Annotated in this window: 51 protein-coding genes, 1 tRNA gene and 2 other RNA genes (2 of these 54 running past the window's edge); 1 reads left to right on the top strand and 53 read right to left on the bottom strand. The window is 39.5% G+C overall.

Translation table 11 applies throughout. From position 1 onward, the window contains the following. From VCHSUH03_RS06975 to VCHSUH03_RS07235, 53 genes are all read right to left on the bottom strand, one after another. Positions 1 to 424, bottom strand: the 5' portion of a protein-coding gene (locus tag VCHSUH03_RS06975) for a C40 family peptidase (protein WP_105094499.1). It extends 386 nt beyond the left edge of the window; 424 of the gene's 810 nt are visible here — the first part of the coding sequence; it begins with the start codon at positions 422 to 424; its stop codon lies beyond the left edge, outside the window. Between the two features lie 83 nt (positions 425 to 507). Then, positions 508 to 1,518 carry a glycosyltransferase family 2 protein gene (locus VCHSUH03_RS06980; protein ID WP_105094500.1) on the bottom strand — a complete coding sequence of 337 codons (1,011 nt, stop codon included), beginning with the start codon at positions 1,516 to 1,518 and terminating at the stop codon, positions 508 to 510. 523 nt (positions 1,519 to 2,041) lie between these two features. Then, a complete protein-coding gene (locus VCHSUH03_RS06985) occupies positions 2,042 to 2,419 on the bottom strand; it encodes a hydrogenase expression/formation C-terminal domain-containing protein (protein WP_105094501.1) in 378 nt (125 codons plus the stop codon). Positions 2,420 to 2,470: 51 nt separating this feature from the next. After that, positions 2,471 to 3,046: a HyaD/HybD family hydrogenase maturation endopeptidase gene (locus VCHSUH03_RS06990; RefSeq protein WP_105094502.1), complete on the bottom strand. Its 576-nt coding sequence runs from the start codon at positions 3,044 to 3,046 to the stop codon at positions 2,471 to 2,473. Continuing rightward, positions 3,039 to 3,848, bottom strand: coding sequence for a Ni/Fe-hydrogenase, b-type cytochrome subunit (gene cybH, locus VCHSUH03_RS06995; protein WP_105094503.1), 810 nt, complete (start codon positions 3,846 to 3,848; stop codon positions 3,039 to 3,041). The genes VCHSUH03_RS06990 and cybH overlap by 8 nt, the downstream gene beginning before the upstream one ends. A 14-nt stretch (positions 3,849 to 3,862) precedes the next feature. After that, positions 3,863 to 5,764, bottom strand: coding sequence for a nickel-dependent hydrogenase large subunit (locus tag VCHSUH03_RS07000; protein WP_105094504.1), 1,902 nt, complete (start codon positions 5,762 to 5,764; stop codon positions 3,863 to 3,865). Beyond that, complete coding sequence (locus VCHSUH03_RS07005) at positions 5,764 to 6,903, bottom strand: hydrogenase small subunit (RefSeq protein ID WP_105094505.1); 1,140 nt, start codon at positions 6,901 to 6,903, stop codon at positions 5,764 to 5,766. Before VCHSUH03_RS07005 ends, VCHSUH03_RS07000 begins: the two co-directional genes overlap by 1 nt. Positions 6,904 to 7,177: 274 nt before the next feature. Beyond that, a complete protein-coding gene (locus tag VCHSUH03_RS07010) occupies positions 7,178 to 7,507 on the bottom strand; it encodes a thioredoxin family protein (protein WP_105094506.1) in 330 nt (109 codons plus the stop codon). A gap of 57 nt (positions 7,508 to 7,564) precedes the next feature. After that, positions 7,565 to 7,915: RNase P RNA component class A (gene rnpB / locus VCHSUH03_RS07015), an RNA gene on the bottom strand. A gap of 50 nt (positions 7,916 to 7,965) precedes the next feature. After that, on the bottom strand, positions 7,966 to 9,069 hold the full coding sequence (locus tag VCHSUH03_RS07020) for a Nif3-like dinuclear metal center hexameric protein (RefSeq protein WP_105094507.1): 1,104 nt from the start codon (positions 9,067 to 9,069) through the stop codon (positions 7,966 to 7,968). 15 nt (positions 9,070 to 9,084) lie between these two features. Beyond that, on the bottom strand, positions 9,085 to 9,816 hold the full coding sequence (locus VCHSUH03_RS07025) for a tRNA (adenine(22)-N(1))-methyltransferase (protein ID WP_105094508.1): 732 nt from the start codon (positions 9,814 to 9,816) through the stop codon (positions 9,085 to 9,087). Between the two features lie 69 nt (positions 9,817 to 9,885). Beyond that, a tRNA-Ile gene (locus VCHSUH03_RS07030) sits at positions 9,886 to 9,960 on the bottom strand. A 201-nt stretch (positions 9,961 to 10,161) separates the two neighbouring features. Then, entirely contained in the window at positions 10,162 to 11,325 is a 1,164-nt protein-coding gene (rpoD, locus tag VCHSUH03_RS07035; protein ID WP_105094509.1) for an RNA polymerase sigma factor RpoD, read from the bottom strand. Positions 11,326 to 11,348: 23 nt separating this feature from the next. Then, complete coding sequence (gene dnaG / locus VCHSUH03_RS07040; protein WP_105094510.1) at positions 11,349 to 13,121, bottom strand: DNA primase; 1,773 nt, start codon at positions 13,119 to 13,121, stop codon at positions 11,349 to 11,351. Positions 13,122 to 13,371: 250 nt separating this feature from the next. After that, positions 13,372 to 14,916 (bottom strand): ribonuclease Y, encoded by a 1,545-nt coding sequence (gene rny, locus VCHSUH03_RS07045; RefSeq protein WP_105094511.1) that lies wholly within the window; start codon positions 14,914 to 14,916, stop codon positions 13,372 to 13,374. A 196-nt stretch (positions 14,917 to 15,112) separates the two neighbouring features. Next, positions 15,113 to 15,556, bottom strand: coding sequence for a regulatory protein RecX (locus VCHSUH03_RS07050; protein WP_060923958.1), 444 nt, complete (start codon positions 15,554 to 15,556; stop codon positions 15,113 to 15,115). A 2-nt stretch (positions 15,557 to 15,558) separates the two neighbouring features. After that, the gene (gene recA / locus VCHSUH03_RS07055) at positions 15,559 to 16,599 is read right to left on the bottom strand and encodes a recombinase RecA (RefSeq protein WP_105094512.1); all 1,041 of its coding nucleotides are present in this window, start codon (positions 16,597 to 16,599) and stop codon (positions 15,559 to 15,561) included. Between the two features lie 4 nt (positions 16,600 to 16,603). Further along, positions 16,604 to 17,851, bottom strand: coding sequence for a competence/damage-inducible protein A (locus tag VCHSUH03_RS07060; RefSeq protein ID WP_105094513.1), 1,248 nt, complete (start codon positions 17,849 to 17,851; stop codon positions 16,604 to 16,606). 37 nt (positions 17,852 to 17,888) lie between these two features. Beyond that, complete coding sequence (gene rimO / locus VCHSUH03_RS07065) at positions 17,889 to 19,235, bottom strand: 30S ribosomal protein S12 methylthiotransferase RimO (RefSeq protein WP_105094514.1); 1,347 nt, start codon at positions 19,233 to 19,235, stop codon at positions 17,889 to 17,891. Positions 19,236 to 19,301: 66 nt separating this feature from the next. Then, positions 19,302 to 20,339 (bottom strand): ABC transporter substrate-binding protein, encoded by a 1,038-nt coding sequence (locus VCHSUH03_RS07070; protein WP_105094515.1) that lies wholly within the window; start codon positions 20,337 to 20,339, stop codon positions 19,302 to 19,304. A gap of 62 nt (positions 20,340 to 20,401) precedes the next feature. Then, positions 20,402 to 22,363 (bottom strand): YgiQ family radical SAM protein, encoded by a 1,962-nt coding sequence (locus VCHSUH03_RS07075; protein WP_105094516.1) that lies wholly within the window; start codon positions 22,361 to 22,363, stop codon positions 20,402 to 20,404. Between the two features lie 39 nt (positions 22,364 to 22,402). Further along, the gene (locus VCHSUH03_RS07080) at positions 22,403 to 22,855 is read right to left on the bottom strand and encodes a helix-turn-helix domain-containing protein (RefSeq protein WP_105094517.1); all 453 of its coding nucleotides are present in this window, start codon (positions 22,853 to 22,855) and stop codon (positions 22,403 to 22,405) included. Positions 22,856 to 22,903: 48 nt separating this feature from the next. Next, positions 22,904 to 25,648 carry an FtsK/SpoIIIE family DNA translocase gene (locus VCHSUH03_RS07085; RefSeq protein WP_105094518.1) on the bottom strand — a complete coding sequence of 915 codons (2,745 nt, stop codon included), beginning with the start codon at positions 25,646 to 25,648 and terminating at the stop codon, positions 22,904 to 22,906. Between the two features lie 82 nt (positions 25,649 to 25,730). Further along, positions 25,731 to 27,032 carry a replication-associated recombination protein A gene (locus VCHSUH03_RS07090; protein WP_105094519.1) on the bottom strand — a complete coding sequence of 434 codons (1,302 nt, stop codon included), beginning with the start codon at positions 27,030 to 27,032 and terminating at the stop codon, positions 25,731 to 25,733. Between the two features lie 176 nt (positions 27,033 to 27,208). Beyond that, positions 27,209 to 27,381, bottom strand: a non-coding RNA gene (gene ssrS, locus VCHSUH03_RS07095) — 6S RNA. 80 nt (positions 27,382 to 27,461) lie between these two features. Then, the gene (gene aspS / locus VCHSUH03_RS07100; protein ID WP_105094520.1) at positions 27,462 to 29,267 is read right to left on the bottom strand and encodes an aspartate--tRNA ligase; all 1,806 of its coding nucleotides are present in this window, start codon (positions 29,265 to 29,267) and stop codon (positions 27,462 to 27,464) included. Positions 29,268 to 29,275: 8 nt separating this feature from the next. After that, positions 29,276 to 30,547: a histidine--tRNA ligase gene (gene hisS, locus VCHSUH03_RS07105; RefSeq protein WP_105094521.1), complete on the bottom strand. Its 1,272-nt coding sequence runs from the start codon at positions 30,545 to 30,547 to the stop codon at positions 29,276 to 29,278. Next, complete coding sequence (gene hemZ, locus VCHSUH03_RS07110; RefSeq protein WP_105094522.1) at positions 30,547 to 31,974, bottom strand: coproporphyrinogen dehydrogenase HemZ; 1,428 nt, start codon at positions 31,972 to 31,974, stop codon at positions 30,547 to 30,549. Before hemZ ends, hisS begins: the two co-directional genes overlap by 1 nt. Further along, positions 31,967 to 32,458, bottom strand: coding sequence for a Fur family transcriptional regulator (locus VCHSUH03_RS07115; protein ID WP_105089417.1), 492 nt, complete (start codon positions 32,456 to 32,458; stop codon positions 31,967 to 31,969). The genes hemZ and VCHSUH03_RS07115 overlap by 8 nt, the downstream gene beginning before the upstream one ends. Positions 32,459 to 32,498: 40 nt before the next feature. Beyond that, on the bottom strand, positions 32,499 to 33,134 hold the full coding sequence (locus VCHSUH03_RS07120; RefSeq protein WP_060923966.1) for an MBL fold metallo-hydrolase: 636 nt from the start codon (positions 33,132 to 33,134) through the stop codon (positions 32,499 to 32,501). Next, positions 33,134 to 35,374, bottom strand: a complete 2,241-nt coding sequence (locus VCHSUH03_RS07125) for a RelA/SpoT family protein (RefSeq protein ID WP_105094523.1) — start codon at positions 35,372 to 35,374, stop codon at positions 33,134 to 33,136. Before VCHSUH03_RS07125 ends, VCHSUH03_RS07120 begins: the two co-directional genes overlap by 1 nt. Before the next feature lie 11 nt (positions 35,375 to 35,385). Beyond that, positions 35,386 to 37,368, bottom strand: a complete 1,983-nt coding sequence (recJ, locus tag VCHSUH03_RS07130) for a single-stranded-DNA-specific exonuclease RecJ (protein ID WP_105094524.1) — start codon at positions 37,366 to 37,368, stop codon at positions 35,386 to 35,388. Between the two features lie 195 nt (positions 37,369 to 37,563). Next, on the bottom strand, positions 37,564 to 38,982 hold the full coding sequence (gene hydG / locus VCHSUH03_RS07135; RefSeq protein ID WP_060923969.1) for a [FeFe] hydrogenase H-cluster radical SAM maturase HydG: 1,419 nt from the start codon (positions 38,980 to 38,982) through the stop codon (positions 37,564 to 37,566). 289 nt (positions 38,983 to 39,271) lie between these two features. Next, positions 39,272 to 40,036 (bottom strand): ABC transporter permease, encoded by a 765-nt coding sequence (locus VCHSUH03_RS07140; protein ID WP_105094525.1) that lies wholly within the window; start codon positions 40,034 to 40,036, stop codon positions 39,272 to 39,274. Further along, entirely contained in the window at positions 40,033 to 40,689 is a 657-nt protein-coding gene (locus tag VCHSUH03_RS07145) for an ABC transporter ATP-binding protein (protein ID WP_060923971.1), read from the bottom strand. The genes VCHSUH03_RS07140 and VCHSUH03_RS07145 overlap by 4 nt, the downstream gene beginning before the upstream one ends. A 213-nt stretch (positions 40,690 to 40,902) precedes the next feature. Next, complete coding sequence (gene rpmA / locus VCHSUH03_RS07150) at positions 40,903 to 41,187, bottom strand: 50S ribosomal protein L27 (protein ID WP_004696430.1); 285 nt, start codon at positions 41,185 to 41,187, stop codon at positions 40,903 to 40,905. Positions 41,188 to 41,199: 12 nt separating this feature from the next. Further along, the gene (locus tag VCHSUH03_RS07155; RefSeq protein ID WP_060923972.1) at positions 41,200 to 41,514 is read right to left on the bottom strand and encodes a ribosomal-processing cysteine protease Prp; all 315 of its coding nucleotides are present in this window, start codon (positions 41,512 to 41,514) and stop codon (positions 41,200 to 41,202) included. A 2-nt stretch (positions 41,515 to 41,516) separates the two neighbouring features. After that, complete coding sequence (rplU, locus tag VCHSUH03_RS07160; protein ID WP_004698652.1) at positions 41,517 to 41,828, bottom strand: 50S ribosomal protein L21; 312 nt, start codon at positions 41,826 to 41,828, stop codon at positions 41,517 to 41,519. A gap of 204 nt (positions 41,829 to 42,032) precedes the next feature. After that, positions 42,033 to 42,605, bottom strand: coding sequence for a manganese efflux pump MntP (locus tag VCHSUH03_RS07165; protein WP_105094526.1), 573 nt, complete (start codon positions 42,603 to 42,605; stop codon positions 42,033 to 42,035). 26 nt (positions 42,606 to 42,631) lie between these two features. Next, the gene (locus VCHSUH03_RS07170) at positions 42,632 to 44,059 is read right to left on the bottom strand and encodes an Rne/Rng family ribonuclease (protein WP_105094527.1); all 1,428 of its coding nucleotides are present in this window, start codon (positions 44,057 to 44,059) and stop codon (positions 42,632 to 42,634) included. Between the two features lie 116 nt (positions 44,060 to 44,175). After that, entirely contained in the window at positions 44,176 to 44,871 is a 696-nt protein-coding gene (locus tag VCHSUH03_RS07175) for a TIGR03936 family radical SAM-associated protein (RefSeq protein ID WP_105094528.1), read from the bottom strand. Beyond that, positions 44,843 to 46,726 (bottom strand): TIGR03960 family B12-binding radical SAM protein, encoded by a 1,884-nt coding sequence (locus VCHSUH03_RS07180; protein WP_105094529.1) that lies wholly within the window; start codon positions 46,724 to 46,726, stop codon positions 44,843 to 44,845. Before VCHSUH03_RS07180 ends, VCHSUH03_RS07175 begins: the two co-directional genes overlap by 29 nt. Positions 46,727 to 46,783: 57 nt before the next feature. Then, positions 46,784 to 47,887 carry a rod shape-determining protein RodA gene (rodA, locus tag VCHSUH03_RS07185; RefSeq protein ID WP_105094530.1) on the bottom strand — a complete coding sequence of 368 codons (1,104 nt, stop codon included), beginning with the start codon at positions 47,885 to 47,887 and terminating at the stop codon, positions 46,784 to 46,786. An 8-nt stretch (positions 47,888 to 47,895) separates the two neighbouring features. Beyond that, positions 47,896 to 48,819, bottom strand: a complete 924-nt coding sequence (locus VCHSUH03_RS07190) for a P-loop NTPase (protein WP_105094531.1) — start codon at positions 48,817 to 48,819, stop codon at positions 47,896 to 47,898. A gap of 1 nt (position 48,820) precedes the next feature. Further along, a complete protein-coding gene (gene mrdA, locus VCHSUH03_RS07195; protein WP_105094532.1) occupies positions 48,821 to 50,743 on the bottom strand; it encodes a penicillin-binding protein 2 in 1,923 nt (640 codons plus the stop codon). 23 nt (positions 50,744 to 50,766) lie between these two features. Then, positions 50,767 to 51,258 (bottom strand): rod shape-determining protein MreD, encoded by a 492-nt coding sequence (gene mreD / locus VCHSUH03_RS07200; RefSeq protein WP_105094533.1) that lies wholly within the window; start codon positions 51,256 to 51,258, stop codon positions 50,767 to 50,769. Further along, on the bottom strand, positions 51,255 to 52,172 hold the full coding sequence (mreC, locus tag VCHSUH03_RS07205; protein WP_105094534.1) for a rod shape-determining protein MreC: 918 nt from the start codon (positions 52,170 to 52,172) through the stop codon (positions 51,255 to 51,257). The genes mreD and mreC overlap by 4 nt, the downstream gene beginning before the upstream one ends. Position 52,173: 1 nt before the next feature. Next, entirely contained in the window at positions 52,174 to 53,211 is a 1,038-nt protein-coding gene (mreB, locus tag VCHSUH03_RS07210; RefSeq protein ID WP_060923982.1) for a rod shape-determining protein, read from the bottom strand. A gap of 169 nt (positions 53,212 to 53,380) precedes the next feature. Further along, positions 53,381 to 54,079: a RadC family protein gene (gene radC / locus VCHSUH03_RS07215; protein WP_105094535.1), complete on the bottom strand. Its 699-nt coding sequence runs from the start codon at positions 54,077 to 54,079 to the stop codon at positions 53,381 to 53,383. A gap of 167 nt (positions 54,080 to 54,246) precedes the next feature. Beyond that, entirely contained in the window at positions 54,247 to 54,813 is a 567-nt protein-coding gene (locus VCHSUH03_RS07220) for a Maf family protein (RefSeq protein WP_105094536.1), read from the bottom strand. A 102-nt stretch (positions 54,814 to 54,915) separates the two neighbouring features. Beyond that, a complete protein-coding gene (locus VCHSUH03_RS07225; protein ID WP_105094537.1) occupies positions 54,916 to 55,539 on the bottom strand; it encodes a hypothetical protein in 624 nt (207 codons plus the stop codon). 151 nt (positions 55,540 to 55,690) lie between these two features. Next, the gene (locus VCHSUH03_RS07230) at positions 55,691 to 56,896 is read right to left on the bottom strand and encodes an acetate/propionate family kinase (protein WP_105094538.1); all 1,206 of its coding nucleotides are present in this window, start codon (positions 56,894 to 56,896) and stop codon (positions 55,691 to 55,693) included. Positions 56,897 to 56,899: 3 nt separating this feature from the next. Further along, positions 56,900 to 57,463: a hypothetical protein gene (locus VCHSUH03_RS07235; protein WP_039969076.1), complete on the bottom strand. Its 564-nt coding sequence runs from the start codon at positions 57,461 to 57,463 to the stop codon at positions 56,900 to 56,902. 187 nt (positions 57,464 to 57,650) lie between these two features. Between VCHSUH03_RS07235 and VCHSUH03_RS07240 the strand changes: the two genes are divergently transcribed. After that, positions 57,651 to 57,671, top strand: partial view of a tRNA(Met) cytidine acetate ligase gene (locus VCHSUH03_RS07240; RefSeq protein ID WP_105094539.1) — the start only. Its footprint extends 1,173 nt past the window's final position; 21 of the gene's 1,194 nt are visible here — the first part of the coding sequence; its start codon is at positions 57,651 to 57,653; its stop codon lies off the right edge, out of view.

Consider the following 57,671-nt stretch of genomic DNA (forward strand, 5'->3'; position numbering starts at 1 on the left):
TATTATTTAATTTAATATTTTTGCCAGTAATGGATTGACCAGCAACACGACGAGATGTCGCATTGTTGTTTGTGAAAGCGGATTTTGTTGCTACTGCTTTAGTCGCAGCATTTTGAGTCAATACTGCCTTCGTAGAACGAGGAGCACTCATCAATGCATTATACGTAGCAGGACCTACAATACCGTCCACTGGTAAGCCACGATCTTGTTGGAACAGACGAACTGCCCATTTCGTTTCTTTACCATATACACCATTTTTATCTGTAGCATTATAACCGTGTTTAATTAGTTGTTGTTGAACCGCTGTAACACTTTTGCCCTTATCACCATATTGTAATGTTGTTGCACCTACCATGGCTGTTGTGGCACACACAAAAGTTAATGTTAATGCCGTTATTTTAACCTTACTATATTTTGACTTCATATGCTTCCTTTCCAAAAACTTTTAAAGTAAGTTATTTATTCAAAATATACTAACCGTCTATTTATTTGCATTCACAAATACAGCTAGTCTTCTTTGCTTTTGTGAGTATAAGTCTCAGGTGCCATAAACACATCTGCACTACTTGGTCCAAGTAATGGAGCCTCTTCTTGCTCATCAAAGTTTATAGCTGACTTAACCCAATACAAAGGCCGTTGCTTCACCTCTTCAAAAATACGACCTATATACTCGCCAATAATTCCCAGTCCGACGAGTTGAATTCCACCAATAAACAAAATTGATACGCCCAAGGTAGTCCATCCATTCAAGGCTTGACCCGTAAGATATACATACAAGAGGTGTAATATAAGCAAGAAGCTTAACCCACCACATAGTACACCGACGTATAAGGCAGCCCGTAAAGGAACTCTTGAAAAGGCGGTTACCCCATCGAGAGCAAATCGTATCATTTTACGCACACTAAACTTTGAGACACCTGCAAAACGAGGTGGCGCCACAAAGTGCAACTCAGCTTGTCTATACCCCAAGGCACCGACAATACCGCGCAAGAAACGACCATGTTCTCTAAACCGTTTCAATGTGCCCAATGCTTTACTATTCATGAGACGGAAATCAGATCCACCTTCAACAATAGGAACATCGGCCATTTTGTTCATTAGTTTGTAATAATACTTAGACGTGAAAGATTTAGCCCAACTAGCATCTTCAGTTGAATCGCGTATGGTGCGCACCACATCATAGCCTGACTCCCACAACCTAACAAGTTCAGGAATCAAAGCCGGCGGATGCTGCATGTCACCGTCCATTGTAATAACTGCATCTCCATGAGCATAATCAAGACCACAAGTAAGCGCAGTCTGATGCCCAAAATTACGAGCAAGCAATAACACTTTGACATGTTTATCATTGTAAGCAATTTCACGCAATATCATAGCTGACGAATCACTAGAACCATCGTCTACGAAGATTAGTTCATAATCGTACGTGAGTCCTGACATAACATCAGTTACAGCTTTATAAAAATTCGCTATGTTCTCTTCTTCGTTATATACAGGCACTACAATAGAAAGTAACATAAATCCTCCAAAGTATTTTACTCACATATTTTAAGTTAATTAGTAAATTAAGGCAAATCATCAAGGTTAACAATAAACAAAATTATATCTATAAATCCAGTAATTACAATACTTTCTAGAAATCTATAGGTTTTCCTCTTCATATAGCTTTTATATAAGAAAAACAAATAAATAATATATTTATTTATCTTCAAAACTACTCAATAACTCATTATAGAATTTTAATTTATATATATAAATTCATATAAACACTTTTAAATACTGACTCTTTATCCAATTAACAAAAATATTAAATAAATTTTCTATATGAAATCAAAGAAAGTTAAATGACTTCATCTTATATTCATAAATTACATACTTATTTGATAGCTATTATGAGATATAAAGCAGATATATATACTATATTCGTGCATAAAACACTAATAATATACAAAACTAGATTAATACACTCTCAACAAGCTAACATCACTTAACCATTACTACATAGAGAGAAGAAAAAGACCCCCTCAAGAGTCTCTTTCTATCATAAGCCTGCAGCATCAATCCAGGATTGTAAATCTTCCTCTGCCAGAACCATATCCTCTTCATACGCACCAGCTACAACAGGATATTTTGCAACCTCTACAGTATGCAAAATTGAGTCATCACGACCGTTTTTAAAAGTCCCAATCCAAATACCTGAGAATTGAGATTCATACCACTCTACAGGTTGATCTGTTTCATTAAAACTAATCGTAATATGCCCGCGACCAAGGGTTTCTAATACCTCGACTTGCTCTTCTTCTGTAAGGCCTGTTTTTTCAATATAAATAGAATAGGTTTCACCATTCTCACGTAGATTCTTGAGAGCTAGACGCAATTCATTTAATACAGCACGTACATTGTTGTAATTTTCAATCATATATACTCCTATATAAAGAATACCATATGTAATAGATTAAAATTCCTCCTATTACTTAGCTACTACTTGCACACCCCATTGACGTAACACATTGAGAACACGTTCTATTACTTCTGGTAAAGCTTTTTGAACAGATTCACTAGGTTCAAAACCAATTTCAAGGGATTCTGGTTCCACACCAATAACCACGGCATCCTCTAGAGGATCCTCTTGAATAGCTCGGATACGCAAAATATCTTGCATTCCAACTTCGTGTACAGAAATATGTTCAGTGAAATATTGTTCCAGCTCCTTATGAGGAAACTCATATATAGTTCCTGGTGCTTCTCCACCATTAATAGCATCTACAAGAAGAATTTTCTTCATTCCACGCATATACGTGAGTAGTTCCATCCCCATAGTTCCACCATCAATAATGGAAATAGTTGGTGTAAAAGTATAGTTTTCTTTTAACTCTTTCACCACATGAACACCAAGGCCCTCGTCAGTAAGTAATATATTCCCTACCCCAAGTAAAACAATTTCATTATTACCATCATCGTAAAGGCTATTTAAATCAATACGCGGACCCTCAGAGTCCGCGTATTGTTCCAAGCCACTGATGATTTCAGTACTTGTATTAGTCATTTTCTTTTAATTCTCTTTCTCTAGGATCATTAGGGTCACTTGGACGATATGTTGTACCAGATGGTTTATCAATACGTTCACCACGACGTCTTTTACCATTGAGATCTTCAATATCGATTGGATCATGAGCATAATACTTCATACCAGAAACCATAGCAGATACTTCGCCAGATTCCTCCATAACGTCTTCTCGGAATGCCATGTACACATGGACAATAGTAAAGAACAAGAAGCCCCAAGCAATATAGTGATGGATAATATGAACTTTATATTCACCACCAAATAATGTAACAACTGGTGCAAATAAAGTTCCTAAAATACCATTAGGGTCAACCATAGAATACATTGCAAAACCAGTCAAGATTTCAAAGAAAAACATTACGTACACCATCATATACGCCGTTCTTGCTAAAGAATTGCGAAGCCAATGATGTTCATGTTTTTGAGGGATCATCAAATAGTGCAATGTAGTTTCTTTAAGACCGTACCAATACCGTTTTTGACGGAATTTAGGCAATAGTCTGTCCCCTCGATTCCAAAGAGCACCGGCAAATCGGAAGATAAAGGAGGATGTTAAGATAACACCCGCAATGAAATGGATACGACGCATAGTTTCCATAGAAAACCAACCATCAATTGCAAAAGTTGGCTCTGGATTACCTGTAATAGCCGAAAACCCTGGATCACCAATATATAAACCAGTCCAGAATAAAGCCGTTACACTAAGCACCATAGTCCAGTGGAATATGCGTAGCCATAAACTAAATACGACATACGCCTTTTTGTCAGTATGTATTAACATAAGTCCACCACCCTTTATTTACACAATGCATCTGTATTGACGGAAACAATTTTTTCGCCTTTTTTATTGTATAAATGGGTTGCACAGGCAAGACATGGGTCGAAGGAGTGAATTACCTTCAAAATTTCAAGTGGTTTATCCACAATTTTTACATGTGTATCAATCATAGCATCTTCGTATGCGCCATGTTCATTTGCTGCAGTCTTAGGACATGCGTTCCATGTAGATGGGACGATACATTGGTAATTTGCAGAGCGACCATCTTTAATATGGATCCAGTGACCCAAGCCACCTCGAGGCGCATCTACAAGACCAACACCTTTTGCGTCTTTATCCCATGTTTTTGGCTCAAATTTAGTCATATCCGCTACTGTAGTATCACCATTTTTAATGTTTTCTACAAGTTTATCGAAGTAATATTGACTGATGTTAGACGCAACTTGTGCATCAAGACCACGACAAGCTGTACGACCAACCATAGTTGTCATCCATACATGAGCAGGTACCCCAAGTACTTGAGATACTGTATCGATTTGACGAACAATCATAGACTCAGCCCAAGTTGGATCTTTAATAATACCTTGTTTAACTTTTGTATATACAACGATATATTTAGCTAATGGACCAACTTCTGCAGTTTTACCTTTGAAAGTCGGGGATTTAATCCAAGAATATTTTTTATCTTCATCAAGGAATTCCCATTTTTCTTTTGTACCAGATTTAGGACCTGTAAACTTAGGATCTGTTACACCTTCAAGTGGATGAAGTGTGGTAGTACCATTTGGATATTCAAACCAAGAATGGTCAACTTCTTCACTGAGGTATTGTGGATCCATGAAATCTTTACCTTCAAGTGGAATAAATGTAGCCTTATCTACACCCAAAGCAAAGTTTTCTACTACACCATTGGATCGAACGATACATTTTTTATGGTAATCACCATTAGAAATACCAGTATATGTATCATCTGGATAATCACCATAAGACATAACACGTTTCTTTGAAAGGCCGCCACCATCGACTATACCTTTTTCAACATAGATTTTTCCAATAGCAAGTAAATCAGGCAAGTAAAAATTACTTACCAAATCTTTGGCTAATGCAATAGATTCATCTACCGCAGCAAGACGTGCTGTATTGATAGGCGCATTCATATCATTCATAGAAATGGAACATGGCATACCACCTACAACATAATGCGGGTGAGGGTTTTTACCACCAAATACAACGTGAGGAATTACGATATCACGTTGACGATCAAGAATATTCAAGTAATGAGATATGGCCATTAAATGAACCTCTGGTGGCAACAAATTGTAATCAGGATGATCCCACCACTGAGCGGCGAAAATACCTAATTGACCGGACTCTACAATTTTCTTAACCTTTTGTTGTACAGCTGCGAAATATGCAGTAGTCGCTTTAGGGAACTCTTTAGGATATGCAGAGTCTTTAGATGCCGTTTCAGCTGGTGCCAAACCACCTACATTATAGGTTGTTAAAATTTCATTTTGTAATTGAGCTGTCTTCGCAGGATCTGCGCTCAACGCTGCTATAGGACTAACCCAATCAAGAGCATGTAAGTGATAGAAATGCACAATATGGTCATGTACATCTAAACAGCTATGCATGATATTACGAATATAGTTTGCATTTTTAGGAATAGTAATACCAAGTGCATCCTCCACAGCACGTAATGCTGCCAAAGCATGTGTTGTAGTACATACGCCACAAATACGTTGTACAAATGCCCAAAGGTCACGAGGATCGCGATCTTTAGCAACAAGTTCGATACCGCGCCAAGCAGTACCAGAAGACAATGCGTCCTCTACTTTACCACTCGCTTCATCAACTTTTATTTCTACCCGTAAATGACCTTCAATACGGGAAATCGGATCTACTACTACGCGTTTCATTAGTGACCTCCTCCATTATTATGTTTCGTTTCATCCCATAAGCCTTGTTCTTTTAAGCGTTTTTCTTCTTTCATATCAAGAATTTTATTACGCGTAAGAGTTGCAGCACCATGAACAATAACAGCTGCAGTGGCACCAACAGCAGCTACTGTACCGATTGTATCAGCAGTTGTGATGGTATTAGCCAATGGAATATCCGGTAAACGTTTATAGAATACGTCATTATCCCAGAAGCCCTTTTCAGAGCAACCAATACAGCCGTGACCGGATTGAATTGGGTAGGATAAACCATTCCACCAACGCAAGTTACCACAAGAATTATATGTTTGAGGTCCACGACAACCTACCTTGTACAAGCACCAACCAGATTTGGATGCATCATCGTCAAATTTTTCAACGAATAGACCAGAGTCAAAGAAGGCACGACGATAGCATGTATCGTGAATACGATTGCCATAAAATTGTTTAGGACGACCTTGAGAATCAAGAGGTGGAATTTGACCGAATAAAGCATAATGCATTACTACACCAGTCATAACCTCTGGAATTGGAGGACAGCCAGGAACCTTGATGATAGGTTTACCAGATACAACAGAGGATACAGATACTGTATTTGTTGGATTTGGCTTAGCCGCTTGAATACCGCCCCAAGACGCACAGGAACCATATTCAATAATTGCAGCAGCACCTTTAGCCGCTTCTAACAAGGATTGTTTAAAAGTACGTCCGCCAACAGTACAGTAAATGCCATCTTCATCAAGTGGTACGCCACCTTCAACAGCTAAAATATATTTGCCTGCTTTTTCTTTGATAATTTTTTCTAAATGTTCCTCTAATGGTGCACCAGACGCTGCCGATAAAGTATCATCATATTCAAGAGAAATCATATTTAAAATAACATCAGAAGTAAATGGAGAGGATGAACGGATGAAAGACTCACTACAACCAGTACATTCTTGACCATGTAGCCAAATTACCGTAGGCAATTCAGTTGTCTCAGCGGCCTTAACAACGGTGTCCAACATCGTTGGTGGCAAGCCAAGAATAGCAGTGAGTGCTACACAGGACTTCATAAATGTGCGTCGACTCAAACGGCGCTCTTGGAAGAGTGTCCATAGACTGTTTACACGATTCTTCACGGAATATAGCCTCCTTACAACAACTTTGCGCAATATATGTATATTACTTAATAAACTACAACAATATGATATAAATCATTTTTATAAGCTTAATTTATCATACGATAAAGTTCAAATATCATGATACAATCACATTCTTACTATTTTATTATAGCACTTTATAAAACTAATAACTATAGAATTTATACAAAAAAAGCTGTATATAAGAGGTAATTTCTCTTATATACAGCTCTGTATGCTATGTTTTTGTAAATTTTTAACAGTTATTAGACTGTTATATGATTTCCTTAATTAGGGCCTCAAGCACGTCAGCTTTTTTGTAACCCACAAGGGAATCAAGCATTTTGCCATCACGGAAGAATACCATGGATGGAATGCCATCGATGTCTTCTTTCAATAAAATGCCACGAAGATTTTTATCTTCCGCATCAACGCTAAAGAATTCTACTTGACCATTAAAACGTTCTGCTACCGCTTCTACCTCTGGACGCATAACAGTACAAGGTTCGCACCAAGCAGCCCAGAAATCAACAATAGCCAAGCCTTTAGAACCAAGTACTTTTTCATCAAATTCTTGTACACTAGTAATTGCTGTAATTGCCATGAAGTTCTCCTAACAAAGATCTACAATCTTATATACTATAAATTATATCCTGTATATGGAAGCAAGCAATCAATAAGCCGAGTTCTGTTCCGCTTGCGCGGTGACGATTATCTTTCTAGGCGTACAGTCGCCTGCACGCTCGAGCGACACAACCCGGAAGGTAGGCGGGACCACCCTTAACCCTTCCCTATTCGGTCTTGCTCCGGATGGGGTTTACCGAGCCAGCCTGTTACCAGACTGCTGGTGAGCTCTTACCTCACCTTTCCACCCTTACCACTGGCGTGGCGGTTTCCTTTTCTATGGCACTTTCCCTAAGGTTACCCTCGCCAGACGTTATCTGGCATCCTGCCCTATGGAGCTCGGACTTTCCTCGAGTCCTATGGACTCGCAACCGTCTTTCATACTTGCTTCAATTCAGTTTATCATAGCTAGCCCATTTGTTGCAAGAAAATGCAATATTATAAGAAAAAGAAATCATTCTGTTCTGTAAAAGCTTTCACAGGAACAGATATATCTTTACTAAGTAAATAGTCACGTAAACCGCTAGCAACAATAGATTCTGTACCAAAATGTCCTGCATCAACTACAAGCAATCCAAGCTCTTTAGCTAATTGTGCATCATGATATTTCACATCACCTGTAACATATGCGTCTACATGCAAGCGAGCTGCATCTTTAATAAATTCAGCACCGGCACCAGAACATAGTGCTATGGATTGAATTTCTTTAGGTGCTACGCCAGCAAAACGAATATTAGCCTCTGGTAATGCTTCCTGTACCCATTCACGGAAGGTATCTAAAGTTAATGCATTTGGCAAAAGGCCGACTCTTCCTAAATACTGAGTAGAAGCTGTAGGCTCTACTAAAGACACAACTTCATAAGCTACTTCTTCATAAGGATGTGCTGCTTTCATAGATTCAATGACTTGGCTTAAATGAATACCATCTACAATCGCATTCACTTGTACCTCGGGTGCTACCGTCAAAGTACCTACTTCACCGATGACGGGATGAGACGCTTCATTGCCAATGAAGCGTCCTTCTCCGTGAAGACTAAAGCTACAGTACTCATAGTTACCGATTTTTCCTGCCCCTGCAGTCCCCATAGCATGACGGACCGCATCAGCAGCGCTTTCAGGTACAAAGGTAGTCACCTTATATAGAGCGTCTTCCCCGGTTTTAACAAAACCTTTTATATCTATAAGACCTAATTGATTTGCCAACATATCATTAAGACCGCCTGGTGCAATATCGAGGTTTGTATGAGCACTATAAACGGCAATCTTCTGTTGAATCAGCTGATTAATCATTCGCCCTTGCGCCGTATCGCAAGATAGCTGTTTTAAACCTTTAAAGATTAATGGGTGGTGGCTGACAATCAAATTGCAGTTATGCTCAATAGCATAGGCTATAGCTTCCTCAGTTACATCTAAGGTCGTTAATACGCCTGTAACTACTGCATTGCGATCTCCTACCATAAGGCCTACATTATCCCATGATTCAGCATAGGGACGAGGTGCTAATTGTTCCATTAACGAAATAACATGTTGAACTGTTGTCATATATCTCACTTCTTTCTATCTATTTTCTAAAAGACTACGAAGAAACGCTACTTCATCATCTAGTTCCTTATATTTTTGGGTGTGACTCAATTTATCAGTCATACCATCAAGTGCACACTGGCGTTGGTAAATCAAATATTCAATGTATTTCTGCCAAAGAGGTGGACGTTCTTGTTCAAGAAGAGCTCCCACAGACCACAGTAAGGATTCTTCAGGCAATGCAGCATACACATTTTCTTGGATTGGTGTACCTGTATACTTTTCTACACAATCTTCGCGAATCGCTAAAAATGCAGTATATAATTTTCCTGCATCTTCAACGATGATTTCAAGGACGATAACATAGCCCTTTTGTACCATATATTGACGTAATTCTTTTTGTCCATTCTGTGGTTGTAATACGTAGAACTCTAAAGGCTCTGGACCGGCATCTACAATATCGCGCATGAGATATCCACCCATACCACAGCAAATGGCACCATTTAATTCGCCCTTCTCTGTTACCTTTAGACCATCCCCTAATCGACAATCTACTTTAGAAGTTAACCCACAAGATTGAACATATTCTTTTGCAGATTCTAAAGGTCCTTTATGCACGTCGCCAGCAATAACAAATTCAGCACGATTACGATTGATGAGTTCTACTGCTAAATATCCATGATCAGTACCAATATCAGCTATTGCATGAGCTTTTGGTACGATTGAAAACACCGCCTCTAAGCGATCCATCATAGGCCTAGGTTCCATAATTCCTCTATTACTATATATAAAAATAACCGCCCTTGAATTCTCAAGGACGGTAGATATCAACATAATTGGTGGGCCCACCTGGGATCGAACCAGGGACCGACCGGTTATGAGCCGGTTGCTCTACCCCTGAGCTATAGGCCCACAGTTAGTTTCTAGCTCATTAATTATACCGAATAGGCTAGTACTAAGTCAAGGCACACCGTATTTCTATAACTGTTTCATGAGCTATATTTTGCCATATTTTCTGCAGTAGAGAACGGGCATAGACAGTAATATAACACAAAAGGGCTGTAACACAGTGCTAGAGAACACTGCATTACAACCCTTAAAAGATCCAACATCTTATAAGAAGTCTTTAATTTTATCGCGTTTACCACGATTGCGCAATTTAGTAAGCGCTTTGCCTTCTATTTGACGAATGCGTTCACGAGTTACATTGAAATGTTGACCTACTTCTTCCAATGTACGAGGTTTGCCGTCCTTCAAACCAAAGCGCAAAATCAATACTTGTTGCTCACGGTCAGTTAAGCATGTAAATACATCTTCAATTTGTTCTTGTAATAAGATGTAGCTAGCTGCATCGTCTGGAGCAATAGCATCTTGGTCCTCAATAAAGTCTCCCAAGTGAGAGTCTTCCTCTTCACCAATTGGAGTTTCCAATGATACTGGCTCTTGTGCGATTTTTTGAATTTCACGCACGCGCTCTACCGTAATGCCCATACCTTCTGCGATTTCTTCTGGTAATGGTTCACGACCTTTATCTTGCAATAATTGTCTGGAAATACGAATCAATTTATTGATTGTTTCTACCATATGTACAGGAATACGAATCGTACGAGCTTGGTCCGCAATAGCACGAGTAATAGCTTGACGAATCCACCATGTTGCATATGTGGAGAATTTATAACCCTTTGTATAATCGAACTTATCTACAGCTTTAATAAGGCCCAAGTTACCTTCTTGAATCAAATCCAAGAATAACATGCCGCGACCTACATAACGTTTTGCAATACTTACAACTAAGCGCAAGTTAGCATCTACCAATTTTTTCTTAGCCTTTTTGGCAAGTTGAATATCTTTATATGTAGCATCTTCTGCTGCGCCAGCTTCAATTTGCTTTGCTAAAACGATTTCTTCATCTGCAGAAAGCAATGGGACACGACCAATTTCCTTGAGATACATACGTACAGGATCATCAATGTTAACACCAGAGTCTACACTTAAATCGATGGAGATATTCTTTTCACTAGAAGTATCTTCTTCATCCTCTTCTTCTGGTTCTATTGGATTAGCGTCCGCATCCTCACTGTCGATATCAGCCACTACTTCAATATTTAATTTACCAAATGTAGTATAAATATCGTCTAATTGTTCCGCAGTAAGTCCAGTTTGCTCATGAAGAGCATCTGAAATCTCTGATTGTGTCAACACGCCGGTTTTTCGGCCTTTTTCAAGAAGTTGTTCTACAATCTCCTCTATTTGACTTTTTTGTACTTTCTTAGCCACAGCGCTCTCCTTCTTACATTATATTACTTAGACCATTCTCTAATTAAGTTCTGTATTTCCTGACACTTATGTAATTCGCTAATAAATGTCGAATCTCCTGCCCGTTTTAATTGATCCGCCATAATTGAATGCGCTTTATACTGTTCACGCAATGAATGAATCCTGATCTTGCGGATTAATCCAGGCACTTGTACCTTATATTCATCGTCACTCATAACAACCAATCTAGAGTAAATATCATACTCCGATGGGGATAAAACAGATTGAATGGCAGTATCATCTAGACGACCTTCTTGTTTAAATAAGGTGAATATCTTTTCTATTATACCTCGATATTCAATTTTTTCAAAGTCTTCTAATGGCAAATAGCTCATCATATGTTGTAACACTTCACCATCTGTAAAGGCTAAGGACAATAATTTTTCTGCATCACCTTTAGGTAAATCCTGTGTTGGCAACGGTGTAGACGCAGTATCAACCAATTCAATTTGTCCTTTTTTTACATAGTCTCGGAAATATCTAAAAATACTACTATTATCAAGCCATAGTGGTAATGCCAATGTCTTTAGAGCATCATCCCGTTGTGTTTGACTATCTATATTAGCAATATATGGGAATACATCAGCCATAACAGCTTGCTTCCCTTCCGTATTATTTGTGTCGTGTTTAATTAAGGACTCACTTAATAAATAATCAAGAGGCTTAACCGCTTTAGCCACTAAATCTTTAAATGCTTGTCCTCCATGATTACGCACATAATCATCTGGATCCTTACCATCTGGCATAGCCAGAACACGCACCTTAAAGTCCGTATTTTGTAATAATTCTATAGCCCTAGCTGCTGCTTGACGACCTGCACCATCCATATCATAGGCCAGCACAATTTCATCAGCCTGCCTCATTAATATATTACCATGATCTCGTGTATAAGCCGTCCCCAAGGATGCTACTACATTAGTAACACCATGGTTATGAGCAGATATAACGTCCATATACCCTTCCACAAGGATAGCCTGTCTCTCTTGACGAATAGATTTATAAGCCTTATCAAAGGCAAATAATAGTTTTCCCTTTTCAAAGATGGCTGATTCTGGTGAGTTTAAATATTTTGGCGTGCTGTCATCCATAACACGACCACCAAAGGCAACTACACGACCTTTACCATCCATAATAGGAAACATAATTCGGTTTCTAAAGAAATCGTAAAACTGTCCCTTTTGGTTTTTACGGACCAGATTCAACTCCAAGAGAATAGAATCATCGATACCACGTTCGTGAAAGGCGCGATACAACTTATCCCAACCATCTGGAGCAAAGCCTAATTTGAATTTTTCAATTGTATCTTTTGTAAGGCCCCGTTTTTTTAAGTAATCAAGGCCCACCTTACCAATCGATGTTTGAGTAAGGCAGTTATGGAAAAATGTAGCCGCTAATTCTGAAGCTTCATATAGTTTTTTTCGTCGTTCATCTCGAGCTCGTTGTTCTGGTGAAAGTTTTGCCTCCGGCAAGGGAATATTAGCACGATTAGCAAGCCGCTCTAGAACCTCTACAAAGCTTAAATGCTCTAGTTCCATGAGGAATTTAATGACATTCCCCGATGCATGACAGCCAAAACAATAATAAAAGCCCTTTTCAGGGGCAACACTAAAGGACGGCGTCTTTTCATTATGAAATGGACAACAACCCCAATAGTTCTTGCCCCGTTTCTTTAAAGCTACATGCTCGGATATTACAGATACAATATCATTTGCATCTTTGATTTGTTCAATCAATTCATTTTCAAAATATCTGCTCATAGCCAACGCCTCCTTCCCTTATATATATTAATTCGATATACAAATAAAAAATCCTCTATTTGTAAAGTAATTTAATCAATTATCGAGTCAACCGGTTTAATAACCGATACGAATCATAGGAATCATCATCTATTAAAGATCAATACATAAGGATTCCTATACTCCGTATCTTTAAATTATATGCAAATGAAATTTGATAATAATAGGCTGCAATGAATCATTGCAGCCTATACTTATCGCTTATAGCATATTATTTTGCGTAATCCACAACGCGAGTTTCACGAATAATTACGACCTTAATTTGGCCTGGATATTCGAGTTCAGACTCGATGCGTTTTACGATATTCCGAACAAGTAATGTAGACTCAGCTTCATCAATCTTATCCGGTTTTACTACAACGCGAATCTCACGACCTGCTTGAATAGCAAAGCATTTTTCAACGCCTTCGAAGGATTCAGCGATTTCTTCCAATTTAGATAAACGTTTTAAGTAGTTTTCTAATGTTTCTCGACGTGCTCCTGGACGAGCCGCAGAGATAGCATCAGCAGCTGCTACTAATACAGCTTCTACAGATTGGAACTCTTCATCACCATGATGAGCGCCAATGCAGTTAATTACTGCTGCGCTTTCACGATATTTACGAGCCACATCAACACCGATTTGAACATGAGAACCTTCAAGTTCACGGTCTAATGCTTTACCAATATCATGGATCAAACCACCTCGTTTAGCCAATGTTACATCACAGCCTAGTTCAGCTGCCATCAAACCTGCTAAATGAGATACTTCAATAGAATGTTTCAAAACGTTTTGACCGTAACTAGTACGATATTTCAAACGACCTAAAATCTTAACAATTTCAGGATGTAAGCCATGAACATCAGCTTCAAATGTTGCTTGTTCACCAGCTTCTTTAATAGTTTGGTCAACCTCTTTACGAGCTTTACCAACCATTTCTTCAATACGAGCTGGATGGATACGACCATCTACAATCAATTTTTCTAAAGCAATACGAGCCACTTCACGACGAATTGGGTCGAAGCCAGAAAGAATAACTGCTTCTGGTGTGTCATCGATAATCAAGTCAATACCTGTTAATGTTTCGAGTGCACGAATATTACGGCCCTCACGACCAATAATGCGGCCTTTCATTTCATCATTAGGCAATGCCACTACGGATACGGTAGTCTCCGCCACATGGTCAGCTGCGCAACGTTGGATTGCAGAGGAGATAATTTCTTTTGCTTTTTTCTCCGCATCATCCTTAGCTTGCTGCTCCATTTCCTTAACCATAATTGCCGTTTCATGACGAATCTCTTGTTCTACATTTGTTAACAAGATATTCTTAGCTTCTTCAAATGTCATGCCAGAAATACGTTCTAACTCTGCCATTTGTTTTTCATACAAAGCTTCAATTTTTTCACGGCTTTGGGCTAAGTCAGCTTCTTTGCGATGTAAAGCTTCCTCTTTGTGTTCAATATTGTCTAATTTTTTATCCAAAGATTCTTCTTTTTGAAGAATACGACGTTCCATACGTTGAAGTTCAGAACGGCGATCTTTATTTTCTCGTTCTACATCAGAACGGAGCTTATGAATTTCTTCTTTCGCTTCTAATAAAGCTTCTTTCTTTTTAGACTCAGCTGTGCGCTCACCATTTGCGATGATGCGTGCAGCCTCTTGTTCAGCTTGATTCAGTTTTCCTTCAGCAATATTTTTTCTAAAAAAATAGCCTGCCCCTAGTCCAATCAGTACCATTACCACTGCAATTAGACAATACTCTAAAATATGTCCCACATCTTCTAAAATCTGTCTCACCTCCTCTTAAATTCTCAAAATCGAGCTTTCATGCTCCTTTTTATGCCCTTCATGCATTAAATTATCATTTAGCCATATCATCATATAAATAAATAAGGCTATTATTAATTTTAGACTTGAAAGCCCTTTCTGTCAAGATTTTACAAGCCTGGTAAGGCCTCAGAAAAAGTACTATCTATTCATAAAAATCATTGCACACAACTTGGATAGTACTCGTTGAAAACCCTCTATATTTGAGAAAATTAAAGACTTTTACACGAGGAGTGCAGTCCTCATTGAGAATGGAACCAAATTTTTTCTCCACCACACGATAAGCGGCTTTCACTTCATCATAATCAGAGATTTCCGGAGGCACAGTAAGACCTCTAAGTTTCATCTTTTGCTTAATCATGTAGGCGCCGTATTTTTGTTCTTTCATCAAATAGTTTAATACTTGTTCAGACAGGCGCTCATCATTGATATAATCATAGTCTCTAAGGCGTTCGAGGACCCTCTCAATGATTGGGTCCTCGATTTGTTTACGTCTCATTTTTTGTGTCAGTTCATAGGAACTTAGAAATCGTTGAGCTAGGAAGCGATACGCTTGATCCATAGCAGCTTGCATCGTTTCTTCACTCATGATTACACTTCTTCAGTTACTTCTTCACCGATTACATCGATTTCTTCAGTGCCAACCGCTAATGTATCGCGAATAATACGATCAATCTCATCAGCAATTTGTGGATTGTCGAGCAAGTATTGTTTAGCCGCCTCTTTACCTTGGCCCATACGTTCCCCATTGTAGGAATACCATGCACCAGATTTATTGATAATTTCCATATTTGTACCAATATCGATAAGAGTACCTGCTTTAGAAATACCTTCACCATACATCAAGTCAAATTCTGCTGTTTTGAATGGAGGTGCTACTTTGTTTTTAACTACTTTAACTTTAGTGCGAGCACCAACGTTTTCGTTGTTAGCTTTAATAAGTTCACCCTTACGAACATCAAGGCGTACAGAAGAATAGAATTTCAATGCACGACCACCTGTTGTAGTTTCAGGGTTCCCAAACATTACGCCTACTTTTTCACGCAATTGGTTGATAAAGATAACAACAGTTTTAGACTTGCTAATAATACCAGTCAATTTACGCAATGCTTTACTCATCAAACGAGCTTGAAGACCTACGTGAGCATCGCCCATTTCGCCTTCGATTTCAGCTTTAGGAACTAAAGCTGCAACGGAGTCAACTACGACGATATCTACAGCGCCACTGCGAACTAAAGCCTCTGTAATTTCAAGAGCTTGTTCACCATTATCTGGTTGAGAAATCAATAGATTATTAATATCTACACCTAAGTTACGAGCATATACAGGATCCATCGCATGTTCCGCATCAATAAAAGCCGCAATGCCACCTTGTTTTTGCGCTTCTGCTACAGCATGAAGCGCTACTGTTGTTTTACCAGAAGATTCTGGACCGTAAATTTCAATTACACGGCCGCGAGGGAAGCCCCCTACACCAACAGCGATATCGATAGCAAGAGAACCGGAGGAGATAACCTCTACGTTCATGCGATCAGCTGCTTCACCAAGACGCATAATAGCGCCTTTACCAAAATCTTTTTCAATTTGTTTTAACGCGTTATCCAACGCTGCTTGTCTGCCATCTACAGCCATTATTTTATTTCCCCTTTTCTGTTATATAAGTATACACATAATATAGTGCTAGCTCTGCTGCACTTTGTCGAATATCTTCGCGATTACCAATTAAATTAGCCTTGTGAGCTACTGTCCCATGAGGTCCAGTTACACCGAACCACACAAGACCAACCGGCTTCTCAGGGCTACCACCGCCGGGACCAGCTATGCCAGTCGTAGAAACGGCATATGTTGTTTGACCCACAGTTCGTGCCCCCTCTGCCATAGCCTTAGCGACTTGCTCACTTACGGCACCATACGTATCGAGCATGTTTTGAGGTACACCTAGTACACGATGTTTGATGTCGTTGCTATACGAAATAACGCCACCCATGTAGTATTCACTACTACCACTGACATTAGTCAATAACTTACCAACTAAGCCAGAGGTACAAGATTCAGCAGTACTAATCGTACTATGTTCCTCTAGTAAAGCACGCCCCAGAGTTTCCTCCATGGAAATAGATAAATCGCGACCTACCCGAGAGCCTAACCGTTCTCGAATGATAGCATCCCAAGGATTTAGAAGCTCATGTGCAGCCTCTAAGGTATCAGCCTTAGCAGTAATACGAACCTCTATGTACCCCTTTTTAATGAGCAACGCAATGGTTGGATTCGATTGGTTCTTAATGAGATCCATTAAGGTATTTTCTAAATCAATTTCGCGAATATCGTATACCCCATAGCGATAGGAGGTAACAACACCTTGTGAACCAAATCGATTCATTAAATAAGGCACCACACTATCGTGGAACATACCCTTCATCTCACCAGGAGGTCCTGGCAAAAGTATGTATGTAGTATCGCCATCTTCCACTACAACACCAGGCGCCACGCCTACCGGATTATGTAATACGTTTGCGCCTTCAGGTAACTCAGCTTCTCGACGACTTGCATCGGGTACAGTTCGTTTTACACTTTCAAAGAAATGTTTAACCTCATCCATTGCCTCTTGATTAAATACAATAGGTCGTCCAATAGAATCGGCTAATACATTACGCGTAATATCTCCTTGCGTTGGTCCTAGTCCGCCAGTACTAATAACGATGTCCGCTCTAGTGCTAGCTAATTGAAAGACCTCTGCCATGCGCTTAGGATTATCCCCCACTACAGATTGATGAGCAATAGTATAGCCTAATTTATTTAATTCTTGTGCTAGCCAAGATACATTTGTATTCACTGTATCGCCTAGCAATAATTCTGAACCTGTAGAAATAAGTTCTACAATCATCAGATCACCTCCACAATCGAAAGAATCGAGCTGTGTTTTATTCTACAACCGTAGCTACTACATCATACGCAAAACCTTGTTCTACTTGTACTTTGAGGATGTCACCAGGTTTAATATCTTCGCCGCAGTCTTCGATGTACATGTTGCCGTCTACATCAGGAGCTTGAGATTTCAAGCGTCCTTTAGCTAGTAATGTACCATTCTCGCCGTCCTCGATTTCTTCCACCATTGCATAGTCAACAGTACCTTCTAAATCGCGATTATTCTCTTCAGAAATAGCTGCTTGAATGGACATGAGAATATGATAACGTTCTTCTTTCACCTCTTCTGGCACTTGATCTTCACGGGCACCAGCTGGTGTACCTTCCTCTTGAGAGTAAGTAAATACGCCCATATTATCAAATTTTATTTCTTTTACAAAGTCACAAAGTTCTTCAAATTGTTCATCTGTTTCACCAGGGAACCCAACGATGATAGATGTGCGCAATGTAATATGTGTCGGTGCATTTCTAATCTTCTTAAGCAAACGTTCAATATCATTGCGATCATCACGACGATTCATTTGTTTTAAAATATCGTTATTCACATGTTGTAGTGGAATATCTACATATTTACAAAGTTTTGGCTCATTAACGATAATATCTAACAATTCATCGGAGAAGAAAGTTGGATATAAGTATAACATGCGAATCCATTCGATACCTTCTACGGCAGTTAATTCCTTAAGCAATGTAGTCAACAATGGTTTACCATCATTTAGATCAATACCGTAACTAGTTGTATCTTGAGCGATAAGAACGACCTCTTTAACACCGGATGCAGCCAATCGTTCTACTTCAGCCTTAATAGACTCAATAGTACGACTGCGGAACGCACCACGCACCTTTGGAATAATACAGAAGGTACAACCATTATTACAGCCTTCAGCAATTTTTACATATGCACTGTACCGAGGCGTTGTTTGAATACGCGGCATACGCTCATCATAAATATTTGTAATATTTTCCATGATACAACTGCGATTACCATGTTCAATAGCATCAACGGCTACCATAATCTGATCCCATGCACCTGTACCGATTAAAGCATCAATTTCAGGAATTTCTTGGAATAATTCATCTTGATATTGTTGGCTTAAGCAACCTGCTACAATAAGGCCTTTACATTTACCATCATCTTTATATTGAGCCACCTCAAGAATAGTATTAATAGACTCGGCTTTTGCTTTCTCAATAAAGGTACAGGTATTTACAACGATAAGATCTGCTTCGCTTAGGTCCTCTGTAATCGTATAGCCATTATCTTTCAATAAGCCTAACATTACCTCTGTATCTACTAAGTTTTTAGCACAACCTAGGCTAACATACCCTAATTTCTTACCCATTCTATATCCTTTCATAACTAGTTTATTTCTCAATTTACTTCCTGTAATAGGATCTATATAACTGAGTTACTCCTTGCGGAAGCGCACTTGGCTAACCCAGTGATTTAACAATAACTTTTTACCATCTATAGTGTAACCACCATTAACAGGCCATAAAATTAACTCGTGCCCCAATGAGTCTTTTGGCTCATCCATTTCTGGATTCGTAAATATATAGGTGAAATTATTTTCAACCATATATTTTGCAGTCTTTGTAGATAACAACCAATTAATAAATTCAACGCTATCTGCTTTATGTTTTGAATTTTTTAATACAGCAGCGCCAGTTACATAATAAGATGTTCCATCTGTTGGGTATATAACCTTAATCGGATATCCATGACGAGTATATTGGGCTGCATCAGACAAATTACCAATGCCGATATTAGACTCTCCTAACGCAGTTAAGCGAACTGGAGTAGACAAGAACTTGGCATGTTGTATTATATGTGGCTTTAAGCTATATAAATAGTTCAGTGCCTCAGGCTCGCCTCTATATTCCACCATGTTATATAACAAATTAGCTGCATTTTGGGATGCTACAAAATCGGTCATCACAATAGACCAATCACCTTGTTTTCCCAATGTATCCCAAGTAGTAATATATTTACCTATCCCATTGTAGAAGGTGTCATTTTGAACAAATACAATAGGATCATACCAAAGACCTACCCAATACCCATTTATATCTTTTAGATTATCACGTACTTCGTCAATTCTCTCATTAACGATAGGTGCATATTTCCCTACATTTGCCCCTACAACAAGATTATCTTCAGAGGTAAGTACCAGATCACCAGATGTATCAGCTACATTTGAAGCCGACCGTTGGGCCATTTGCTCTTCTGTAAGAGGCATAACTGTAACTTTTACATTTTTCTCCTCTTCATATCGGTCGGCAAGCAATGTAGTTATATTGTTCGGCAAGTCTGTATAAACAGTAATCTCACCACGAACAGGTTCTTTTGCATGTTCTAACTGTTCTTGATGGTAAAAGTTTACGCCATAGGTTAACATTCCTATAACAAATAGGGCTAAAACGCCCGGAGCAATCCACCGTTTCATATATGCCTCCTATAAGACATAACGTATTCCCAAACCAGAATAGACAAAACTATTCTCCATTATTAACGACTACCACGTCCTCGATTACTATTAGATGGGCGACTTTTGGTCATGCCATTACGAGAGGGTCTACCCTTACTACTTTTCTCACTAGACTGACGTCCGTTGCGACGATCATTATTCTTCCCACTATTACGAGAACCACTAGATTGACTAGGACGATTAATCCGACCAATTGGGCGTGGTGGAATCAAACATTCAGGTCCAAACCCTATCAAGTCACGTCGATTAGCTTCAATGAGCGCCTCTTTTACAAGGTCATAATTTTCAATATTTTTATATTGCATTAAGGCCCGCTGCTTAGCTTTATCTCTACCTTTTTTGGCAACATATACAGGTTTTCCATCCAGTGGGTTAATGCCCGTATAATACATACATGTCGATAAGCTCCCCGGCGTAGGAATAAAGTCTTGCACTTGTTCTGGATACATATGTTGATCACGTAAGAACTCGGCTAATTCAACAGCATCTTCCAAGGCACAACCTGGATGAGAGCTCATAAAATATGGTACTAGATATTGCTTCTTACCAAGCTTTTTATTGGCCTCTTCAAACCAAGATTTGAAGGTGAGGAACTCTTCCTTACCAGCTTTGCCCATCATATTGGTAACGCGTTTAGAAACATGTTCTGGCGCTACTTTTAGTTGTCCACTTACATGAAATTCACAAAGCTCGCGGACAAAATCTTTATTGTTATCCGCTAGAACATAGTCATAACGCAAGCCGGAACGAACAAATACCTTTTTTACGCCTTTTAGCTTACGTAATTTACGGAGTAAAGCAATATAGTCATCATGGTTTGTATTTAGATTTTCACAAGGCTCTGGCGCCGCACAAGTACGACCTTTACAAGCACCATATACAGCTTGTTTGTCACAAGCTAAATGACGGAAGTTCGCCGTAGGGCCCCCAACATCATGAATATATCCTTTAAAGTTATCCATATTAATCATAGTTTGAGCTTCATCAAGTAAAGACTCATGACTACGGTTTTGGATGATACGACCTTGATGATTTGTTATTGCACAGAATGAACAGCTACCAAAGCACCCCCGTTGACTTACAAGGCTAAACTGTACTTCGCTTAATGCTGGTACGCCACCCTTATCATCATATTTAGGATGCCACTTGCGAGTATACGGCAAGTTATATACGCCATCCATTTCCTCCTGCGTAAGTGGCAATGCAGGTGTGTTTTGAACAAGATATCTATCGCCATGTTTTTGTACTACTATACGACCATAGAATGGGTCTTGTTCATCATACTGCATACGGAATGCATCAGCAAAAGCCATCTTATCCGCTTTAATTTCCTCAAAAGATGGACACTCAACATAGTCTATGGTAGGGATTTCCTTGGCCATATAACAAATACCACGAATAGATGGCAAGGACTCTTTAAATCTATCTTGATCTAACGCATCAGCTAATTCTACGATTTGAAGTTCACCCATACCATAAATGAGTACATCCGCCTTTGAATCAACTAAAATAGAACGACGCACAGTATCTGACCAATAATCATAATGACCAAATCGACGTAAGGACGCCTCTATGCCACCGATAATAAGAGGCACATCACTGTAAGCCTCCTTCATACGATTCGCATATACCAAGGTAGCTCGATCTGGGCGATGGCCCGCTTCACCACCTGGAGAATAGTCATCTTGTCGACGAATTTTCTTTGCCGCCGTAAATTTATTGAGCATTGAATCTAGATTCCCTGCTGTAACAAGGGATGCTAGACGCGGTTTACCAAGTTTTTTGAAAGCCTCTACATCATTCCAATCTGGTTGATCTATAATACCCACACGATACCCTTTGGATTCTAAGTATCTGCCGATAACTGCAGGTGCAAAGGAAGGATGATCCACATAGGCGTCCCCACTAATGAGGACAAAATCTAATTCGGCCCAACCTCGTTCCTTCATATCCGAAGGTTCTGTTACTAAAAATCTATCCATTGATTGTGTAAATGCCTTTCTATCATTCCTAATCAACTATTAGAAAAGGAATAACCACAGTAAAAATAATGCCATACAGAATAAAATAATGCCTAAAATAATACGTTCCTGAACGATAGAACGTTGGCGTTTTCGTTGTCGCGTTTCTAAAGACATACTCTTCTTAGAGGTTTGGTATTCAACGAATTCGCTTTGTACCAAATTTGGCGCTGCTTGTGCCTTCTGACGCGTCACAGAACGCAAAGAAAACGTATCTATATCACCTACTTGACTTTGGTAGGCTTTTACCAAGCGATCCCCATCAAGATCTAAATAATTACCGTAATTACGAATAAAGCCTTTTACGTAGACCTGACCAGGTATGATGTCATACTTACCATCTTCGATAGCTTCCAAATAGGTTGTTTTAATGTGCAGTACTTGCTCCACATCTTTAAAGGTTAAATTACGTCTTACTCGTTCACGTCGTAATTCTTCGCCTAATTCAGCCATTTTCGTTCCTCTCTTAATCTACATAATACTCATATCGTAATCATTTAATTATTGCTCATCATTGGAGTCTGAGAAATATCGCGCCTTAGCTTGTTCAGGACTCATCAAAATTTCTCGAGCCTTACTGCCCATACTAGGACCAACAATTTTAAGATCTTCCATCGTATCAACAAGGCGAGCCGCACGAGTATACCCAATGCGGAATCGACGCTGTAACATAGACACCGAAGCTTGACCAGATTCCATAACGAGATTAACAGCACGGTCTAATAATTCATCGCGGTAAATATCATTTTCTTCTGATGATTCTTTTTCGGTTTCCTTTTCAGCCTCTTGTGTAACAGTATCGTCATATTCTGGTTCACGTTGAGCTTTTACAAATTCCACAAGATGTTCTACCTCATCATCAGAGATAAACGCACCTTGTACACGAATTGGTTTATTAGCACCAATTGGAGCAAATAACATATCCCCTTTACCAAGCAGTTTCTCAGCACCCGCCATATCGAGAATAGTACGGGAGTCAATTTGAGAACCTACTGCAAAGGAAATACGACTAGGTACATTAGCCTTAATAGAGCCTGTAATAACGTTGACAGAAGGACGTTGAGTAGCAAGTACCATGTGAATACCTGCAGCACGCGCCATTTGTGCTAAGCGACTAATAGATTCTTCAATATCATCAGGAGCAGTCATCATAAGGTCAGCTAACTCATCGATAATTAATACAATCAAAGGCATAGCCGCCTTAGGGTGCGCTTCGTTATAGCTCTTAATATCGCGTTTGCCAGATGCTGCAAAAGCTTTATAACGAGCCTCCATCTCACGAACGGCCCAGCGCAATACAGCGGCTGCTTTTTTCATATCTGTTACAACTGGCGCCATCAAATGAGGAATACCGTTATAAATCGATAATTCAACCATCTTAGGGTCGATTAATAAAAGCTTAACCTCTTCTGGTTTACGACTAAAGAGAATACTGGAAATCAAAGTATTTACACATACAGATTTACCAGAACCAGTAGTACCTGCTACAAGCAAGTGAGGCATCTTCGCAAGGTCAGTAATAACAGGCTTACCTGCAATATCCTTGCCAAGACCTACCGGAATACCCCCACGAGCGTCCTTGAAGTCACTACAATCAAGAACATCACGTAAATGAACGGCCTCTGTCGTCTTATTAGGAACCTCGATACCGATGGCGGATTTACCAGGGATTGGAGCCTCCATCCGAATATGTTGAGCCGCTAAGTTTAAGGCAATATCATCAGTTAAATTGACGATGCGGCTAACCTTTACGCCTGGTGCAGGTTCAATTTCGTAGCGTGTAACAGTTGGACCTTGTGTAGCATTAACGACCTTAGCAGTAATACCAAAGTTACTCAATACATTTTCAAGCATCATTGCATTTTGCGCTACTTCTTCACCATTGCTTTGACTCCCCTTCCCTTTCGCCAAAATATCAAGGCTTGGGAAATGATAAGGTCTATCATAGGTACGATGAATTTGACCATCTTTAGATACTGCTACTTGTGCTGTATCTTCTGTAGTACTAATAGTAGATGGTACTTGTAAACTCATACCAGACAAACCGGCACCAGCACTTACAGAACTTGCTGCAGCACCTGTTCCAGGTACAGCAGAAGCTATGGCAGCGTGATTAGTTTCCAATGGACCAATCGTTGTATTTTGATATGTAAACTTTGGTTGTTCCTCATGGTTATTCTCTACTGAGTCAGATTCATCTATATATCCTTCGTCTGGAGTATATGTATAATCCTCATCTGGAGTATATACATAGTCATCACCTGTAGATCTACTAGCATCAGAGAATTGATCAAAATCATCTACATCATAAGACTTCGCATCACCAGCATCTTCAGAAATATTCGCCAATTGTTCTGCTGCACGGTTGCGCGCTTCTATTTCAGCTAATTCTTTCCAAGATGTAGGAGCCTTTGGAGCTTCTACAGTCGTTACTGTATCCACCATAGGTTCATTATCTACAACCGCACTCGTTTCAAAGTTATCTCGGTCGGTAGTGATACCTCGTTTTTCAAGTGTATCTAACGCTTGATCTGCAGCATCAGCAAAGCGTGTATCCTTTTCCCTGTTATACGCTTTCCGTTGTTCTGCAGCTTCTTTACGTTGTTCATTCCAATCTTCAAAGACCTCTTTAGCTACAGCTACCTTCTCAGCAGCCACTTCTTTAGCCACATCTAAACCTACTTGTGTTTTATCCGCTGCCTTTTGCAAGCCACTTCGCAAAGATAAACGAGTGATCAGAATACCAAAAGCTAATAATAAGAACACATCTAAAATGATAGCCCCTAGCTCACCTAATAGGGTGCGAAGGAATGTAGCGATGGCACCACCTACTACACCACCTTGATCAGCCAATTGTGTTGTGATTAATTCCTGCCCCTCAGGAACGCGCCACAATGGAACAAGGGCTAGCAAGAATAGGAAGAACAAAGTCATTACAACGCCCCGTTTAGTAACGGAAATAAATGTTCCTTTATACAATAATCGCCAGCCAATCCAGAACACACCAAAGCAAGGAATAATACCACCTAGGCCAAAACCATAACGGAATATACCTGTTAAAATCTGTCCTACAAGACCGAGTTCAAACCCAAAGAATCCGAGCAAGGAAATAACTGCAAAGGCAATTACAATTAAGCCTTTAACTTCGCTGCGCAAGGAAAATCCTTGAGACTTAGTTTGCTGTTTTGTACTTGTTCGCTTTCGTCGTGTATTGCGTTTTTTGGTGGAAGTTTTTTCTTCTGCCATAAATCTATACAAACCCCTTACTTATATAACACTACTGTAAATTAACTTATCATTATATTATAGCATATATCGAAGTATTTAGTTAGCTTTTACGCCGTTTCTCCCAGTCACAAAGTAACTGTTCTTCCTTGCCTCTTTTAATACCGTTGTAGTACGAAGCATCCATAAGAGGTGTTGGTAGATACTGCTGTTTTACATAGCCATTTGGATAGTTGTGAGCATACTTATAGGTGTTCCCATGACCTAACTTGCTAGCCCCACTATAATGACTATCTTTTAAATGATCTGGCACCTGTCCACAATCCTTGTGGCGCACATCGGCAATTGCTGCATCGATAGCCAAATAAGCAGAATTACTTTTCGGTGCTAATGCTACATAACAAGCCGCCTCAGACAATATGATACGAGCCTCTGGAAATCCTACCATATGAGCCGCTTGAGCCGCTGCATTGGCTAGAATTAAAGCTTGCGGATCTGCAAGGCCTACATCCTCAGCTGCACAAATTACGATACGACGAGCGATAAAGTTTGGATCTTCGCCAGCTTCAATCATACGAGCGAGATAATGAACCGTCGCTTGTACATCAGAACCACGCATACTTTTAATAAACGCAGAAATCGTATCATAGTGACTATCGCCTTTTTTGTCGTATGTATAAATACGGCGGCCTACGACCTTTTCAAGGACCTCTATAGTAATAGCCCCTTCATCAGGTACCATTGCTGCTGCCTGCTCTAAAATATTTAACGCCATACGCCCATCGCCATTGACGAAAATCCCTACATCTTCAAGAACCTCATCTGTCACCTGTAGATGCCGTTTACCAAGGCCTACCTCTTCATCTGTAATAGCACGGCGCAAAATTTGGCCTATAGCCTTTGGTGTAAGCGCTTCTAGGGTAATTAATCTTAGACGAGATAAAAGAGGTCTATTTACCTCGAAAAATGGATTTTCTGTGGTAGCGCCAATGAGGATGATTGTGCCATCCTCTACACAAGGTAATAACACATCTTGTTGGCTTTTATTAAAGCGGTGAATTTCATCGAGGAATAAAATGGTTCGTTGTTGTAAAGATCGCACCCGCTTACGAGCATCCTCTATGATATTACGCAACTCACCTATGCCCGCATTAGTAGCATTTAAATTTACAAAATGACTATTGCTAACCTTAGCAATAATACCTGCTAGTGTAGTTTTACCCGTTCCACATGGGCCATAAAAAAGCATAGATGGAATTGTATCCTTTTCAACCATAGCTCGTAAGAAAGTCCCCTTCCCTACCGCTTTTTCTTGACCATATAAATGGTCTAATGTGGTAGGACGCATACGCACCGGTAACGGTTCATACGTATTGGTGGGCGTCATATCAAATAAACTATCCATTCTATCACCTCAATCCATAACATCTTGTCTATTAACTCTAACGTTTTATAAATTATACAGTCTAGTAAATTGTATTCATTAAGAACACAATCTATATATCAATAGCCTATAATAACTATATTGGCTGGTCTTTTCTATATATAGTATATGACATGACATGTCATTTTTACACGCAAAAAAGCCCCACCATGCCGTAATGTACCGCGTTTTGATCCTGCTTAGGGCAGGTGGGTGTCCTCCTCATCCTGCAGTTGTCCCATAAGGGCGTAACGTTCAGACGAGAGTTCGGACTCCCGAAGTAAATGTGTTGGCTCAAAACTGCGATATCACACGCACATGGCAGGGATATCTTATACATAAATAGTATCAGAAAGATTGGTAATAAACAAGTCTTGACATTTGAATTTTAATCAATTCTTGCCTATGTTTTTACACCAAAGATTGCTCTTCTTCTTCCTCGATATCTGGTTTAATATGCAACTCTTTTAATTGTTTAGGTTCTACTTCAGATGGCGCTTGGCTCATAACATCAGAAGCAGATTGAGTTTTAGGGAATGCGATTACGTCGCGGATAGATTGACGTTTTGCCATCAACATAACAAGACGATCAAGGCCGAATGCACAGCCTGCATGAGGAGGTGCACCATATTGGAATGCATCAAGCATGAAGCCGAATTTGGATTTTGCTTCTTCTTCAGACAAACCAATAGCTTTGAATACTTTTTCTTGTACATCAGATTGGTAAATACGCAAGGAACCGCCACCGATTTCAACACCGTTCAATACCATATCATAAGCGATTGCTTTTACGCTGCCAGGATCGGATTCTAATTTATCAAGGTCTTCATGACGAGGCATTGTGAACGGATGGTGCATTGCAACATAACGTTTTTCATCTTCGTTATATTCGAACATAGGGAAATCAGTTACCCATGTGAATGCCAATTTATCTGAATCAATCATGTTCATACGACGTGCCATTTCAAGGCGCAATTCGCCCAATGCACGTGCTACAGTTGCTGGTTTATCAGCAATCATCAATACGAGGTCGCCACCTTTAGCGCCCATTTTTTCACCGATGTTGCGGATTGTATCTTCACCTAAGAACTTCATGATTTGAGACTTGATAGAACCATCTTCGTTGAAGCAAGCCCATGCAAGACCTTTTGCACCATAACGGTTTACATATTCAACGAGGTCATCAAGTTCACGACGAGGAATACCTGCATCACCAGGTACTACGATACCTTTAACTACGCCACCATTGTCGATAACAGAACGGAATACTTTAAATTCTGTATCTTTTACAAGATCAGTTACATCAGTAAAGGCCATGTCGAAACGAAGGTCTGGTTTGTCAGAACCATATTTATCCATTGCTTCATCCCATGTAATGCGAGGCATAGGCAATGTGATTTCTTTGCCCAATGTAGTTTTAAATACATGAGCAACCATTTCTTCAAGCATGGAGTAAATGTCTTCTTCATCTACGAAGGACATTTCCAAGTCGAGCTGAGTGAACTCTGGTTGACGGTCTGCACGCAAATCTTCATCGCGGAAGCAACGAACGATTTGGAAATATTTTTCATAACCAGCTACCATCAAGATTTGTTTGAAAATTTGTGGAGATTGTGGCAATGCATAGAATGTACCAGCATTTACACGAGAAGGTACTAGATAGTCACGAGCGCCTTCTGGTGTAGATTTAGTAAGCATTGGAGTTTCAATTTCCAAGAAATCGCGGCTATCGAAGAAGTCGCGCATTGCTTTCGTTACTTTGTGGCGTAAAATCAAGTTACGTTGCATTTCTGGACGACGTAAGTCAAGGTAACGATATTTTAAACGAATATTTTCATCTACATCGATATCATCTTGGATATAGAATGGAGGTGTTTTAGCAGAGTTCAATACGCGCAACTCTTCACAGTACATTTCATATGCACCTGTTGGAAGATTTGGATTGATAGCAGCTTCATCACGTTTTGTAATTTTACCACGTACACAAAGTACATATTCGTTACGAACATCCTCTGCTTTGTGGAAAGATTCCACGTTATGATCTGGAGATGCCACTACTTGTACTACGCCAGAACGATCACGTAAATCCAAGAAAATCAAACCACCATGATCACGACGGCGTTCAACCCAACCACATAATACGACCTCTTTACCTACCTCTTGTTCAGAGATGGTGCCACAACCGTGCGTACGGTGTAAGCCTTGCATTGTTTCCATTCTAATTGTCATCCTTTCACCAAAGAAGTTATACGTTCAGAAACTGTATCGAGTGGTACAGTTTCTTGTTCACTAGTTTCCATGAATCGGATTATGGCTTCCCCACGAGCCAATTCATCATCACCCAATATGATAACATATTTTGCATTAATTTTGTTAGCATATTTTAATTGTGCCTTCATACTCTTACCCTGTCCGTCCATTTCAACGGATACATATGCATCATGCAATGCTTGGCAAATTTTGAAAGCCTCTACCTTAGCCGCATCACCAAGAGCTACTACGAATGCAGATGGCTCTACAGTTTGTTCCGGTAATAAGTTTTGTTTTTCAAGGGCTAATAATAAACGTTCCATGCCCATCGCAAAACCGATAGCTGGTGTATGAGGACCATCAAGTTCCTCTACAAGGCCATCGTAACGACCACCACCGGCTACTGCACTTTGAGCCCCTAATGGAGTATATTGCACCTCAAATGCTGTTTTTGTGTAATAATCAAGGCCACGTACTAAACGAGGATTTAATGTATATTGCACATTAGCAGCCGTTAAATAAGTTTTTAATTCTTCAAAGTGATCATGACATTCTTCACATAAATGTTCGTGAATTTCAGGAGCACCTACGGACAAGGATTTACATGTTTCATTTTTGCAATCCAAGATACGCAAAGGATTTTTATACAAACGTTCTTGGCAGTCACTACATAATTGTTCTTTTTTAGGCTCAAAGAACTCTATTAATTTTTCACGGTATACAGGGCGGCATATTGGACATCCTACAGAGTTCACCTCTACATTGAGGTCTTTAAGGCCAAAGTCTTTCAACAATTGTACGACCATGCAGATAACTTCACTATCCACTACAGGGGATTGAGAACCTAATACCTCTGCCCCAAATTGGTGGAATTGGCGGTAACGGCCAGCTTGTGGTTTATCATGTCGAAACATAGGCCCCATGTAATACCATTTTGTAAGGCCTTCTTTACCATATACTTTATTTTCTAAATAGGCCCGTACTGCAGATGCTGTATTTTCAGGGCGCAAGGTAAAGCTAGAGCCACCATCATCACCTGTAGTAAATGTGTACATTTCCTTTTGTACTACATCTGTAGTTTCACCGATGCCACGCAAAAATAATTTAGTATCTTCAAAGGCAGGTGTGCGAATTTCGTTGAACCCGTATACCTTACAAATTTCACGCATACGCTGTTCAATATAGTGCCAATTTATCATTTGCTCTGGCAAAAAGTCTTGTGTACCTCTTGGTTTTCTAATAGCCATTACACAACCTCCCAAAATTTTTTACAAATTCTATGTCGTTTCTCTAATAGTGCATCTATCGTTGCGTGGTAAACATCTACATCCTTTGGCATATGCTGTTTCAATTGACGATATTCAGGGGCCCGCATCCACTTAGATGAACTACCAGGTCCCATGGAAAGAATACTTTGTCGTTCCTCCATAATCTGAATATTATATTCGCACGCTTTGCCGGGCAAGGTATAGCCGATATTCTCTAACTGTCCTCTCATATATTGTTGGCGATACAGATAATATGGCACATAACCAGCCGCTTCAAGACGCTCTTTACCATATTGTACCATGTCTGCCACGAGATGTTCCTCAGGGATATCATCTTGCATATTTAAATCATACAATGGGCTACCACGTTTTAATGCTAACGTATGAATTGTAACATTTTCCGGCAAATTTTGACATACATAATCCATATTCTCTATCATGTTTTGCATCGTTTGATTTGGTAGACCGGCAATAAAATCCATATTTACCGCTAACGACGTATTATGTTTGACATATTGTAACAACTCATCAATATCACGTGCACTATGTCCACGCCCTATGCGACGTAAAATATCATCTTGCATCGTTTGTGGGTTAATACTGATACGATTGACACCTAAATCAAGCATAGATCGTAACTTTGTAGGATTAACAGAATCCGGTCGCCCCGCTTCTACAGTAAACTCATGACCTTCAGGAACAAGTATAGATAGCTGTTTTAGAACTTGGTGAAAGTCTTCGTCCCCTAGCACCGTCGGTGTACCGCCCCCCATATAGATGGTATCTACCGTTAAGCCATAAGATTCAACAATAGTTTTCATATCCTCTATGTCCCGGTCTAAGGCAGTTAAAAATTGGCTTTTACCATCATAGTCCTGATAGAGTCCATACGGAAAGGAGCAGTAAACACAGCGGGTGTCACAAAAAGGAATGCCACAATAGAGACTCACCTTTTTATGGTCTGTATCAGCTAAAAATGGACGTTGGTATTCACCTATAGAGCCTAAAGTGGCAAGTTTTTCCATAGACACAGAAAACTCGTCCCTAATGTGACGAGTTGCTGTGTGGATAGAGCCATATGTATCTATATATTTATGTAGCAGCTTTGTAGGGCGTACACCGACCATAGCCCCCCATGGTGCATCAACTGGCAAGCCTTGATATTCACGCAAATAGCTTAACAAAGCTTGCCCTATTTGACGTCGTCCCATAGAGGAAACGAGGCCTTCAAAAGTCTGAACCGTCTCACCAATGGTAACTGTTAAGGTATACAATCCATCGACTTCGTGAGCTTCAAGGATAACATCTGGATGCACCTTGTCAGAAAACAGGCCTGCAGCACCACAATTATGGGCCACTACAGAACCAAGTGGTAATGGTCCCGTATATAGATATCCATTAAGCATGGTGATGAGCCATACGTTCTAATTTTTCAAGCTCTGCTTCAGTCATATGATTTTGGCAATCACTGCAATAACCATATACTTTCAATTGATGGTCGATAGTGCGGAAGTTCAATTTCTTAGCGATGATAGATTCTAGAGTTTCTAGCATATCATCTTCGAACTCAGATACTTTACCACATTTTACGCAGATCAAATGATGGTGGAAATGAGCAAACTCTTCGTCGTTCAATTCGTAACGGTTACGACCATCTCCGAAATCAAGACGTTTCAACAAATCAAGTTCAGTGAAGAGATCAAGTGTTCTGTAAATAGTAGCCAAGCCGATATCAGGAGCCACTTCTTTTACAAGTACATATACGTCTTCTGCACTTAAATGATTTTCATCAGCATCGATGAAGGCTTGTAAAATTGTTTGACGTTGTGTAGTCAATTTGTATTTTTTGTCTTTAATGCGTTCTTTTAATTTTTCTAATGTTGTATTCATGATAACTATCCCCTTTACTTCTTACAAAATTTTATAAAACCTACGCTCCAACGAATGGATTGTATTGTTTTTCATAACCTATATTTGTTTCCGGCCCATGACCAGGATACACCATAGTATTATCAGGCAACTTATAGAGCTGCGTTTTAATGGATTCCATTAACGTCTCATAAGAACCATTTGGAAAATCTGTACGTCCCACAGAATCTCTAAATAGTGTATCGCCTACAAATACAAGGCCTTCCATATAATAACATACCCCACCTGGCGTATGACCTGGCGTTTCAAGTACTTCAAGGTCAATAGCGCCACATGTAATATGGTCACCTTGCTTAACCTCGATGATATCAGCATTTACCTTAATGGGTGTAGGATTGCTATAGGCGCTGAGATTTAACTCAGGATCTGCCAAATATGGTACATCACCCTTTTGAATATATACAGGCACATGATATGTATCTACAATATCTTGAACGCCACCAATATGATCACCATGACCATGGGTTAACAAAATCGCCTTTGGTTTTAAATCATGTTTCTTTAAAGACTCTAATACTTCAGCAGTAGCAGGATCAATAATGAAAGCTTCTCCTACCTCTTTATCTCCGATAACATAACAGTTAGTCCCTAATGGACCTAATGGCATGCGCATAAGCACTAATTGTTGTTCACTCATTAAGCCCCTCCTTTACTACGTTGTACCGTATATACTTCACGAATACGACGCAACTTAGTCATAACAAAATCAAGTTGTGAAATATCTCGGATATCAACAACTACATTGATACTTACGGTTTTAGTATCTTCTTGAACCTTTGCATTGATGTTTGTAATGGTGATTTTCAATTCTGAAAGTACAGCCATAACCTCCATCAACAGACCATTTCGATCATAAGCTTGGATATCGATGCCTACGTGGAAAGATTCACCAGAGGAACCATCCCAGGAGACCTCAATCATACGCTCTAAATCTTCTGGCGTATGCCCTAGACTCGTACAATCGGAGCGATGGATGGATACGCCACGACCACGCGTGATATAACCGATGATATCATCACCAGGTACAGGGCTACAGCATTTCGCCATACGCACCATAACACCAGCTTCGCCTTTTACAAGAACGCCTGTACCATTCTTGGTCGTTTTCGGACCTTGAGCTTTTAGTTTCTCAATGATTTGTTCAGTGCTGTGTTTAGACTCTTCTGCTTCTTTAGATTTTTTATAGAGTTCAATTAACCGCAATAGAACAGTGCTTACAGGGATGCCACCATAACCGCAAGCGGCAAACATTTCTTCTTCTGTACATGCTTTGAGCTGTTTCGTAACCTGTTGAAGTCGATTGTCGGTAATCAATTCTTTCCAGTTATAATTTAATCGTTTTGCTTCTTTTTCAAGAGCTTCTAAGCCTTTTTCAATATTTTCAGCTTTATTTTCACGCTTGAACCAGTTGCGTATTTTACTCTTACTTTCAGAAGAACCTACGATATTAAGCCAATCAAGGCTCGGACGACCGGTTTTAGATGTAATGATATCTACGATATCACCATTTTGCAAGGTGTAATCAAGAGGTACAATTTTACCATTTACCTTGGCACCTACGCATCTATGCCCTACATCGGTATGAACACGATATGCGAAATCTAGTGGAACAGAACCTATCGGCAATTTAACAACATCGCCTTTTGGTGTAAATACGAATACTTCACCAGAGAATACGTCTAATTTTAAAGCGTTTACAAGCTCTGTTGGATTACTTGTATCTTGCCATTCCAATACTTGGCGCAACCACGCAACCTTTTGGTCGAAATCCTTATCGCCATTTTTATTGCCTTCTTTATAACGCCAATGCGCTGCAACACCGTATTCAGATACGCGGTGCATTTCCCATGTACGGATTTGAATTTCTACAGGTTGCCCCATGGTACCGATAACCGTAGTATGTAACGATTGATACATATTAGATTTCGGCATGGAAATATAATCTTTGAAACGATATGGCAATGGTTTCCACAAACTATGAGCAATGCCTAGTACCGCGTAACAATCAGGAATTGTATCAACGATAACGCGAACTGCAAGCAAGTCATAGATTTGAGATAAATCGCGATTGTCCTTTTTCATCTTCTTGTAAATACTGTAGAAATGTTTTGGACGACCTTTGATATCCGCCTTAATATGAGCTTCGCCTAAAGCCTTAGTGAGTTGACTCATCGTATCATTTACAATGTCTTCACGAGCTTGGCGTTTTTGTTTCATTTGATCTACAAGATCATAGTATTTTTCTGGTTCTAAATACCGGAATGATAAGTCTTCCAGCTCCCATTTCACATTGAAGATACCAAGGCGATGTGCTAAAGGAGCAAAGATTTCTAATGTTTCCTTGGCAATGCGCTTTTGTTTGTCGCTACGCATATGCTTTAAGGTACGCATATTATGTAGGCGGTCACCTAGTTTAATAACAACGACGCGCACATCCTTCGCCATGGCTAAAATCATCTTCCGATAATTTTCCATTTGCCGATCTTCTTTTGTTTCATATTGGAATTGGTTTAATTTCGTTACACCATCAACAAGGAATGCTACTTCAGAGCCAAACATTTCCTCCAAGTCTTCCTTTGAATATGATGTATCCTCAACCACATCATGCATGAGTGCTGCCATAAGTGTGATATGGTCAATTTGTAAGTGTGCCAAAATATCAGCTACTGCTAGTGGATGCATGATATACGGTTCACCAGAAGCTCTAAGCTGACCTTCGTGAGCCTTATCTGCAAGCTCAAAAGCCTTTAATACTTGGTTACACTCATCATCTGTTAAATAGGTATGGATATACTCCATAAATTCAGCTAAAGCTTTTCCTTTATTAAAAGTGCTTTGTTCTACTAAAGCTTTGCCTTCTTCATTTACAGTTGTCATGGTGTCACCTCCTATACACTATAGGTAAGAAATGTTACGGACGTGACAAGATCTAATTTTCCTTCAATGGCATTCCATCTTAGCATTAATTGACCATCATCACTGGTATATTCTTCTATGATGCCCAACTCCTTAAATACATCTAAGGATGTAAGGGCACTGCGATTATTTTGATCTGCCGGCTTACGGCGCAAAATTTCTTGTTCCACATTATAAACCGATTGACTACGACCACGCATAGCTTGTTTTACTATGACATACATTTGTCTAAGACCTTCCGTGGAAAGCGTAATCGGCTCTTCAGTGAGCGGTTCAATAGCTTGGATCATAAGCTGTGGAGAAACCATCCCTTGCCATTCATTCTTTTGCAATGAAAATGCTACTTTCACCACAGTTCCAATGAATATAGTTTTAAATAAATCGGGACGATTCCAAGCAATGGCATCCAATGTGCCACTAGAGGTTTCTAAAATCACCTTGCAATGATTTTTCAATTGTCCCATTAGCATTATATCTTGTACGGTTGCTTCCATAACGGCAAAGACCGGCGTACTATTGGCCATACCGTATGGCTCAAGGGCTGATACGCGGTCAATAATATCTACATCGATATCATCAACGGGTAGTTCCGCATCAATAGCAACAACGGGAATGTATTCCTCTGTTGTTACATGCTCCTTACAATATGCAGTCAAACGGTCTCGCAACTCATCTATACGATTTGCATCAATACTGAAGCCTGCTGCTGCAGCATGGCCACCGAATTGTAATAACACATCTTCGCAAGACTTCAGTGCATCGTAGATATTAAAACCATCGATACTACGACAGGAGCCTTTGCCAATGCCATCGTGGATACTAATAACCAGGGTCGGTTTATAAAACTCCTCAACTAAGCGAGAAGCCACAATACCGATAACACCAGGGTGCCAGTCTTCACCGGCTACAACGGTTACATAGTCTGCCTTATGGCCTTGGTTAGCCACATCGATACGAGCTAGTTCGTGAATATTTCTCTCTAGTTCTTGACGCTCACGATTTGTTTCATTTAATTCTTCAGCAATCGCTTCAGCCATGTCAGCATTATCAGTAACTAGCAACTCAACAGCACGTGTTGCATGAGTTACACGACCTGCTGCATTGAGCCGTGGGGCTAAGGTGAAACCAATATGTCCAGATGTTATAGTTCGCTCATGGAGACCTGCTACATCGACTAGCTTTTTAATTCCTAGATTTGGATGACTATTCATCTTTTCAAGGCCTGCTTTTACGATGATGCGGTTCTCACCGACTAACGGCACAACGTCCGCCACAGTGCCTAATGCAACAATATCTAAATCATCTAAATACCATTCACCAGTCTTTGTAAGCCACAATGCTTGGCATAATTTAAAAGCAACCCCAACACCGGATAAGTTCTTATCCTTGTAGTGACAATCCTTTTGCTTGTGGTTAATAACAGCCTTTGCTCGTGGAATCATATCTGGTGCTGTATGATGATCCGTAATAATCATATCGATACGGTCACGTACAGCCTCAACAATATCGTAAGAGCTAATACCACAATCCACGGTAATTACTAAAGCTGTCCCCTGCTCTATAAGATGCTCTAAAGCCTCTAAATTGAGGCCATACCCTTCACTTTGACGCTCTGGTATGTAATAGGTAACATCAGCACCTAGTTTCTTTAAAAAACGATATAGAACAGATGTGGCAGTAATGCCATCTACATCATAATCACCATAAATAACGATTGGTTTATGTTTTTCAATTGTCTCCTGAACTAGCGAAACAGCTACATCCATATCTTTTAATGCGAATGGATCTAACAAATCAGACAAAGAGCCTTGTAAAAACCGACGCCCTTCATCAACATCTATGTGGCGATTAACCATTAATTTGGCCACAATAGGATTCACACCAAGTTCACGGATTAAGATATTCTCTTGTTCTTTGTCGCTTGTGGAAATGCGCCAACGTTTTTTCTTAATCATCATATCCCTCAGTAGTTTATAATCAATATTAGTATAAAACTTCAACGTATTATCATTATCATTTTTATTTATTATACATCAAAAAGTGAACAAAATAAACTATTTTATATATTTTATTCTCATTTAAGCTTTGTGTTTTTCTCAACAAAAAAGAACCTCCCATTATCAATAGGAGGTTCTCTATCAGTGAATTACTTAGAACCGGAAGTCTCGTTCGCCGTCTTTCATCTGTGCAATATAAGCTTTAGCTTTATCTTTAACTAAATCATTTTTGATATTTTCTAACTGTTGTTCAATAACCTTAGCGCCATGAGCTTTAGTTTTTTCGTCACCATAATCCATGATGTATTCGTTTAATGTCATCAATGCATTAGGTTGGCAACAGTTATGGATTTGACCGGATTTAGCGAGGGCCATAAATCTGTCCCCTGTTCTACCTGCTCGATAGCATGCAGTACAGAAACTAGGCACATATCCAAGATCTAGTAACCAATCTACGATTTCATCTAATGTACGTGTGTCACTGCGATCAAATTGAGCCGAATTATCCTCTGGTTTCTCTTCTTCTTTATAACCACCTACGCTAGTACGAGAGCCACCACTAATTTGGGAGATACCTAATGCCAAACCGCGTTCACGCATGGATTGACTTTCACGGGTAGACATAATCATACCTGTATACGGTGTGGATACACGAATAAGAGCAACGATTTTCTCAAATATATCGTCAGGTACAGCATTACTGAAATCATCTACATCGATATCATCAGCTGGACAAATACGAGGTACAGAAATTGTATGTGGACCTACACCAAATACTGCTTCTAAATGCTCTGCATGCATCAACAAACCTACAAAATCATATTTATAATGTTCTAAGCCATAAAGAACACCGATACCTACATCATCAATGCCACCTTGCATAGCGCGATCCATCGCCTCTGTATGGTAGGCGTAGTCGCTCTTAGGGCCTGTTGGATGAAGTGCTTCGTAGTTTTCTTTATTGTACGTTTCTTGGAATAATGTATATGTACCAATACCAGCTTCATGTAATTTCTTGTAATCCTCAACGGAACAAGCTGCAATATTTACGTTTACACGGCGAATTTCGCCATTTTTATTTTTAATACCGTAAATAGTCTTGATAGATTCCAAAATATATTCAAGAGGATTATTAAGAGGATCTTCACCAGACTCAATTACGATACGCTTATGCCCCATTGCTTCTAAGGCAATAACCTCTTCTCTAATTTGGTCTTGAGTCAACTTTTTACGTTTAATATCGCGATTTTTAGAATGGTACGGACAGTATACACAACCATTAATACAATAGTTAGACAAGTATAATGGTGCAAATAGAACGATACGATCGCCATAAATAGCTTTCTTGATTTCTTTAGCTAACGCATAAAGCTTTTCCTTATATTCAGGCAACGGACATTCTAATAGAACAGCTGCTTCTCTATGGTTTAACCCCTTAAATGTAGCAGCTTTTGCTAAAATAGCATCTAACAACTCCCGATTTTCCTTGTTTTCCTCTGCATAGGCAAGGGTGTCAAGGATTTCCTGATGGGAAATAAATTCCTCCGCCTTTGGAGATTTTACATCATACATAGTACTTACCTCAAATCTTTCTAGTGGCAACGCCACCCCTCTTTAGGTATATGAAAGTATATGACAACCAGTCTTCTGGTATTTCACTGATACTGTACATAGTATACCACTATTCCTACTAAAAAACATAGGAATTTGACACACAATAATAAAAGGTTACTCCCTCATAAGAGGAAGCAACCTTTATAGTATGGGAATTTCTAATTTATATCGATTATCTATATCGAATATGACTAAAATGTATGTAACTAAATTAATTCCTTATTTACTATTAACATTTCAATAGAAATTACTTATATAATTGATTTCTAGTATTAAAAAATGTTCTATATGCCAATTGACACGTAATAAAACAAGCAATCGATATAGTGGATAACGACATAAATGTAACGATCATTTGATATTTTACAGCTTCTAATGGAGGCATGCCTGCTAGGATAAGGCCTGTCATCATCCCCGGCAGCGCTACGATACCTAATGTCTTGGCACTATCTACAGTAGGTTGTAGACCCGTCTTTATAACATCACGAACTATTGCTTTCGAAGCTTGTTTAGGTGTACTACCCAAGGCTAATTTAATTTCCACCTCTTGTCTACGCAATTCAAAATTTGATAGCATTTGACGATAACAAAGCCCAATGGCTACCATAGCACCACTAATGACCATACCACCAACAGGAATCAATTGGTACGCAGTAAAACTAAGCACGCCAGTTACCAATAAAATAGATAAGGTTATCCATGCACCAATGGTGATAGCAAACCAGGAAATCCATAACGCATGCGGAATCCCTTGCCCTCGTTTAGCTGAGTTATAAGCGGCATTAAAAGCCATAAATCCAAGTAAGCCAATAATAAATATTGGACTTTCCGTACTAAAAATATAGGATAAAATAAACCCGATGACTAATAGTTGAACTGTAGCACGTATAGCACTGATGAAAATATCCTTTTCTAGCTTCAATTCTTGTCGATAAGACATAATCATACTAATAATAACTAGCACTGATGCAAGGCACAACGATATAGTAGATATAGTTTGAAACTGACTCATATCAGTACCTCCTCTTTAGCTAATTGACCGTCTACGATAGTGATGCGGCGATTTGCAATACGCAAGCTTTGCTCTTCATTATGAGTAATGGAGATAATGGTGATCCCCTTTTTATGAAGCTCATCAATCACATTTTCTACAATAGATGTATTCGTCGCATCTAAGGCAGACGTAACCTCGTCTAAAAGCAACACTTTAGGCTCGAAAATAAGGCTCCGAATAAGGCATATTCGTTGCATTTCACCACCAGACAACTCATCATTACGGCGCTCCATATAATTTAGTGGCATATGTAGTAAATCAAAGAGATATTCTATACGACTCATATCCGGTTTTAAACCGCGAATATCATAAGGAAATAGAATATTACGACGTACTGTTTTCGCAAACAAATAAGGTCTTTGAAAGCAGTAGCCCACCTCTCTACGATAAGATTCAGGATCTATAGCCGTTAAAGGACGATCATTATAAGTAATAGTTCCCGATGTAGGACTAATCAGATCACTACATAATTTTAAAAGTGTACTTTTACCACTTCCCGAAGGACCTACAATAGTAATATAATCGCCTTGATTTACCGATAAAGATACATCACTGATAATAGATTTGTCTTTTACAATATAAGATATATTTGATAATTCTAGCAGTGCCATAATGCCCCCTATCTCGTCATATGTGTATTAAAAGCAAAATATCGGCTCACTGTTGCTAGTTATTTAGTATTCTTAAGCATAATGATTCTAATTATGATATCATTGCAAAATGATAATGCTAAGCTTAATTATAATATATCTATCAGACACATACTACAGAAATACAAAAAATCCCTAGTGGAAAACCACTAGGGATTAATAGTCTTTGTAAAATTAAGCTTCTACAGGGTATACGCTAACTTTACGGTTGTAACGACCAGCACGTTCGAATGCTACTTTACCAGGCACAAGTGCGAATAAAGTGTCATCTTTACCGATACCTACGTTAGTACCAGGGTGGAAGTGAGTACCACGTTGACGAACGATGATGTTACCGCTCTTTACGATGGAACCATCATGGCATTTAACACCAAGACGTTTAGATTCACTGTCACGACCATTACGAGTACTGGACACACCTTTTTTATGTGCGAACAATTGCAAATCAAAAGTAAACATTAAGTTCACCTCCTATATTTCGTGTATTTGGACAAACTCTGGATATTGACGGCTAATTTCCTTTAAACCAAGGATCATAGTCCCCAGAATATCCTGTCCACTCTGGTTAATCGTACCAGAGAGAACCATATCACATCGACCTTCGCTATTCGTATATTCCCCTTCTTGCTGAGCAATCTGGGTAAGACCTAACATTGCCGTTGCCGTTAAGGCAGACACTGCAGCACATACGATATCGAAGCCATGCTCATCATATCCTGCATGACCGGATAGGTGACAACCAATGACTTGATTCTCACTATTCCGCTGGATTTCAATGGAAACCATAATTAAGCTTGGATAGATTCAATACGAACTTTTGTGAACGGTTGACGATGGCCTTGACGACGACGGTAGTTGGATTTAGCTTTGTATTTGAATACTAAGATTTTTTTACCTTTACCATGCTCAAGAACTGTACCTGTAACTTTTGCACCGTTTACAAGAGGAGCGCCAACTTTAACGTCGCCGTCATTCACTACAGTCAAAACTTCTTCGAATGTAACGGACTCGTTAGCAGCTGCTTCCAATTTTTCGATAGTAATTACATCGCCTTCAGCAACGCGATATTGTTTACCACCAGTTTTAATAATTGCGTACATGAGAACACCTCCTTGTTATCGAACTCGCTGAATTCGGTATCCCGACCCGAACTTCGGTCGGGCGTTTAAACCTGCTTCACGCGGATTGCAAAGTTCAGTAAACCGAACTAATACTGATATAGTATATCGTATTTACCTATCTATGTCAAACAAAATTCAACATACATAGCTCAGTTTATGATACTTTCATATATATACAAACCTCTAAAATTCTCCAATAATACCGAGGTGTTGTAAAAGTATTTTTGTACCGATGAGAATCAATACACCCCCACCTAGTATGTCTGCATATTTTCCCACGAACTGGCCCATAAATTTGCCTAGGTACACACCAATAAGAGAAATACCAAAGGTAATTACCCCTATCATAGTAGAGGCTTCCCATACATTAATAGGTAGAAAAGCAAAGGTTAAACCAACCGCCATCGCATCAAGGCTAGTTGCCACAGATAGCATAATCATTTCCCAAGCACCTAAAAACTGTTTATCATCATCTTCATCGTCATCACTAAGGCCTTCTCGTATCATAGCAACACCTAAATAGCCCAGAAGTCCAAAGATAATCCAATGATCCCATTCAGATATGACATCGATAAACTGGCGACCAATAAGCCAGCCCATAACAGGCATGAGAAACTGGAATAACCCAAATAAGAATGCCAATGTAACCTTTCGGCCATTTTCACCTACCGGCATTGATAAACCTTTACCAATCGATACACCAAAGGCATCCATGGCTAGACCAATACTAATTAATATAATTTCAAATACAGACACGAAACTCACCTATAAAAACTACTTACTTATTCTGCTACTGCCATCAAAGAATATCCTTCTCGGCTAATTTGTGAATTCACTACAATCGAAATCTTACGCCCTATAGAATCGCCTAACTCCTCAAGGACAGCCTTAGTTAAGTATTGGGCTACCTCTGGATGTACTTCGATTTCTAGATTAGATTTAATGCGACCTGATTTAAACAGCTCACGTATACGACGGATAATTTGCATGTATACAGTTCTACCTGACAACATGTATCCAGTGCCACCACATTGTGGACATGTATCAAACATCAAGGTTTGCAAACCTTGACGGGCACGCTTTCTAGTCATCTCCACAAGACCAAGTGAACTAATGCCACATACGACAGTTTTCATCTTATCTAACTTAGCTTGTGCGCTCAACAGTTTTAACAACTCTTGTTGATGGGACTTATCCTTCATATCGATAAAATCGACGACGATAATACCACCAATATCGCGCAATCGCAATTGTCGACAAATTTCCTTTGCCGCCTCTTTATTGACTGTAAAAGCCAGATCTTCTAACTTATTAGACTTACCTGTGTAATGAGCCGAGTTTACATCAAATACGGTGAGAGCCTCCGTATGATCAATACGGATAGAGCCACCGGAAGGTAGATTAATATCACGAGAGATAAGATCTTCTAATTGTGGTTCAATATGATTGGCTTTAAAGATAGGTGTGCTACCACGGTGACGTGTCACTTTAATTTGCTGTGATGTAGGGCCATGACCTAAGAGGTCCATCAATCGTGATTCGCCCATATCGGAATCGACGATGATTTCCTCTACATTGCGATGCGCATAGTCTCGCACAAGGCGGAACCAAAAATCCGCATCACTATAGAGATCAGTACCACTCTTAGCCACCTTAAATCGTTTTAATACATGTTGCCATGTACGCCATAAATATTCCATATCACGACCGATTTCGTCAGCACTAGCCTTAGCGGCTGCGGTACGAATAATAAATCCACAGCCTTCCTGTACATAAGGCACTGCTAATTCTTGTAATTTAGCACGTACTGCTTCATCAGTAATTTTCTTAGAAATATGCATGCCTTCAGAATATGGTAAAAGCACCATAAAGCGTCCTGCCAAACTCACATCAGCTGTAACGCGAGCTCCTTTGCCAAGCATTTCCTCTTTTACCACTTGTACAAGAATTTGCTGTCCCACAGATAGGCGTGGCAAGATTTTCTGTTCTTTCCCCTGTTGAAGGTTCAAATACGCATTTTGAGAGCCCCCTATATCAACAAAGGCAGCCTGCATACCGTTTAATACGTTCTTAACAGTACCTTTGTACATATGATTTGCCATATGAGACTCATCAGTACGTTCTAAGACAAAATCTACTAACTGCCCTTCTTCGTTGATAACAGCCATGCGAATTTCTTCTCGCATAACATTGACCAAAATTTTATGCATCCTATCCCTCCCTTCGTTCAATTTAAAATATATAGATCTTTTAAAACACTAAAGCGTATATAAACCGCTTAAGATTTATGTAAAGATATTAGTAATTAAGATGTATATAACGAGTATTAGTAGTTAATTTCCAAAGGAGTGTAACGACCTTCTTCATTTTCCACCATAATCGCTTTACGATGAATTTCATATCCCGTCGTAATAGGCCAGTTATATTGATCTTTACCAAGGTTCCATACTTCGCTAGGTTTGATTGTGCCTTGCGGATAAATGCCGATGCCCATTGTAAGGGTTACCATACCGTCCTTAACAGATGCTACGATAGGTTCTTTTACAAACTCTTTCACATCAATAGTGCGAGTTTTCTTAGGCGTTACCTTTTCATAAGAAATCTCCGTAGCTTCATTGAAAGATTTGAGCAAAGCATCCCAATCCGCATGTTCATCCGTTACAGGACCTGTTACTTCGTAAATAGCAAAGTTACAGATAGCCATCATCTTTTTAACCTTTTCAGGCATTTCCTTGCCACCTAGCACCTCAAGACCTGGCGGTGCTACACGATTTAAACGGTCTATAATAGACTCTAAGCTGTCATCTTCAATGACATCCATATCAATATATTCAGCCGCCGCTGTTACACCTAGAGCAAGTGCAGAGGAAAAGCTAATTTTCATATGTGGATTAAAGCCTTCAGAATAAGCCATTTTAATTTCTGCGCGGCGAATCATACGTTCTACTGCTTGTGCATAATCAAGGTGCGACAAGAATCGCAATTTTTCGCCTTTATTTAAGGCCAAACGTAACTTTTTCAACTCTGCCACCCTCCTTATAGTCAATAATTGCAGTATTTAGCTCTGGACATACGTTACAGCCCTTACATGGACCGCGACGGCAATCACTTGTTAAGTTTGCCTCTACCGCTTGTTCCCACTCTCGTTTCAAGAAAGCTTTACTTACAGTGCAATCTAAATGATCCCAAGGTAATGGTTCGTCGAAATCACGAGTACGACGTGCAAAATATGCAGGATCTAAACCACAGTCAGCGAATGCTTGTAACCAAGTTTCATAGTTGAAGAACTCAGTCCAACCATCAAATTTACAACCTGCTTCCCAGGCTTTTACAAGAACTTCAGATAATCTACGGTCCCCACGAGCAAAGGCAGCCTCCATGTAGCCCGTATAGCCATCATGGTAATGATAGGAAATATTGCGATTATTGATGAGAGATTTTAAATACCGTTGCTTACGATGAATTTCCTCTACATCTTGTTGACCATACCATTGGTATGGAGAATGTGTTTTTGGCACAAAGAAGGATACGCTCACAGTTACAGAACCATTGCGTTTACCCGTAATATCACGGTGTAAATCAAGCACCTTGTACGCCAAATCAGCAATACCTGCTAGGTCTTCATCAGTTTCAGTAGGAAGGCCCATCATGAAGTACAGTTTAACTGTATTCCACCCAGATTTAAAGGCATTTGTACACGCTGCCAATAAATCTTCTTCGCTAACGCCTTTGTTGATAACATCGCGCATGCGCTGTGTACCCGCTTCAGGAGCAAAAGTAAGACCACTCTTACGTACTTGTTGCACCTTTTTCGCAATATCGATGGAGAAACTATCGATGCGCAAGGATGGCAAGCTTACGCTTACTTGTTTGTCTTTGAACTCTTCCATGAGCATGTCTACTAACTCTGGCAATTTAGAATAATCCGCAGAGCTTAAGCTCATCAAAGAGATTTCATTATAACCAGTGTTAGCAATCGTATCCTTAGCAATTTGAAGCAAACGCTCTGGCGTCTTTTCACGAACAGGGCGGTATAGCATTCCCGCTTGGCAGAAACGACAACCACGTGTACAGCCGCGGAATAATTCTAGTACTGCCCGGTCATGCACAATATCTAAGAAAGGCACCACAGGTTTTGTAGGGTAAAATACATTTTCTACGTCCTCTACGATGCGTTTCTCTACAGCTGCCGGTACATCTTCAAAGCGAGGTGTAATAGATTTAAAATCGCCTTGTTCTGTGTATTCTACATCGTATAACGCTGGACAATAGGTACCAGGAATTTGAGCCACTTTACGCAAAAACGCCTCTTTACCACCAGGGAAACCTTTTGCTTTTTCAGCTTTATAGAGGTCGATAAATTCATCGCCCCATTCTTCGGATTCACCGAGAGATACAATATCAAAGAAATCTGCAATAGGCTCTACATTAAATGCACATGGGCCACCACATACGAGTAACGGGAAATCCATATCACGATCTTTAGCGTACATAGGAATGCCAGCCAAATCGAGCATATTCAAAATATTAGTAAAGCTCATCTCATATTGAAGCGTAAAGGCTAGTACATCAAAGTCTTTAATAGGCGTACGAGTTTCCAAAGAGAATAAAGGAATGTTGCGCTTGCGCATCTCCTCTTCCATATCGTGCCAAGGTGCAAACACACGTTCCGCTGCTGCATCATCACGACGGTTTACAAGACCATATAAAATTTTGATACCCAAATGGCTCATGGCCACTTCGTATACATCTGGAAAAGCTAATGCCATTGTTACATCAACAGTACTGTGATCTTTTACGATACTGTTATATTCGCCACCCGTATAACGAGCAGGCTTTTGGACATGTTGTAACCATGACGTATCTAATTGAATCATACATCCTCCGTCTTTTCTGAAAGACTTCTTTCACAATCAATCCTATATATAGGTTATTTAAAAAATATATTTTGTCCGTTGCATTGCGATATTTAACAAAATACCAATACTCAACATATTCGTAGTCAATGCACTAACACCATAACTAAGGAATGGCAATGGAATACCAGTAACAGGCATAATACCAATTGTCATACCTACATTAACGAGTACCTCAAAGGTAAACATAGTGGCAATCCCTGTAGCTAATAACATACCAAAATTATCATTGCACATATACGCCACTTTAATGCTGCGATAAATAAGCATAAAGAGCAATAACAATACTATGATACAACCTACAAAGCCAAATTCTTCACCAATAACGGAGAAAATAAAATCCGTATGATTTTCTGGTAAGAAGTTCAACTGACTTTGTGTGCCATTAAAGATACCTTTGCCAAAAATCAACCCAGAACCAATGGCAATCTTAGACTGAATAATATGATAGCCAGATCCAAAGGGATCAATATCTGGATTTAAAAATACGAGAATACGTTGTTTTTGGTATTCTTTCAGTACAAACCAGCCTAAAGGCATCAATAATAAACCAGTGCCCGCGATAATTTTTATGAGTCTAGTTTTAATGCCAGAGATAAATAGCATCCCCACAAAAATGGCAATGTACACAAGAGATGTACCTAAGTCAGGTTGTAAAAATACAAGTCCAATAGGTACCCCAACATATAATACAGGCAATATTAAAGACTTAAATGTATCTAACTTGCCAATACGAGGCTCTAGCATTTTGGCCATACAGATAATCATCAATAATTTAGAAAATTCTGATGGCTGAATGGTAATAGGACCCAGTTGAATCCACCGTTGAGCACCCAATGCAGATGTACCAACGGCCATAACGGCAATTAACATCAAAAGGGTAATGCCATAAATGATATTGCCCCAATCCTTTAACCGATGGTAGTTAAGGAATTGCATGGCTATCACAACAGCTGCATTAGCAAGGAAAAATATAAGTTGCTTTACTACTAAACTACCAAATCCAATAGGCTCTTGATTAACATGAGTTGCACTGCCAATAGCTGCTAAGCCAATGCAAACCAGTAGAAAAGTACATATGATAATAGCCCAGTCGCTATCATTCCATAGTTTCCGCCACATCATATCACCTATTTCAATTTACGACGGCGCCATAAACTTTGCTTACCTTGCACTAATAAACGCTGAGTAGTCCATCCACCGCGATTAATATACAAAACAGTATTCGAATCTCCAAAGATAGACTCACCAGCTGAAGCAAGAGTCGGTGTACATGATTCTTCTTTAGCCGCTTTTTTCTTAGTTACATAGGCATCAAATTGTTTTTGTACATCATAATCTTCCCAACAATCGCCTGTCACAACATAGTCTACAAGAGGTGCTAATACATTACGAAACTCATGAGAAGCAAGGTCTAACAAATGACCATCTTGTGTATATGTTAGGATATCTTCATCATAAGGAATCATAGCCCCTACATACTCGGCGCGAAGGACTTCCAACATATCATATAAATCTATGTCTTCACCATCTACTGGCACTGCATTAAAGGCAATAGCAAAGTCGCGAATATTATGTTCTTGACATACTTGAATCATACGCGCCCCATTGCGCAAGGATACCCACAATGGATGTGTCACAACGATACAACGACTCACAAGATCTAAAATTGACTCAATGCCCTTGCCAATCCCTGCTGGTGCATCGATCAGAATATAGTCATATACATCACAAAGCCGACGAACTAATTTCTTATACTTCTTTCGACCTATATCTTCCCAGCGTGCACTTTGACTAGCCGGTAAGAAATCTAGATTTTTTGCAATGGATACAATAGCATCATTTGTATATTCTTTATCTTCACTCGCATCAAGTGCATCATAGATAATTTCATCTGCCACGCCTAACACGAGATCCAAATCGCGCAATCCAAAGTCTCCATCACAGAGCAATACGCGGTGCCCTGCATGACTTAAGGCTGCACCCAAGCATGCAGTGACGGTCGTTTTACCTACGCCACCCTTACCGGATACAACACCAATGATTTCGCCCATACTAATCCTTTCTTGGTTGCCCACTTGTTACTGCATTCTGAGGTTTCTGCCCATTAGACGTATTCCCTACAGTTGCACTATCTTTATTACTTTTAGTATTTGTGTCATTCGTTTTTTTATTTAATGGTACATTGAAATATGCGGCTAGCACATCACGTACGATTGGACCTGCAGAGCCCGCACCAAAGCTACCTTGTTCAACAAGTGCAACCACAACAATTTGTGGCTTATCATATGGTGCATAGGCTACAAACCAGCCATGATCTCGGCCATGTGCATTTTCTGCAGTACCAGTCTTACCAGCTACATTAATTGGGAAGCCTTTAAATAAGTCCCCTGCTGTACCACCTTCGTTTGTAACATCACGCAAACCTTCTCGAATAAGGTCCATAATATTTTTTGGAACTGGTAGAATACCTAATTTATCAGGACCAAAAATCTCTTTCGGAGTGCCATCTTTATTATCAATACGGCTTACCACATAAGGTTTATATTTAATACCACCATTAGCTACTTCGCTGAGCAAAACAGCCATTTGCAATGGCGTAACTAAGGTAAAAGATTGACCAATAGCAGCATCGAAGGTTTCACCTAAGTACCAATCTTCATCATATACTTTTCGTTTATACTCAGGGCTTGCCATAATGCCAGACGCCTCGCCTGGTAAATTAATGCCAGTCTTTTCACCAATGCCAAAATAAGCCGCATATTTATCGAGATTTTCTATGCCTACACGATTACCCATTTCATAGAAGTAAACGTTATCTGACTTAGCAAGTGCTCTATTAAAGTTAAGCCATCCTAAGGCTTCACCTTCTGCATTTCGCTTATCGATCAACCAGTGCTTACCACTGTCAAAGATCATCTCTTCAGGAGTAACCTTTTTAAGATCTAACGCTGCTGTACCGGTGATAATCTTAAATGGTGATCCTGGTGGATATTCACCAGAAATAACCTTATTATCAAAAGGATGATTTTTATCATTATTCAGCTGATTCCATTGAGCAGTTGTAATCCCTTTAGAAAACCAGTTTGGATTAAATTCAGGCGCACTGACCATAGCTAAAATAGCCCCTGTATTAGGGTCCATGGCCACCACTGCTGCCCCTTGTGCGGGAATACCTTGCGCACGCAATTGATCGAGCTGATTCTTAACAGCTTCTTCTGCAGCCTTTTGTAAATTCACATCGATGGTTAGATGAATATTAGCACCTGGCACTGTATGTTTTCGATCTACCTCAGCCACAGGACGACCTGTAGCATCTACCTCAACTTGTTTACCACCATCGGTACCACGTAAGATAGAATCATATAATTTTTCGAGACCAGAACGACCTAAAATAGTACCACCACTTACCAGTGTATTAGGGTCTTGCTGTTTTAGCTCTTCTAATTCCTCTTCACTCACTTCACCAACATAACCAAATAATTGAGAAGCCATCGTTTCATATGGATAGTATCGAAGTGGCTCAACATCAATGGTTACCCCTGGTAATTCATGACGATGCTCTTCAATGGTTGTCACTACGTCCATAGAAATATCATTAGCAATACGTATTGGCTCATAACCATACTTGTGATCATTAACCTTCTTTGTAATATCTTCAGGCTTCATTTTTAATAAAGCTGCCAATTTAGCAACTTCACCATCATCCAAAGCCTTTCCAGTAGGCATGATAGATATAGTATAGGCAGGTCGAGAGCCTACAAGAATTTGACCATTACGATCATACATAACGCCTCGTGCTGCAGTCATCGGTACCATGCGCAATCGGTTGCCTTCCGCCTTGGCTTGATAATAGCCACCAGCCAAGATTTGTAGCATAAACAAACGCAATGCTAACACTATAAATATACCCGCTACAATGTAAAAGAGTACATCAAAGCGACTCGTTTTTCTTCGTTTATAGAGGCCTTCAAGCACTCTTTCACCCCCTTACTAATTTATTACCAAATATAATCTTGCTGTTCGTCCTTACGCCACAATAATCCATGTACGATGGCCGCCAATAAACCGTTCCAAAATAGTACTGGTATAACCATATGCCACATATATATCCCTATATGTAAATCTCCACCACTGGCCAATATCATTAAGCTCCGGATAAATCCATCAAGCAATGTACAAATGGCTACAATAGCACTGGACCAATACCAACGTTCTTCATAGAGTCGATGTTTCACTGCAGATAATAGGTAAACCACAAGAACGTAAGGGAATAAATGGAGCCCAAAGAAGTTAGATATCAATACATCATGTACAATACCACCTATAACAGCTGCCATCAGCCCCATATAACGACCTTTAAATAGTGTGACTATAACAATGGTGGTCAAAATTAAATTTGGCAACCAATTCGTATGAAAAATAGCAGGCAATAATTGGGCCTGTATAAAGTAAATTAAAAATCCACAGAGTACTAAAGCTAGACGCGTCATGGTTTAACGGCCCCCTTTGCCCCTTCAACTTGATCTCGTTGTGTTTGAGGTACTAGTTTAGGCTCAAGACCTGGTTTTTGTGGTGCACTTACGGAAGATGATGTAAGGACAAACACCTCTTCTAAACGATAGAAGTCCACACTTGGTGTAATTACGGCATTCTTTACAAAACCTTCCGTATCATTTTCGATGGACTGTACATTACCAACAGGCAATCCTTTAGGGTAGATACCACCATACCCAGAGGTGATTAATTTATCCCCTACTAATACATCACCATCACGAGCAATATTTACCATTGATGGCGTACGAGGTGAGTCGCCATCACCTTTTACGACACCAGATAGGCGAGATTCAGGACGTTGTACAATAACACCGATTGCACTACGCGGGTCAAGAATGGTTTGTACTCGAGAAGAGTGAGGGTATACATCGGTAATAAAACCAACTACCCCACTTGGTACAACGACAGCCATATTGACAGCCATCCCTTCTTCACTACCCTTATCGATAGTGAAAGTATTTGTCCATGTGCCGTAATCCTTTGTAATAATACCTGCTAAAGTCATGGAGAATTCCGGATGATTGCTCTTATAGTTGAGCAATTGACGAAGTCGAATATTTTCTGCTACTACTTCATCATAGTTAACAACCTTTTGTTCTAATGCAGCCTTGCGAGATGCTGCCTCATCACTTTCAATAGTTGCAGAAATAGCATTATTGAGTACTGTAAAACCGGTTTGTACACCGTCAAGCAAACGGGCAGATCCATAAGCAAATGGCGTTGTAATACCTTCAAGAGTGACAGTAACAAAAGGAATACTAGTTCGTTGTTTCCATGCAAATCCGAGCAACGCTAATAGAATACAGCTAATGACAACAACGATAATTAACTTTTTATCTGACTGTATCATATTAGTCTTGGCCCTTTCTATTTTTAGAATTCACAATAAAACGTGATAAGCTCACCAAGTCAGATGAAGCCCCGTTAAGGCCCACAACGACTTTTGTCTCTGGTGCATCCGGAACATGTACAGGCACACCTAACTCGCCCCCGATACGCTCAGCCAAACCCGACAGTTGCGCAGTACCACCAGTAAGATATATTCCATATTGCATAATATCTGCTACAATCTCAGGTTCAGCAGAACGAATCATTTGTTTCACTTCATCTAAAAGGCCAGCAATACAGTCATTAACAACTTGATATACCTCGGACTGATGAATAACACAACGTCTGCCTAAACCATTCATCATATCACGGCCTTGAAAGGCATATTCCGCATCTTCTAAAGGTGCCATAGCGGTGCCTACTGTATGTTTAATATCTTCTATAATTTCTTCAGAAACGATAACCCCAAAACACTCACGTACATAGCGTAGCAATGCATTATTGATATCTGAGCCACCGAAGCGAATCGTTTTACTGTCTACAATACCGCCCAATGAAACAATGCCCATATCGACAGTGCCACCACCAATATCAATGACCATAGATCCACGAGCTTCAAAGATAGGTGCACCGCAACCAATGGCTGCAGCGACAGGTCGCTCGATAAGAAATACTTCGCGTGCTCCCGCCTGAATAACAGCATCCATCATCGCTCTTTGCTCAACGTCGGTCATCCCACAAGGAACACCAACAAGAACTCGAGCGCGGCGCAATGCATTAGACACTTTATTCAGAAAATAGTTAAGCATCGTGTGCATAACTCGATAGTCCACAATAAATCCATCTTTTAATGGTGTCAAAGGGCGCCACATATCGGGCATACGCAATACAAGACGTGCCGCTTCATCCCCAACGGCTACTACTTTTTCTTGTTTTGTATCAGTTGCTATAATAGATGGTTCGCTTATAACAGTTCCTCGCGTCCCCCCCATGAGGCGCGTCTGTATGGAACCAATATCTATACTTACATCTTTTCCTAGAGTAGGTAAAATGGAACTCATAGTAAAATCTCCTTCATTACATCATTATTCCATTTTACCACATATAATGCGACTTTATCTATTGAATAGAAAAAGCACTCCTATAATGATGTATACATCTCTTCACTGAACAAATCAGAAAGAGTGAACTCATTATTATGAGTGCTTTTACTATTAATATGTGCATTCTCTAACTAAGTTTACCTATTTCACTAAGGCTAGTGAATTCATTATCACCAATAATAATATGATCTAATACTGGTATTCCCATAAACTGACCTGCACTAACAAATAACTTGGTAAGCCGAATATCTTCGTCACTAGGCCGGCTATCGCCAGATGGATGATTATGTATTAAGATAATGGCTGCCGCATTACAAGCTATGGCCTTCTTAAAAACAGCTCGCTGCTCTACGAGGCTAGATACTAAACCTCCATTCGAAATATGTTCTAACTGAATCAACTTATTTCGAGACGTCAACATAGCTGCCCATACATGCTCCACATCTTCGTGTCGCAGGCGCTCCATTACATATTGAGCAATGACAAAAGGTTGAGAAAAATCTTCGTATGTTTCCTTAATTTTTAGTTCCCCTAATCGTCGCCCCATCTCAAGAGCCGCACACAAAGTTACCGCTTTATCTGTACCAATTCCCTTAATTTTTATAAGCTCTTCAACGGTCATTCTATTAAGACCGTACTCCCCATCATCATAGGACTGTACAATATCACTCGCTAGCGATATGGCAGACTGACCTTTCACCCCAGTACGCAATAAAATAGCTAGCAATTCCTCCATCGCCATATGGGATGGTCCTAAAGCAAGAAATTTTTCACGGGGACGCTGAAATGGTAACATGTCTTTTACACTTACTGTTGGTACTTCCATAGAATCTCTCCATTCAAATAGATAACACCATTTGTAAATCTAACTACACACATCTACTCTCTTACTATATCAATAGCGCACAGCACAGCACAGCACAGCACAGCACAGCACAGCACAGCACAGCACAGCACAGCCGATTATAGCACCATCGCCATCAAATGATAGTATTATTTAGCACCTAATGCTTTACACAATTCATCGTATACATGTTCAACAGGTAATCCTACCACATTGGTATAAGAGCCTTCTATGTTCTCTACCCATAAAGCACCTTTACCTTGTATGCCATAGGCGCCAGCTTTGTCCATAGGTTCGCCACTAGCAATATAGGATTCTATTTCAAAAGGAGCTAATTTTTTAAAATATACCTTTGTTTCATTATGAAAAACTATTTCTTGACCTTTAATAAGCAAGGCTACACCAGTAATTACAGAATGAACTTGGCCTGATAAACGCTCTAGCATATGACGAGCCTCAGATTCATCATGAGGTTTACCTAGCACTTGATTGTCTAATACGACAATCGTATCAGCACCTAGTACGATGCTCCCTTCAGGTACGCCTACAGCCGCACGAGCCTTACCTAAAGCTTGTTCTTTCACCATTTCAATAGGATCATCATAACCCTTATTAGCCTCTTCATAGGCACTTGATACAACAATATGATCAATACCAACTTGTGTTAATAATTCAGTTCTTCGTGGTGATTGGCTCGCCAAATATAATCCAGCCATTTGCACTCCTTTATAGTATATGAATTTTAGTTAATTTCACCGTTTTATAAATAAAACCATTCCAACTAATTTAGATAATATAAATTAGAAAAGATCTGTAAATTAAACAAGAATATCAGGGCCATCCTTTTCAGGTGTTGTTAACTTTTTATAGTACTCTTGTACATCTTCACCATGTTTTACCGCATCAGCACGGACTGCAGCATAAAACACAATGTCCGCTTGAGGCACACGGATACGACCTGGTACATGTTCCTCTAAGATGTCAAAAAATTTATCATCCGCTTTCAATAAAAGGCGACCATTTTGAACCTTATCACCCTTTACAATCGCATATACTAGAGACCAAATAGGACGTGGATCAGAAGTTGAACATTTTCTATATTTATATCGATATTTAATATTTGTCAATAATTCACGTTCAAACTTAAACACGCCGTCAATCATATCGTAATCTACCTCAAAATGGCGCTTTCTAAAGATAGAAGATTCTTCAATTACCAATTTTGTATCTGTCAGAATATATGTATATCGACTAACCGCCTGTTTCACAATTACGATAATGGCCATGATCTCAATAAAGTATTCAGCAATTAGCACTGTATGTAAATTAATACTACGATATGTAGTGTACCCGACACCGCACAATAATAGAATCACAAAACATAATACTAGCCACTCTGCACTTTTAGCACGCTGAGATTTTTCTTCATATAATACTGTCATATATTACCCCTTTAAAAGAACTACTACTTTATAACTATACATTCTATTATAAGGTATTCTAGGTATAAAAACTACAAAAACCCCATCTATTCCTAAGATATAGACGGGGTTTTATGACTCTATTAGTCACCTAGTTCATATACGAACTATATTATTTTTTCAAGGATGCTGTAATACGTTGAGTATCGCGAGCAATCATGATTTCTTCGTTTGTAGGGATTACGAAGATTTTAACTTTAGAGCCTTCAGCACTGATTTCTTGTTCTTTACCGCGGATATTATTGCGTTCAGAGTCAATGCGAGTGCCCAAGTATTCTAAGCCGTTGCAGATTGCATCACGGTTACCGATACCATTTTCACCGATACCAGCAGTGAATACGATAGCGTCAACACCACCCATAACTGCTGCGAATGCACCAATTACACGGCGAACTTTATAGTGGAACATGTTCAATGCTAATTGAGCACGTTTGTTACCATTAGCTGCTGCTTCTTCGATAACACGGAAGTCATTGGACACGCCGGAAATACCAAGTACACCGGATTTTTTGTTCATTACAGTATCTACTTCTTCGTAGTTCATGCCAGTTTTATTCATCAAGAATGGAACGATAGCTGGGTCAATATCACCAGTACGAGTACCCATAATCAAACCGGACAATGGAGTGAAGCCCATTGTTGTATCGATGGAACGACCACCTTTGATAGCGGAAACGGAAGAACCATTACCCAAGTGACATGTGATGATACGAAGGTCAGACATGTGTTTACCCATCAATTCAGCGCAACGTTGTGCAACATATTTATGGGATGTACCATGGAAACCATAACGACGGATGCCATAGTCTTCATAGTATTCGTAAGGAAGCGCATACATGTAAGCTTCTTTAGGCATTGTTTGGTGGAATGCAGTATCGAATACAGCAACTTGTGGTACGTTTGGCATGATAGCTTGGCAAGCTTCAATACCTTGAATGTTTGGTGGGTTATGCAATGGAGCCAATGAGCAGCATTCTTCTAATGCTTCCATAACAGCTGGAGTGATCAATACGGAGTCAGCGAATTTTTCACCGCCATGTACTACACGGTGACCAACAGCGTCGATTTCGTCCATAGACTTAATTACACCATATTCAGCATCAACTAAAATATCAAGCAAAATACGAAGTGCTTCTTTATGGTTCAAAATTGGTTCAACGCGTTCTAATTTATCTGCGTTAGGACGTTTATGAGTGAAGATAGCGTCTTGATCACCAATCTTTTCAAAAAGACCTTTTGCCAATTCTGTTTCAGTTGTCATATCAAGTAATTGATACTTCAAGGAAGAACTACCGCAGTTAACTACTAATACGTTCATCGATTAACCCTCTTTCTGTTGCGTAACTTGAATCTTGTTTTGAATTTCTTTGCTGATATCAGCACCTACCTGATCCTTTTCAGGATATTGGTAGACTATATTCCACAATACGCCATGATCTAAGAATACGTATTGAGAAAATCTAAATGTTTGCCCTTGAGTTGTATAAGTCACATCAAGCTTTTTAGCAGACGCGCCTTCTAAAGCTACAGACTCTTCTTTGATGGTACCGCCGATTTTAGTAAACTCAGATTTGCTGCGGTTAACATACTCATCTACCGTTGGCAATGGTTTATTTTCACCGGCACGCAAAGCCTCAACCTCAATCACCATATGGTCTGTAACAGATCCATAAATGTCAATTGGATACCCATCATCAGACATATTTTTTGTGCTTTTACCCATTTCATAAGGCAAAGCAATGGTAATTTCAGATTGACCAGCACGGATAACTTGATGGCCAAAACTATATGTATCCATTACATTTGTAGAGCCACATCCCGCCATTGCTAGTAGCGCAGCACCGAGCAGAGCCCCTTGTAATGTACGTTTCCAATTTTGTTTCATCATATACCTCACATCAATTCAGCATTTACAGTTAATTATAGCCTATAGAACAAATAAAATCTACAAAAAACTTTAGTTTTACACACATTTTTTACATCTATTTCTTTACTATACGGCCTCTTAAGTTCAAAATTTATTTACAGTCTTTCTATGCTTTGTTACACTAACACTAATGAAAGGAGTCACTATGAAAACCATCGGTATTATT

Origin of the sequence: Veillonella infantium (genome assembly GCF_002959895.1) — a bacterium.
Classification (GTDB): domain Bacteria; phylum Bacillota; class Negativicutes; order Veillonellales; family Veillonellaceae; genus Veillonella; species Veillonella infantium.

Excerpts from the sequence above, each read along its gene's own strand:
- VCHSUH03_RS06980 (WP_105094500.1), bottom strand. The coding sequence starts at position 1,518 with ATGTTACTTTCTATTGTAGTGCCTGTATATAACGAAGAAGAGAACATA.
- VCHSUH03_RS06985 (WP_105094501.1), bottom strand. The coding sequence starts at position 2,419 with ATGATTGAAAATTACAACAATGTACGTGCTGTATTAAATGAATTGCGT.
- VCHSUH03_RS06990 (WP_105094502.1), bottom strand. The coding sequence starts at position 3,046 with ATGACTAATACAAGTACTGAAATCATCAGTGGCTTGGAACAATACGCG.
- cybH (WP_105094503.1), bottom strand. The coding sequence starts at position 3,848 with ATGTTAATACATACTGACAAAAAGGCGTATGTCGTATTTAGTTTATGG.
- VCHSUH03_RS07000 (WP_105094504.1), bottom strand. The coding sequence starts at position 5,764 with ATGAAACGCGTAGTAGTAGATCCGATTTCCCGTATTGAAGGTCATTTA.
- VCHSUH03_RS07010 (WP_105094506.1), bottom strand. The coding sequence starts at position 7,507 with ATGGCAATTACAGCAATTACTAGTGTACAAGAATTTGATGAAAAAGTA.
- VCHSUH03_RS07020 (WP_105094507.1), bottom strand. The coding sequence starts at position 9,069 with ATGACAACAGTTCAACATGTTATTTCGTTAATGGAACAATTAGCACCT.
- VCHSUH03_RS07025 (WP_105094508.1), bottom strand. The coding sequence starts at position 9,816 with ATGGAACCTAGGCCTATGATGGATCGCTTAGAGGCGGTGTTTTCAATC.
- dnaG (WP_105094510.1), bottom strand. The coding sequence starts at position 13,121 with ATGAGCAGATATTTTGAAAATGAATTGATTGAACAAATCAAAGATGCA.
- VCHSUH03_RS07050 (WP_060923958.1), bottom strand. The coding sequence starts at position 15,556 with ATGAGTGAAGAAACGATGCAAGCTGCTATGGATCAAGCGTATCGCTTC.
- recA (WP_105094512.1), bottom strand. The coding sequence starts at position 16,599 with ATGGCTGTAGATGGCAGACAAGCAGCGTTGGATAACGCGTTAAAACAA.
- VCHSUH03_RS07060 (WP_105094513.1), bottom strand. The coding sequence starts at position 17,851 with ATGATTGTAGAACTTATTTCTACAGGTTCAGAATTATTGCTAGGCGAT.
- rimO (WP_105094514.1), bottom strand. The coding sequence starts at position 19,235 with ATGGGTAAGAAATTAGGGTATGTTAGCCTAGGTTGTGCTAAAAACTTA.
- VCHSUH03_RS07070 (WP_105094515.1), bottom strand. The coding sequence starts at position 20,339 with ATGAAACGGTGGATTGCTCCGGGCGTTTTAGCCCTATTTGTTATAGGA.
- VCHSUH03_RS07075 (WP_105094516.1), bottom strand. The coding sequence starts at position 22,363 with ATGGATAGATTTTTAGTAACAGAACCTTCGGATATGAAGGAACGAGGT.
- VCHSUH03_RS07080 (WP_105094517.1), bottom strand. The coding sequence starts at position 22,855 with ATGGCTGAATTAGGCGAAGAATTACGACGTGAACGAGTAAGACGTAAT.
- VCHSUH03_RS07085 (WP_105094518.1), bottom strand. The coding sequence starts at position 25,648 with ATGGCAGAAGAAAAAACTTCCACCAAAAAACGCAATACACGACGAAAG.
- VCHSUH03_RS07090 (WP_105094519.1), bottom strand. The coding sequence starts at position 27,032 with ATGGATAGTTTATTTGATATGACGCCCACCAATACGTATGAACCGTTA.
- aspS (WP_105094520.1), bottom strand. The coding sequence starts at position 29,267 with ATGGAAACAATGCAAGGCTTACACCGTACGCACGGTTGTGGCACCATC.
- hisS (WP_105094521.1), bottom strand. The coding sequence starts at position 30,547 with ATGGCTATTAGAAAACCAAGAGGTACACAAGACTTTTTGCCAGAGCAA.
- hemZ (WP_105094522.1), bottom strand. The coding sequence starts at position 31,974 with ATGCTTAATGGATATCTATATACGGGACCATTACCACTTGGTTCTGTA.
- VCHSUH03_RS07115 (WP_105089417.1), bottom strand. The coding sequence starts at position 32,458 with ATGAATACAACATTAGAAAAATTAAAAGAACGCATTAAAGACAAAAAA.
- VCHSUH03_RS07120 (WP_060923966.1), bottom strand. The coding sequence starts at position 33,134 with ATGAGTGAACAACAATTAGTGCTTATGCGCATGCCATTAGGTCCATTA.
- VCHSUH03_RS07125 (WP_105094523.1), bottom strand. The coding sequence starts at position 35,374 with ATGACAACTGTAAATGAAGAAGGCAAAGCTTTAGTAGAACAAAGCACT.
- recJ (WP_105094524.1), bottom strand. The coding sequence starts at position 37,368 with ATGATTAAGAAAAAACGTTGGCGCATTTCCACAAGCGACAAAGAACAA.
- hydG (WP_060923969.1), bottom strand. The coding sequence starts at position 38,982 with ATGTATGATGTAAAATCTCCAAAGGCGGAGGAATTTATTTCCCATCAG.
- VCHSUH03_RS07140 (WP_105094525.1), bottom strand. The coding sequence starts at position 40,036 with ATGAGTCAGTTTCAAACTATATCTACTATATCGTTGTGCCTTGCATCA.
- VCHSUH03_RS07145 (WP_060923971.1), bottom strand. The coding sequence starts at position 40,689 with ATGGCACTGCTAGAATTATCAAATATATCTTATATTGTAAAAGACAAA.
- rpmA (WP_004696430.1), bottom strand. The coding sequence starts at position 41,187 with ATGTTTACTTTTGATTTGCAATTGTTCGCACATAAAAAAGGTGTGTCC.
- VCHSUH03_RS07155 (WP_060923972.1), bottom strand. The coding sequence starts at position 41,514 with ATGGTTTCCATTGAAATCCAGCGGAATAGTGAGAATCAAGTCATTGGT.
- rplU (WP_004698652.1), bottom strand. The coding sequence starts at position 41,828 with ATGTACGCAATTATTAAAACTGGTGGTAAACAATATCGCGTTGCTGAA.
- VCHSUH03_RS07170 (WP_105094527.1), bottom strand. The coding sequence starts at position 44,059 with ATGCATAAAATTTTGGTCAATGTTATGCGAGAAGAAATTCGCATGGCT.
- VCHSUH03_RS07180 (WP_105094529.1), bottom strand. The coding sequence starts at position 46,726 with ATGATTCAATTAGATACGTCATGGTTACAACATGTCCAAAAGCCTGCT.
- rodA (WP_105094530.1), bottom strand. The coding sequence starts at position 47,887 with ATGTGGCGGAAACTATGGAATGATAGCGACTGGGCTATTATCATATGT.
- VCHSUH03_RS07190 (WP_105094531.1), bottom strand. The coding sequence starts at position 48,819 with ATGGGCGAAATCATTGGTGTTGTATCCGGTAAGGGTGGCGTAGGTAAA.
- mreD (WP_105094533.1), bottom strand. The coding sequence starts at position 51,258 with ATGACGCGTCTAGCTTTAGTACTCTGTGGATTTTTAATTTACTTTATA.
- mreC (WP_105094534.1), bottom strand. The coding sequence starts at position 52,172 with ATGATACAGTCAGATAAAAAGTTAATTATCGTTGTTGTCATTAGCTGT.
- mreB (WP_060923982.1), bottom strand. The coding sequence starts at position 53,211 with ATGAGTTCCATTTTACCTACTCTAGGAAAAGATGTAAGTATAGATATT.
- radC (WP_105094535.1), bottom strand. The coding sequence starts at position 54,079 with ATGGAAGTACCAACAGTAAGTGTAAAAGACATGTTACCATTTCAGCGT.
- VCHSUH03_RS07220 (WP_105094536.1), bottom strand. The coding sequence starts at position 54,813 with ATGGCTGGATTATATTTGGCGAGCCAATCACCACGAAGAACTGAATTA.
- VCHSUH03_RS07225 (WP_105094537.1), bottom strand. The coding sequence starts at position 55,539 with ATGACAGTATTATATGAAGAAAAATCTCAGCGTGCTAAAAGTGCAGAG.
- VCHSUH03_RS07230 (WP_105094538.1), bottom strand. The coding sequence starts at position 56,896 with ATGAACGTATTAGTAGTTAACTGCGGTAGTTCTTCCTTGAAGTATCAA.
- VCHSUH03_RS07235 (WP_039969076.1), bottom strand. The coding sequence starts at position 57,463 with ATGAAACAAAATTGGAAACGTACATTACAAGGGGCTCTGCTCGGTGCT.